This is a genomic window from Pseudoalteromonas sp. 2CM28B, from assembly GCF_023161935.1.
On record NZ_JALNTH010000035.1, the window covers coordinates 1 to 57,671 of the forward strand.

Sequence of the window (57,671 nt, forward strand, 5' to 3'; positions counted from 1 at the left end):
GATGTATAGCGATTTGATTTTTTCATAGTTCCAGTTTCTCAAGTTATTGAGTCTCTGGCAAACACGGGGCGATTCATAGTATTACTTTATTGACTTTTAATACCGGCGTGCACAGCACTAAACCCAATAGAATTATAATACTGGACCAAACTAACTCACCTGTTTCATATATACCTATAACACTAATATAAATTAGCCATGCGCCTAAGCACATTAACAAAAAGTGAAATATAACCCCTGAGACTCCGCCATTATCTGTAAATATTAGCTGCCCATTGCTTTGTTTTTGTAATTTGTAACTCATTGATACACCATCATGAAAAATGAATTTCCTTTTTTAGTAAATTAGGTTTTTTGAGCTAAGTACAAACGGCCATTTTCATGCCGTAGCTACCCCTAAGACACTATATACACACCATAGTCCAGTACTAATAGAACAAGATAAAATAAAGTGTACACTTTATTTTCAAAAAAACTCTAAACTCAACATTTAAGCTAGTCTTCAATTCAACCTGCGACCTAATTTTGAAAGCTTGAAAGATATAATCATATAAAAACTGTTTTTATAGTTTAATACTCAAATACTACTTTGCTAACAGCTTACAGTACCTTGAAACAGTTATTAACACATACTTCCATGTTTTAATTACCGTTGAGAACTTTAGAGTTAAAAACATGCTTCTTTGTAAAGATTAACTTTTTTAAATTAAAGTACGATATTAATTTTTAATACATAATAGAAAGAAAGCTCTTATTACTTTTCCAATTTTATAACTTAGATTAACAGACAGGTTTTTTTTAAAATTATTTTTTGCTAGAGTAATTGCATTGAAAGGATTAAATTGCTCAAGGATGATGATGATAAAGAAAAATGTTATTGTGGATTCTGCATCAATTATACGCACACCTATAACTCTCTATTACTCTCACACTATTGGGGAGATCACTAAACACCCAAATAATGAATTTGAAATGTTTAACTATAATTTTCGAACTCACTATTTTCGCCACATTATAACTTGGACATACGTTATGATTAAGCGATGTACCTGTATCCCGTCTATTGTAGCCACCAAGCATTATTTTAGTTCATGCATTTATTGCTTAACTCTTATTTTATTCAGTAAATTCAGAAAATTCAGAAAATCAGTAAAAAATTTAATACATCTAAATGTAAAATAATAAAAATTAATTTTCCTTACTTAAATGTGAACCTTTTACCAATACTTGAGAATATAAATACTGATCTATATATATTTAAGAATAAACGATAATAGTAGTTCTAATTATTTAAAGTTATAGCATGTTCAATGATTAGAGAAATCACCAATAACCGTTAACAAAAAAAGGAATTAACAGTGCAAAAAAGTAAATTAACTAAAAGTGCGATTTGCGTGGGGCTTGCTTTAACCTCAAGCTCAGCCGTTGCAGCTAACAGCTGGTTGTCACGTGTAACTACGGATGACCAGCAGCAACATCAAAACATTCTTATGTCACAAGGAGTACAAAACACATCATCATTAAGTACTGATTCATCTAAAGCGGTATTTGATATTACAGTATCTTTGCATAATAACCCTCAAGGATCAGATAAAGTTGCCTACGAGCAAATATTTTCCCATTTTGCAAATGCAGTTTGTGAGCAAACTAATGGCGCACATAAGCTTGGCAAAGTAAGAGTATTTAGAGAAAACAAGCATCGTTCTAAGTCTGATATTATATGGGGTGAAAGAGAGTGGCCGCGAGCTAATGTTTCCGGTTTTGGCGCAAATGGCATGCACATTTGGTTTGGTGATGTTTTTCCTAATGGCTCGGGCCCAGGTCAAGACCATAACATGCTACAGGACCCAAAAGGAGCAGGATATACTTTAGCACATGAATGGAGCCATTATGCGTATGGTTTATTTGATGAGTATAAAGGTACAACTGATTCAGCAGAGCCTAACACTCCTATTAAGTCAGATGCACCAACAACCTCTATCATGAGTAACCAATGGCAAGCATTAACGGCAGGTATGCAATGGTTAAATCACTCAACTAAGGACACTATTGGTAATATTGACAGTACAGCACAAGGCCGAATATATGGTAAAAGTGCGTGGGAAGTGCTTCTGCAAGATATTAAAGATGATCCTAAATCTGGCCGTAAAACCGCACAGCCAAGCCGAACACGCTATTTAACTTTGGCGGATAATGCTCCGGATACAAATACACCATTAAAGATCGAATTACCAGCAGCGCAAGATTCCTGTCAAAACCAGCTTAGTGTAGAGTGGGTTGAAGGTGATATAGACATGCAAATTGTGATAGACCGCTCTTATAGTATGCTAGGTCCAGCAATGAGTAATGCCAAACAAGCTGCTAAAGTGCTTGTTGATGCGTCATCTTCAGGTGGTACATCAATGGGGCTTATTTCTTTTTCAGACAAAGAGCTTGTTAACCAAGATTATCCTATTACAAAAATTGATAGTCCTAATTCAAATGTTAAAACAGAACTAAAAACAGCAATAGATGCTATTTACGAAAATGGCACTACTGCACTCTACGATGCTTCACAACTTGCATTAGATAATTTAACCGCGTATCAATTCAACGAAGAAAGCAATGCACCTGGCGTTGTTTTTCTTTTGGCTGATGGCTATGACAACGACTCAAGCTATACACAAGAACAGATTATCGCCAATTATCAAAATAATGACATCGCTATTTTTAGTTTAGGCTATGGTTTTGCATCACCTACAGGGCCATTATTAACACTTGCTAGCGAAACTGGTGGGAAATACTTTTCTTCACCCACCACGCTTGCTGAAATTGTAGATGCTTTTTTACAAGCTAATGCTACTGCAACAGATAACCAAAATTTAGCATCTACAACCCTTACGATAGAAAGTTCGCAAAGTGCCACTCAAGTGATTGCCGTTGATTCAGGGTTGGATAACGTGAGTGTGTTTATTAACCACAACGCCAACCTAGATGATGTACAACTTACTCTTTTAGATAGTACAGGTAGTGAAGTAAGCGATGTGGTTTTCAACTGTAATGATTCTTCAGAAACGTTAACTTGCGGTGCTTATATTACTAACCAACACATAACATCACACGGAACAGGTGAATGGCAGTTACAAGTTACTAATTTAAATAATACCAATAGCTTAAATGCTATTGTTAATGTGAGTGCTGAACCTACCCTATCGGGCAGCTACACATTAAGTGTTGAAGGATCTCAAGGAAACTCTGTCACCTACCCCAGTCCTATGATCTTAACTGCAGCGATTACTAAAGACAAACTAATCACGGGCGCTAATGTGTTAGCAACCATTACCGATCCTGATCAAAATTCAACTAATTTAGAAATGTCTGATGATGGTCTAGAAGGCGATGCCGTAGCGGGAGATGGTATCTACTCGGTAATAGCACCATATAACGAAAATGGTATTTACCAAATAGAAGTACATGTAAATAATGATGATGGAAATGCAATTTATACTACAACAGGTTTATTAACGCCTACACTTGATGGCTCAGTACCTGAGATGGAGGCTTTGCCAAGCATAGATGAAAATTTCGTACGTATAGGTAAAACCACGTTAGTTGTTAACGATGTACCACGCTCAGACTATAATGATGACTTTTATTTTAGCGAACAATTGGCTTCAAATAATGTATATATGAATGGAGTAATCAATAATAAGGGCGACAAAGATTTTTATGAAATAAATGACATAGATGTAACCAAACAGCTAGTTGTACGGGTATCTGACATGAGTTTGGGGATGGTTCCTACCCTTAATATATACAAATCTGATGGTACAACTCCCATTCAAGAAAATATCACTTTGCAGAGCAATCCATCCAACACAGATTATGTATATTATAAATTTGATAAATCACAACTTGAATCAAAAATTTATGTAGAAGTTATGCATCAAGATGAAAATGCAAGTATGGGGGGATACCAAATAAGTGCCGGAGAGCCTATTTATACAGATACACCTGTTAGCAATGAACCTTCTAACAATGCGCCCGAAGTTAAGCCTGATAATATCTCTTTGAAATCCGGAGAAATTAAAGTAATTAAGCCCTTAGAAAACGACTCTGATCCAGATGGTGATACATTAGCTATTAATAGTATACAAACTGATGGGACTATTGGATTGGTTACTTTAGAACAAAATGAAGTAACTTATGATGCAACCTCTGCATTTTCTGATCAAGCACCAGGCACGGTCATAACCGACTCTTTTACTTATACAGTAACCGACAATAACGGGGCTTTTGTTGAAGGTACAGTCACTGTTACAGTAACAATCCCAAATGAAGGCTCAGAGCCGGAGGAAGAACCAGACGAGGTTAATTCAAGTGATGATGATAGCGGCAGCCTATTTTGGCTTACATTGATGTTGGCACCACTTTCGATATTGAGACGCCGTAAAAAATAACTTACTCTGATAACTTCAGGATACTAAAGGCCTTCGTAATTAACTTATACGAAGGCCTTTTTATATTAGTTAGTTTGGAGGAGTCCAGGCCGGACAACTGCACCATGAAATATGCACGTGAATTGTACGGTGAGCTTTAATCGGGTTTAAATCCACATACACTTTACAAGTGCCGCTTCATTTAACAAAGCTAGTAATTGCTGATTATCGAAAGTAAAAGCCCTTCCCACAATTTATAGGGAATAAGCTTAAATGCCATTAGGCGGACAGGATGGCAACGAATAAAACCTACCTGTTCAGTTATCTTCTTTGCTAGCTTTTTCACCCTGTATGCATTTTTGCGTAAGTACGGTTCCTTTACAGAGTTTATGCCAACGGATAATAAGCGCTTTATCATTTAACCTATTCGCTTTTTTATCATCAACATACAGTACTAAATGAGTGTACCTCAGGAATCCTGCCTTCCGCCCTGCGGGCCTACTGCCTGTTGTAAAATATTCCAACATTTTGTTGGTTACTCATTACGGCTTAACCACATATATTAATGCAAAACATCTTGGCTAACTCTAGCAGTTTGTTTTCAACCCAGCATCGTTGATGCCCGTAAGACTTACCTGTAAAGCGGTCTTCACCACATAAAAATGCACGGCGCACGCAACGCGAAATACAGTGATAATATTTTGTATCAACCAAACTTATTTGTCGTTTTCTTGCGATTGACATAGGACACCCTGCTTGTTTTTAACATCACACAAAAGCTAGCTTGTAACTTCGAAAAGTGCAAGATTTAGGATGGGTGTCACTGTTATTTTCTTGACGCTATCTTGCAATTGCCATAGAGCTGGAGCACCCCGACTATTTTTAAACTAATTAAAACGTAGCTTTTAATTTCATAAAATTAAAATGGATGTTCAGTTTATTTTTTACGAATTAAGAGAGCTTATAAGGTTTGGTAAATTACTCGCGTTTATAATTACTATCACAATAAATAAGCCAACCATCAAACCAACATGACGCTTAAATGGGTAAACCATTTCGCTTGTTCTATCTAATGAAACTGGGTATTGGTATTTTAATAACGAATATACTAGGGCCTCACTATCAACACTCCAGTGTGAAAGCGAAATACTCTGCCCTTTTGTGGTATCAAAAACAAGGGATATTAAGTGTGATCTTTTTGAAGTTCTGCCAACAGAGTTTTCAATAGAATCGTAATTGTAATTCCATTTAGCCTTTATGTTGATAATATTTTGCTTACTTAGTGTGCGAGGTTTTTTATCAGTGAATAGTAACGCGGGTAAATAAAGCTCATCATCGTTTATGATAATGGAGCTTAAAGGCGCTGTTTTTATAAAATAGTATTTATTACAAATAATTACCCTAGCAAAGTAATAGCTTACATAAGTTATTACTAAAAACGCAAAAGATGATTTCCAATTTTGTGATGAATAAGCAATAAATAGTGTAAGTAAAGCAAAACAGGCTACGGTAAAGTAGACTGATTTTTTCTTACTATTAGGAAGTGGCAGTGCACACCTTAGAATGGAAATATTATTTTTGGCCTCAGCATTACCGAAAATAGTATTTTGCGGGAATGCTTTTGAAAACTCATTCACTGTTGCTGAGTTTGTTTTTTCAGCCTCGGCTTCTTCGCGTTTAGCCGTATAAGCGCGCTCAAAAGTTGACAGTTTACTCACTACTAACTGCGCTTGCTTGGCTTGTTTAAAACACCTAAACGTGTAAGTGCTCAATTTGCCTTCTGGTGATGTGTAATTAATATCAATCACGCTAATAGCTTTATTATCTTGGCATGAAATTGTTTTAATCGTGCAAGTATCAATAGTATGATGACTAAACGTGAAGATTTTTTTCTTAAAAAAATAAGCCCCCAACTTCACATCTATTTGATTATTGTGTTCATCAAATTTTAATCGATGTTGAAACATCAAAAGCGCAAAAATTAATATAACATCAAGCCCATCGCTTGTATTAAAAATCAAGCCTTGACTTAAAACACCTAGTACAAGCCCAGCTACGGTTAGCCAAATGAATAGCCATTTAATCGTTTCTAATAGTGATTTTAATATAATTGAATTAGCCAAAACTCTCTCTTTAAATAGAAAGAGCATGCTTAATTGCATACTCTCATAACATATAAATACTTAAGGTATTCGAAAAGCCAATTAGCTAGACGCAATAATAATTATCCAACCGTCTTCTTTGGTATATTTAAAGCCACAACCATCCGACACTAAGTTCTTTTCACCATATTTAGCCTCAATTTTAACTTGAGCAAAAAGAGGTTTTGTCTCTGTTGATAGTTTTTGAGATAAAACCTCGAATTCAGGGCTTGTTACATACTTTTGAAATTTTTCTGCCTTTTTACTCAAATATGCGACAGCGCGTTTTTGTTCGTCTTCCGTATCTTTAAAATGCTTTGGTACAAAAGACATCAAGGTATCAATGTCTTTATCAGCTTTAGCTTGTCTAAACTCTTCGCACTTTTTTATAAATAATGGATCTTGATTATCCTTAGCAGGAAAATTCACATTTGATTCATTAGCAAATGCTGCTGTACTTAATACCATAATGCTAGAAAGCGCTATTAATCGTGATTTCATTTCAAATCCTTTGTTAACGGAACAAATAAAGGGGATGTTGTGTAAATATTAAGCTTTTCATCATCTACACTGATTGCTGTGGCATCCATAGTAAAATTAAACCCACCATCAACCTCTGTCCAAGTAAAACTAATAACGTCAGGTGCTTGAGCAAATAACTTTCGCTCATTATTAAAACAAGAAACCCCCTGTAACATTTTTTGTTGATCTTCTACATGCCAGAAGTCGTTACCTGGTTTAGAAAGGTATATATAACAACCACGCTCTAGGCCTTCAATACTCACTTTATAATTAAACAGTCCAATATCGGGCTCTAGTTCGACAGAACCTTCAATAACACCATTAACAGAATGGGAGTCTACACACCCTTGTAAAACTAATGAACCGAGCAATACACATATTGTTTTTTTTAACATAGCGTTCCTTTTTATTGTAGAGCCTTTGTATAGGCTCTACATAATCTATCTAATCAATTGTTAACGTAGAATTAACACCAACAGAGTTATCAAAAAACTTACACCCTACAGGGTTGGAATTTGGTGTATTGTTCACCTTTATTTTTAAATTTTTTGAGAATTGGGTACCTACAGCAAAATCAACTTTGCCATTAGTTTGACCAGATATCACATCAACGTTATTTGAAAAGCAAATGTAATAAGTTGCTCGTTGGTCTGGAACCGTTATACCTGTAATAATAATATCATGCTCACCTTGCTCAGTTGTTAATGTATTAGTTTTCTTTCTTTGTCCTGGCGTCGTTTCATCAATTATTTCACCGTCTACACTTACCTGAAAACTATCATCAATTACATTACCGTTATCACCAAAAGTAAAAGTAATTGTGGATTCAGAAATTACTATAGCACTTGAATCTTCATCATCACCCACTCTAACAATAACAGTGCCTGTTACAGCGCCGTTAGGTACTTTTACTTTAATCTGAGTGTTATCGCCAGATAGAACATCACTTTTTAAAAGTTCACCATTTTCTGAGGTAAAATACACCTCATTGTTAGTTAACTTAGTAGTATCAAACCCTACTCCCGTTATTGTAACAAGCTGTTCAGTAAATGCTGGATTTGGATTGATTTTGTCAATTTTTAAACCATCCGCAAACGTTAAGTATTTAGGTGAACTATTTTGCGCGGCTGAATTAGCTATATTATCGTCAAAAACAACCTCTACCTCAATCTTAGAGTCTAACGTAGCCTGAGCAATTATTTCTTGCGGGATATATACATCTACTTCATTACATGCTTTGTTTGGCCTATAAGAGTCATCTAATGAACCTAAGTTTTTAATTATTACCTCTTTATTAGCGCCTGTCGTAATATCTTTATAGTATATTTTCGGATATATTGGAGAATTAAAAGCAGAGGTTTGCGGGCATAAACCAATACCGGTAATGGTTAAAGCCGGCATGAAGTTATCTTTAGATAATATGCCTGGGCTTAGTTTTAAAATTTTCAACCCCCATTCAATCTTAAATTCATAACGCATCTCCATAGTATAAAAATCATACCAGGCTTCGGCTAAATTTGATGAATCACTTACTACAGATAAAACATCTAAAGCCGCTTTTATTTGACCGTAAACGGGAATAAATTTTTCGGCAATTTTCTCAGCAATCTCGTTTCTTACACTTGAAAGCCAATCTGATAGCCCAAAACCGTAGTATTCTGCTATTGATGAAAGTATCGGTCCTGGCTTTAAATTGCGTAAGGCTTTTTCTTCGTTTAACATTACCTTTTTTACTTCAGCAACAATATCAGCCTGTTCATCTTTGGTAACCCTTCCATCCAAAAAAGCATCATCTATCGCATCGATAACACCTGGCATCGCTTTCCAGACAACCTCAAGAAGTAACTTTGCAGGTTTACCACGCCCTTCTTCAGGTATGACATAGCCACTTGGATCAATTGGGTTCCTTTCACCTTTTTCATCTGCTGCCATATTAAGAACAGAGTCAAATGTTGGTAATATAAGGGCATCAACTAAGTTCTTTATAAAAAGGTATTTTGAAACTTTCAACTTTTCCAGATCGTCAACGGGATTATTTTTTATTCCTGGAGTAAGAACTTCAATTAAGCAGTTTTGATATTGACAAGCTTTTAAATAAGCATCTTTAGACCAAAGCGAAATAGCAAAAACACGGTATTCTGACGGGGCTATCATGTCACGATCTATAAATGATGTAATATGTGAATATGTTTTTGGTTTCTTATTATCTTTATCTGATGGATCTAAACCAACCTCCGGTTGTTCTGAAACGACAAGCTCATTATTAATTTTATATACAGCTGCACTCAAGTACATTGGTGAGCTATTTTGAAGTTCTGAAAAGCCATCGTAATCGAATAAGTCAAACAACCCTTTTTGAGTGGCCTCTATTCTTATTCCTGCTTGACTTTGGTCTGGCGAATATGTAGGTCTTTGACTTTCTTCTGACTCACTTTGGCTGAAAGCTATTTTAGCAAGGCCTCTGTTAGAGCTTTCCTTTAATAACTTGGAAGTACTAGTATTATTTATTTTAAATAATTCATTAGCAATTTTAGTTGCTTTACCTATGATATTATAAGATTCATCTAGTAAAAAAATATCTAATGGCTCTGTTTGTAATGAATCAATATACCATGCTTTAAATTCTACATAAGAATCTAACTCCACCATTTTATCAACTAACCCCTGTGGGTTTTGTATATTTTCATTGTACTCATAAGCCCGAAGAACGAGAGATTGCAAAGTGCTATCAATGCTTAACTGCACTGAGTTATCATTTAAAATATAACCTTGCAAAAAACGAATACCATTTTTCCAAAATAAAGTTATATATTCTGATTTATCAGTTATATTTACTTCTGAATTATTAAAATCATTAGGTTTAGAAAACGTTACATCTTCACCATCTAAAGAGAAATCACCTTCAATATTTAAGTAATCCGGAACACTAATAGTTACTAATAAATCATTGGTTTTACTAATGCTTGAATAATTACTTTCGCCAAATACATTTTGTAAGCTAAACGAGCCAGTTCCAATATTTTCAGGCACAATAAAATTAGCACTTGTATCGTCTATGTAATCTAGCTGTATTGTTGGGCCATCTGCAAAGACTAATGAAGTACCACTCTCTAAGTTTTCACCTATTATTAATACCTCCTCCCCTTCGACTACATTTCTAGATGGGATGTCTGTAATAATTGGTGTTTTTGGATGCAGTAATGTGGCATCAATACTATTGGTTTTATAGCCATCTAAAGCTAAAAATAATGTAATTGGTTCACCACCTAGCGCCACCTTTGGGTAGTTAGGTATAACAAATTCAATTTTATTTTCTGAGGTAATCGTCACTGGTAAATTAACGACGGGCTGTTTGTCATCCCCTTTTAACATTACTAAATGTGCTGCATTACCTTTAAGGTTTTCTGCATTTAAATTAGCAGGATAAAAAGGCCTAACTTTGTTAATAAATACTGCTTGGTCACTATGAGAGTATATTGCAGAACTAATAACTGGGGTATTTGATGGGTATAAGTTATTTATATCAATTAGTTTTACTAGTGGCTGCGGATCGTTTACATCAAACAAAAAGTCGCCATCGTCGTCATTATCTAAAAAGTTAGGGATGCCATCACCATCAAGATCGTAACGGATAAACTCAACTAAGTTTAATTCATCTGAATCTTGAACTGCATTATTGTCACTATCTAGGTCTATAAAGGCTGGTTTTTTATCGCCATCTAAATCGTAGGTTAATTCTATATCATCAGTAATACCATCATCATCGCTGTCTAAATCAAGCCAATTTGGAATCCCATCACCATCTACATCATGACCGAAGCTGAAATTAGATGAATAAATATGGTACTCATTACCATCAGGAATTTTATCACTATCGGTATGCTGACCGAGGTAATTCATTCCTAAGGCCTGCTCTTTATTGTTAGGAACACCATCTTTATCAATATCAATAAAGGCATGTACTGAATATGTAAAGCTATCTGTACCTAAGGTATTTCTATCAGTAATACTTAAATTATATTCACCTGCTTGCTTAGGCGAGAAAGTAATAGCTTGACCCACTTTACCAACGTGCTCAATGTTAGTTGGTATAGTAGAAATAACATCGCCATTATTATTAATAATCGTTAAAGACGGTGTGAAACGTGAATCATCTTTAAAAAGTATAAACGTCACTGATAAGTCTTCAAATAGCATTGAGCTGGTGATATTAAATTTAAAATCATCAATATCTACATTTTCAGAAATACCCCCCGATACTTTAAAGGGTATATTCCCAACTGGGTTTGCTTCAGCAACGTTATTATTAAACTCTTCTTCTTGAACAACCGTAATCGTGGTTTTATCGGCATCAAACGGATAATCATCCTGTTCATCAGGCACGCCATCACCGTCTTCGTCTTTATTTTCCCAAGTACCCACGTATTCAATAGGTTCACCACCGGTATCACCACCGGTATCACCACCGGTATCTCCACCGGTATCTCCACCGGTATCTCCACCGGTATCTCCACCGGTATCTCCACCGGTATCTCCACCGGTTCCACCAGGTATTGATGTAGAATCATCTTCACTTATTGATTCGTTACACCCAACGAGTGTTACACTTAATGAGCCTGCTAAAAGCAGTGCTAAAAGTTGTTTTGCGTTCATTTTCCTTACCCTTATTGTTGGTGCTTTCCCTTACATCCGATATGGTGTTTGCATTCGGATTAGTGCATAAGATTTAATTGTAATGTAGTACCCGCTGTAACTTGTATCCCCTGCTGAGGATGTTACAGCCCCCAATGCAGAGCACGTTAGTTGTTCTTGGTTTGGTATATAATAAACAAATTTGTCTGAAGTGGGATCGGGGTCTACGTCTGTTAAGGTTAAAATTTTACCTATTAACCAGTTAGCTAATGGCACCTCTAGGCGTTTACACCAATCAACTTCTATTTGTAGTAAGTTGGCATCTTGTATATTAAGTTTTTTGTCACTTGATATTGTTTCAACCTGCGGGTTTCTGTACATCAAGTTGTCGTTCGGTATTTCGTAGACTGTAGGCCCGTCTTTATAGTGCCTACGTTGCTTAAATTTATTAAACACATCACTTGTAGGATTAAGTACCGTTATGTTGGAGGCGATTGCAGTATATGCTTTAGACTTTGCAAACGCGGTAGCTACATCGAACCCATCTGGATCATCGCCTGAGTCAACCATAAATAGTGGCATCATGCCTTGTGCAAGTGCACTTTGCATTTTAGACATACTGCCATGATTTAATGCCCCTGCACGCGCAGCATCAAATGTTGCCGCATTTAGAGTTACTTTATCTTTGTAAATCAGCACCCATTGTATAAGCAACATGATAAGCACTAACACCAACGGCGCTAAAAATGGCAGGGTTATTGAAAACTCCACCATTGATTGCCCTCGCTGCTTTTGTAAACTCCTTTTTAGCTTACTCACCCTACTACTCCCTACTCTTTTTTCCCGGTTTGCAGACGCATTAATTGAATAAAAAGCTCATCCATTTGTGCTTTACCTGCAGAGTTCTCTTCAAGGTGTTTTTGCGCTTCTATTAACACATCTGTTGCTTGTCTCATTCTGGCAATAGCCAAGTTGTACCATGCTTTATCATGCTCTACATCTAATTGAATACAGCGTTGATAGGCACTAATAGCAGCGTCTAAACGGTTAGTTCGGGTATAAATATTACCGAGCCTAAACCACGCTGGGGGGTAGCTATCTTTTAATTTAATTAACTGCCTATATAGGCCTTCTGCCATATCTAAGTGCCCTGCCAAATAGGCAGCTTCAGCTCTGTTTTCAATTTCGACTAAGTTTACTTTTGATTCTGGCTCTTGCTGTGGTGAGCTACTACAACCAGAAATAAGTAAAATCATTAATGCTATATATATAGTTTTCATGTACTTCTCAGTTATTCTATTATTAAGTTGTCGCCAACTTTTAGTGTTTGTGTATTATTATTTTTTGTTGATAACTCAATTACTTTGTATGCTTTACCACATGCACTAAATTGCCAGGGGCGTAAGTTTTTAACAATTTTTATAACCGTGTTTTGTTTATTTAAATAAACAACGTCTATGGCATATCGCATACCAAACATATGAACTGAGTTACAAGGTGTTATAAGTAACCCATCATTTTCCTTAAGCGTTCTGCCCAGCAATCCCCTTAAACGTAACCACCACGTATTTGCAATAAATAAATTACAAATGGTGTGCCCTGTTATTGTTTTTACTTGATGATTAAATGCGTTACAGGTCATACATAAACTTCATTACTATTGGGAAAAACAAAATCATAAATGTAACAGGGAAAATAAACATGATTAGCGGAAACACCAACTTTACTGGCGCTTCTAGTGCTTTTTTCTCTGCACGTTGGAAACGCTCAACACGACGTTGATCTGATTGCACTCTTAAAGTTGACCCTAAACTTGCCCCTGTTTTTTCGGCTTGTGCTAATGCACTAACAAGATTGTTTACTTCGGAAGTTTGTACTCGCTCTGCCATTGCTCTAAACGCATCAACTTTATTAACGCCAGCTCTTAAGTCTCTAAGCACCTTACCAAATTCAACTTTTAAAGGCCCTTCAGGTCCTTTATCAACCGCTTGGCTAAGGCCGCCTGTTAAGTTTAACCCGGCTTCTACAGACATGGTTATAAAATCTAGGTAAACAGGGAGTGACTTTACTATTGCCAGTTGACGCTTCTTTTTAAGGTCGTTAAGTGTTAACAGCGGTAAAAAATAGCCAAATATAGCGCCGTAAACTAAGGCCATAAAAGTAACGGCATCAAGCATTGCACAGACTAAGAATGTAAATAGTGTACAACATAGTGACGATACAACCCTTACACCAAAATACTCTTCTGCAGTCAAAACATAAGAGAGCCCAGATATTTGTAATTTTTTTCCTGTCTTTACAAGGTAATCAATGGGTAAACGTTCACCGATGTAAAATGCAGCTAAACGCACAAATGGCCATATTAATTTTAATGATGGCGGAAGCGGATCCATAAAATCACGAGTATCTTCAGGGAGCCCTTGTTTAATTTTATAACCACTATAAAAAAGTAAAAATAGTGATATGCCTGCTGTTATTAATATAAAAAGCATCTATTCACCTACACATCTATATTTACAATTTTACGGATGAATATATAACCAACATAAAGCATTATTGCGGTAACTGCACAAACAGCCCACCCCATTGGCTCTGTAAAAAGCCGCATCATGTGTATAGGCTCCATATGATATAAAATAAAGCCTATAAATAAAGGTAATGCAGTCATTACTATGCCTTGCATTTTACCTTGACCAGTTAATGCATCTATCTTACCTTCCATTTCTAATTTTCTTCTAAGTGTGTCCGCTAGCCTTTCAAGAGTTTCAGCGAGATTCCCTCCTATTTCCTTAGAAATTTGCATGCCAGAAACCACTAATTTAAAGTCAAGCTCAGGGATACGAGTTAACATATTATTCAAGCCATCGTTAAAGTCTACACCGAGGCGCTGCTCTCTTAAAAACAATGAAAACTCTTGACTGATTGGTGCGGATTGTTCCTGTGCCATCGTTTCTAACGCATTCGTTAAACTTGACCCTGAGCGCATCGAAGCACATACCATGTTCAAGGCATCAGGCAACTGCTTTATAAACAATTTACGTCTACGCTTTTGTAAAAATTTATAAAAATAGGGTGGCAAAAAGGCAATAATACTCACTAATATAAATGCAAGTACAACCGCCCCTGTATATACCCAAACTATTAAAAAAAATACAAACATACCTATCATGTTAAAAATAAACAGTTTCTGTGGTTCTATAAATAAAAACATATCTGATAGGTTTACTTTGGCCGCATGAGTGAATGTTTCTCGGTATTTTTGTGCCAACTCACGGGAAACAAAGTTACCAGCATAAATAAGTAAGGTTACTGTTAGCCCAACCAGTGTCATTATTACTATATTACTCATGATGATCGCCTGTTTTAAAAATACCAAGGTCAACATCAACACCTCTATCGCGAAGCTTTTCGTAAAACTCAGGGATCATTCCTGTTGCGACGTATTCACCTTGTACTTTGCCGTTTATGTCATAGCCTGTTTGCTTAAATTTAAATATTTCAGAAAGCTGAAGTACGTTACCTTCAACGCCTGTTACTTCACAAATAGAAGTAACACGTCTTGAGCCATCGCTAAAACGTGATTGCTGCACAATCATGTTAACTGCGGAACCAATTTGTTCTCGTATAGCTTGTATAGGTAAATCCATTCCGGCCATCATAACCATTACTTCTAAACGTGATATACAATCTCGCGGAGTGTTGGCGTGAGCAGTTGTTAAAGATCCATCATGGCCTGTGTTCATGGCTTGAAGCATATCCAGTGCTTCACCACCACGACACTCACCAACAACAATTCTGTCTGGTCGCATACGTAAGCAGTTTTTTACTAAGTCACGAATTTCTACAGCTCCCTTACCTTCTTGGTTTGGGGGCCTTGCTTCTAGTGATACTAGATTAGGCTGATAAAGTTTTAACTCGGCGGCATCCTCGACTGTGATTATACGTTCATCATCTGGAATGAAATTAGATAAAACGTTAAGCAATGTTGTTTTACCAGAACCAGTACCACCAGAAATAACTACATTCCTCTTATTTACAACTGTCATTTGTAAAAACTTAACCATGGCCGAAGACATCGAACCAAAGTTTACTAAATCTTCTGCTTCTAACTTTTTGGCCATGAATTTACGAATCGTGATGCAAGGTCCTTTTAATGCTAAAGGCGGAATAATGGCATTTACACGAGACCCATCTTTTAGCCGCGCATCAACCATTGGCTGGCCTTCGTCAATCCTTCGCCCTAGCGGTGTAACAATTCTCTCAATAGCACTTAATACGGCTTGATCATCAGTAAAAGCAATGTCAGATAAAAATAGCTTACCCGCTTTTTCATAAAATATTTCATCGTGGGAATTAACCATAATTTCTGAAACATCAGGATCACTAATAATATTTTCAAGTGGCCCTAATCCAATAGTTTCATCTAGAACCTCTTTGCAAAGCTCATCAAAATCTACGTTTACTGGTATTTGTAATTTAAAGATTATTGACTCAATAAGCCCTTTACTTTGCTTTCTTAGTTCCTCATCGCTCATTTCTGATACATTTACTCGACGAAGGTCAATTTGTTTAATTAACTCCTTGTGTACTTCTTTCCTAAGTTCGTTACGTTTTTTTATTCTTTTACGAGTTTCTAGTTCTTCTACAGTTGCTTCATTATGTACTTCAACAGATTGTTTACTTTGTGGTGTAAGATCATCAAAAGTTACTTCAGAACTAGACTTTAAATGTGTATTTTCAGGTTTGTTTTCTTTTAATGAATCAAAGCCTTCGTTAAGTTCTACTCTTATATGATAACCACCAATTTCGATAAGGTCAGTGGACTTTAGCGGACCAGCAGAGTCAATTTTATTTCCATTTACTTGTGTACCCGTACGGCTTGCTCTGTCTTCTAAGAAAATTCCCTCGTCATTTAAATAAAGTTTCGCGTGCTCTTTAGATACCTTAAAACCATGGAGACTCACTTTATGCTGTTTATCTTTGCCAATCACACAGGTTTTTTCATTGCATTTAATTCTATTTACCGGTGTACCTTTGGCAGTTTGGACAATTACATCAAACATAGTGCTATCCTTAGTCTAAAATATAAAAAGCTTCAAGCTGCTGTGCTTCATCTATCATATCTCTGGCACGCTTAAGCCTGTTTTTTTGGTTTTCACTCTGTAGTGATACTATGTGAGGTGTAACTAAAATCACCAGTTCAGTTTTATTATCAGCAAAATCTCTAGATTTAAATAACTCGCCTAAAATTGGTATAGAACCTAAAAAAGGTACTTTATTTACAGCTTTAGACATCTCGCTTGAAACTAAGCCTGAAATGACAATAGTATCGCCGTTTTTAACATTAACTACTGACTCTGTTTCACGCGTTTTAAAACCAGGTATGCCTGCTACTTGTACTGATGCATCTACAGAGCTAACTTCTGCACTAACGTAAGATACGATATTACCTTCAGTGTCTGATACTGGCTCGATCTCTAACTTAATCCCATACTCTTTAAATTCAACACTTGGTGAACCATTTGCAGAAAGTAGAGGAATTGGTATTTCTCCACCCGCTAAGAACCGTGCTTTTTCACCACTGCGAGTGCTCAAGGTTGGTTGTGCTAACATGCGTGCATCACCTTGTTCCGACAAAAGCTGTATTTGTGAAGTGAGGCCTGTCACGATACCAAAATGTGAAAAACTATTTGACCCTACAAGAACATCCCCAACTTGTTCAAATATTGAGTCTGAGACAGTACTTGGTGTGTAAACTGAAAATAAATCATTACTAGTCCAATTACTAACAGCACCAAAGGCAGGGCCAGCAGCTGACGAGCCCCATTTAACCCCTAAATTTTTAAGTGTTTTCTTACCTATCTCAACAATATTGACATCCATACGGATCATCTGCTTAATTTCAAGGTCTTTTGTTGTGACTAAAGATGTTAAATTTGGAACAAGTTTTGCTATATTATCTGCTTTTGAAGCTGTCGCTTTATCTACAGTGCCTTCTAATACAACTAGGCCTCCGACTTCTCTTACTGACAAACCTGGTAAACCAGCTATTAAGCCATTAACCTTATCGACCAAAGTCGAATTATCTATTAAACTAACAATGATATTAAGCTTTGCTTTGTTGTCATTTTTATCCCAAATCTGTAACTGAGTTTCACCTGGTGTTTCTGCAATAAGCAGTACACTTTTATTATCAATCACTTTGGCGCTAACAACTCCTGGCTTTGCCACTGCAATTCTTTTTACGTCCTCAATGGGAAGTAAACTCAAGGTTCCAACTTTCATTTCTATATCACTAGGTGTTAGTGCGTAAGATTTTGATGAAATTATTATTAAGGCGATAATGCAGTACTTTAAAACGCGATACATAAATGTATTCCTTTACAACTATTTTTATAATTTATTTTTTGTCACTGAAGCGACTTCAGTTTTTTTTGATTTATCAATATAGGTTGTAACAGATTGAGCAACAGCTCCTGAACCACCAAAGATCATCTCAACTTCATCTTCACCGCCTGATGATTTAAATAAAGATGACGAATCCACAAGACGCTCTGTTACAATTTTTTTATCTTGTCTGTTTTTTAATAAAGTAACAAACTTTCCATGTTCTTTAGCAAGGCTTACCCTAGCAGCATCGAGTACCGAAACATCTAAAGTTAAAGTGCTATAGTTGGTTGGATCATTATATATCTCATCGACTATTTCTTTATGCTTATCAGCTGTAATTTGGCCAGTTGCAAGAACATTAACACTTTCAATAAGTAGCTCTAACTGAGGTTTATCTTGCTGTTTTTCTGATAATAAATACAAATCAACTTTATCACCAGCTACTAATAACCCTGCCGTTGAATTAGTTTCATCTATTTGTATTGTAACTGCTCTTCGTCCATCGGTTAAAATATCAGAAAACTGTTGCAACCCTTTACCAGGCAAATATGCCCTTAAAAGGGGTTGTCCAGTAGATACATCCGTAAGTAACATTTGCCCATCAATCTCAGCGAATTCACTCGGATGAATAGTGCCGGCCGGTAAATAGTTTGTTGGAATCTCCCTTACCGCTACAGATACTTTATTAATAGTAGTGCCTTTAAATAATGGTTTTGTTACCACAATAACTGGAACTTTTTTTACATCACTTTTTGAGTAAAAAGTTTTTAATTCATCCTCTTTTGACTCTATATACTTTCCAACAGACCAAGCAGCGGCCACACCAAGTATTAAAGATATAATCAATAAAACCCAATTCTTATCTAATAAATTTCTTATTTTCACTTGTACTTCCTTGCTTTATAGACTTTCAAAGTCATCAGGTAATGGTGGTAAAGCTTTAGCATAGCTGTAATTGTTATAAGCTCTTTTAAATTTGTCTGCTAAGATTTCTACAACGTTTTTACCTTGATATTTTGTTAACCAATTATTATTTGTTAATTCATTATCAGGAACTGGCATTAAGAGCGAAAAAACCATAGCTGAAGTAATCACTAAATATTCAACGGATGACTGTCCCTTCTGTAAATTATTTAACATCTTCTCTTACCGCTGTAATGAATGTTCTTTGTTTTCTTCGCATAAAAGTTATACTCACGTTATTTGGACCATTTCTAGCGATGAATACACCATTATCAAGGTTTTTTGTATATATAGCTTTATCTATAGTCCAACTATGTTTTGTGAAATATTTTTTATAAAAACTTAAATTACTTTTCACAGATAACGTATTATCTAAAATCATAGTACTTGATATCTTAGCCCCATCTGCCGATTTTATTTCTCTCACTACAGTTGTACCACTTGGCATAGGGAAATCTTGTAGCGATTTATCTATTTTACTTAAGTGCTGGTCTGGCTTCGCTGAGGTTGCTATGTAGCCAAAAGTAAAATCATTCCCAGCAGAGCGTAATTTAGCCGTGTAAATTACCCCATCTATTACAGCGTTTAACACTTCCCATTCTTTTAATTGTTTATGAGTGAACTTATCACTTAGGGGTTGCCATTGTTTGGTAAAATAATGAATGTTTTCATTTAATTTATTTTTACTTTTAAATTCCCAAGCCCTCATATTTAAGCCATCAACGAGCATTCCATCTGACACCACGACCACAGTTGAACTATCAGGAAAATTAATATTTGCATGGGCTTTAAAACTTATAAATATTATTAAGATAATTTTGAGATAAAAATTCTTCTTCATTTTTCATTTCCTTGTGTGCTAGTACTTCCTTTTCGAGAGTTAGGCAATTCATCCATTTTTATATAACCAAATTTAAGCGAACTTGAATTTAACTTTTTAGCAATAGGAATTTGAGATAAACCATCACGTAGTGTGTTAATAATTCCAGCGTCTAATAAATTAGAGGGGACCAATGACTTTACACGGTTCTTATTATGTTGTTCACCACCAACATTCCACCCATTTGCAACTAAATAGGTTTTTGACTCAATTGGAAATTCAAATTGATGTGAACGTTTATTTTCTTCATCGGCATTTTCATTTCCGGGGTCTTGTTCACTATCTTCATTTATAAACTCTAATAGTTTATGGCTTGTTATTTGTATTTTATGATTTGCCTCGTAATAACCTTTTTTCTCAACGCTAAAATTACCTATTTCTAAAACTGATAGTGCTCCTGAAATTAATGATGACATAGTTCCCGGAACACTTTTTTTATTTAATTCTGTATTAAAGAATATGTGATTATTACTATCATCCTCCTCAGGATTAAACTCAGCGAGTAAAAATTCGTCACTGTTTTGTGATGCCTGATTAAAATATAGATATACTGCTGCATCTTCTTTTTTCCATTCTTCGGCCGGACTATCAGAAACAATACTTGAGTTATGACCATTTAGTATTCGCCAAGGAACTTCTTGATGAACTCTGTCAGAGTTTTTAATAGCTAATGTGCTCGTGCTCCCACTCCAGTTACCCGGTGTCCTTTCGAGCCATGTTGTCCTTTCCCAAGCAATATACCTCGATGACATATCTGAATAATGTTTCGCTTCTATTATTTTGCTAAAGTAAGGTAACAACAACATTAAAGGGGCAATAATGAACGTAATAAACACACTAAGTTCGACTAAAGATTGGCCTTTTTGATATTTCATAAAACCTCACAAAACCAGTGCGAGAGCAGTTAACAAAACTCTTTCACTATTATCTGTTTCATTCAAAGTCACCTGCCAATATGGGTTGTAAAGATTGCCATATTCCCATTTAGAATCGCTGCGCCCCCATAACGATTGATCGCGATAATAGTAAATTTTTGCTTTACTTAAAACTGTCAGTTTATCTCTTGGTAACGCAACACTTTCTTCAATATCTATGTCTATTAACCGGGTTGAATCTGGGTTTTCTGTACCTATATTTAATGTACTAGACGTGGTTATGTCTGATTTATCTTTAGAAATTGCTAGAGTTAGCATAGGGGCTGTGTTTGTTTGTTCTACTTGAGAAATATCATAAAAACTTTGTAACCCTGAGTAATATGAATTTATGTCTTCTTCATTCTCATGAGCATATCTTGAGGCTCTTCCATTTATATCCCGAGAACGGCCATAGTAACTATCACTTCTATAGTTGGTTGTATCTTTATCACTGCCTGCGTGACTAGCTCCCCAACCGACAGGGACCTCACCTCCTCGCCATTTACAACCACTAGTTAACCTACAACTATAATGATATACATGAAACCCTAAGGTATCCATGGCACTCCATACCTCAGCCTCATCGCCGTTTTTAAATAGCTCTGTACCACCGGCTTGTCTGGTATTAACTTTGTCTGGGAAAATCGTTTGAGAAAAGGGAAACCCCCAGCTAAAACTCCTGTTCTCAGTGAAGGGATCTACAGAGTTAGTTATTAAATCAAAGTGTTCTTGATAACGGCCAGTATCATCTTGCCTATCATAGCTTCCTTGAAAATCAACCCAATCATATAAAAGAAACTCTCCTACGCCTACTGCTGAAGCAATATCAACATATGCGTCACTATCATTTGCTTCTAAAACATTTTTTGAAGTCTCAACAAGAGCGACCATGGTGGCTGCATTCATTAAATCTTGTGATAGAGACAATCCAGAATTAACAATATCTGTAGCAAATACAGCCCCTTTCATAGCAGGTTGCAAAACCTGATTAATTGCTGTTAAAACGCCCTCTACAGCAGAAGTAATTTGGCCTACCAAAGGTATCCAAGAAGTTACATCGGCAATGTTTTCACCTGTTTTTTCAGCAAAATTCCCCCAGGAAGAAAGGCCAACATATTGTGCAACTGCAACATGATTAGCCACCATTGCTCGGTTAGTATAGGCTTTAAAATTTAAGTCTCTAGCAAGCAGGTTTGCACCACTGATTACAGTAGCGTCGGCGCTATTTTGCAATTTTGTTTTATTTAGGTTTTGTTGGGATACATTGAAGAGATATAGAAGCGAAACAACAATAGTTGCTAAAAACACACTTCCTAATACTAATGATTGTCCACGTTCCTTGTGCATATTACTACCTTAAAAAGCCATAATTAAAATTCAATTATGGCTATTACGTCTAATCTACAGTGCCTGAACCATCGCCGGAACCGCCATCAGAACCACCCTCACCTTGAGCAGCTCCATCATTAAAATTACCAAGATCGTAATCTTGATTTGCATTATCAGTCGCAGCTTGAGATGCAGTTTGTGCCGAACCAATATTTGCACTTGAGTTCTTACCTGAGACCTCAGAAGATAATGCAGACACTTGGTTACGAATAGTTTTACCAAAAAAACTATAAACTCCTATCGCTGAAACAGCTATTAAAGCAACAATGATAAGGTACTCAGTTAGACCTTGACCCTTTTGACGTATAACCATTAGAAGCTCCTAAATCTGCTAGTTACTACCTGAACCGCCTTCAGTTTGCGCTGCGCCTTCATTAAAGTTGCCTAAGTCGTAATCTTTATTTGCGTTAGTTTTTGCATTATCTGAAGCTAACTGTGCAGCTTCAATATTGCCGCTTGAATTTTTACCAGAAACCTCAGAGGCAAGTGCAGATACTTGGTTACGGATAGTTTTACCAAAAAAACTATATACACCGATTGCAGAAACAGCAATTAAAGCAACAATGATGATATATTCAGTCATTCCTTGCCCTAGTTGTTTTTTATTCGTATTCATTGTTTACTCCTTGTACGTTAATTGAATTTAAATTTTAATATCCTTTTTTTAACAAAAAAATCATCCTAAGGGATGATTTTATTTTGAAAGCTGGATTAACAAAGAAGTTCTATTTTTAGTATTAGTTTTGAAAAGTATGTTTTTTACATGTGATTTTACTGTTGCTTCACTTATACATTTGTTTCTGGCTATTTCTTTATTGCTATAACCTAACTTTAATTGTTCAACAATTTGCTTTTCTCTTTTAGTTAAGCCGAAAGAATTTATGTCTACTTTGTAGTTTTTCTTATCGAAGGTGTCGGTTATTTTTCTAGTTAAAGTCACTCTACTAAACCATTTACCACCATTATTTAAGGTTTCTATAACTTCTTCAATATCAGTATTCTTTATTGGGAGCCAAACGATACCAGACGCCTTTCTATTTAAAAGTTGATACTCAAACTCTAAATCAATTGGAACATAAGAAAGAACTAAAACATCATTTAATGGCTCGTCCAAAATCTCCGTATTATTGGTTTTAGTTGCTAATTTATAAGCGATACCAGAGTTTTTGAGACGGATGATTTCATTTTCTATAGTATTAACTCTTTGCATTTGCTGTATTCCTTTATCGCATATACATAAGCCGATAACTTTAATGAAATGTACCCGAAGTTGCAACCAATTTCATAAAATGTTAATTTAAGAAAAAATAATATGGATGTTATTCATGAAAAAATATGTATCTTCACTTCTTTTCTCGTCTTTACTTACCTCTTTTATTTCTAATGCCTCTTCAGCACCAAGCTATATTGAGGATAGACAAATGATAAAGTCGGGCACCGAAAGTCTTTATAGCTTTACCTTAGGCAAAAAGAAGATGGTTGCTTCATCTTCCAACTTCAAAAGTTTAACCTTTAGTGATTACAGTGATGCAACCGATAAATATATAGAAATTTATCAACACCTACTATCAGAAAGTTACACCTTGGTTAATGAATGCTTATTTGAATTATGTGGAAACTCAATTGAGTTAGCAAACAGCATAGATTCAGTACACTTTATTAGTGATAAAAATAAACAGAGGGTTGCCACCTTTAGAATAAGTAATAATTTACAGATTATTCATTTATCATCATATGAAGATAAATCTTTTGTATTTATCAGAAAAATTAATAATATAAAAGAGGTTCTCCCTCCAGTAAGTAGCAATCAGATTAATGATATCTACTTTGATTTAAACTCCTACAAAATCGCAAAATCTTACTATAAATATCTAAATTATTTAGTTGAAAGCAGAAGTGATAACGAAAATATTATCATTACAGGCCATACGGATAATTCTGGGAATTATGATCTAAACATGCAGCTTTCACTAAAAAGAGCAAAAGTAGTCGCTGATTATTTCATTAACAATGGAATAAGTAGCTCACATGTTAAAATTAAAGCAATGGGAAGCTTAGCACCAATAAGTTCTGATGATTCTAAGAACAGAAGAGTAGAAATTAGTTTTAGCTTGTAAATTTATGCTGCACTAAAATACTTTTGTGTATTTTAGTGCACAGATTTTACCTAAATAAAACTTCTTCTTTATTAAACCACTTTATACAAAAAAGAATTGATATCATAGCTATGATACTTGTTGATCCAATAATTAAATAAACATGATTATATTCTACAGTTCCTTTTAATAGTTCTCTAATGGCTAACGATATATTTACTATAGGAATAAGCGCGGTTTTTAAATTTAATTCCATGTTTGGCATCATTGATATAGCGAGAGGGAAAAATGTTAAAATAGACAGTGGTCCCATATAATTTTGAGCTTCTTTAAAAGTTTTTGCGTAAATTGAAATAGCTAAAACAACACTTGAAAAAATACATGCTAATGGTATCAATAAAAGTAAAATTAATAGCAAATCCAATGTGCCAATGAGCTCGATTGCATCTAGTATAAAAGATATTGAGATAAATTGTTTTGCTATAAACATCCAGCTACCAAGACTGAACACTGTAATTAAAGATGTTGCTAAGGAAGCAGTTAAAATTGTTATAAACTTACCAATAACTAATTGGGTTCTAGTAATAGGAGTAAGTAGAAGCGTTTCCAAAGTTCCTCTTTCTTTTTCTCCGGCACCAAGATCAATTGCCGGATAACTTGCCCCAGTCAAAACTATAGGTATTAATAAATAAGGTAGTAATATACCAATTTTTTCTCCAAAGCTTTCTCTAGCATTTGACGAATCTATCAGCTCCAACTCTATCGGCGATAATATAAACTCTTGTTCTTGCTGCTTTATAACCCCTAGTTTTTTTAAGTTTTTATATTGTACAAGTATTTTATACTCAGCAAATATTTTATTAATTTTCTCAGTGATATAATTTACTCTACTAGAGTTATTATAAATCACTTCAATTTTTATTGTATTTTTATCATTTGAAACTTGTTGACTTGATATATAAATGCCTAGGTCAATCAACTCATTTGTTACAGCATCTTTTAATTCCTGCCGAGAGTTCAATTTTAAGTCATCTTTTAATTTAAAATTTTTGTGATAAAAAACTGACTCACTAAAGCCTTTAGCATTTTTATCACCAATGATGAAGTAGTTATGGACCTCTTGTTCCGCATCTAAATGCGCTTGAGCCATAAAGTAACCTAAAGTTCCAAATATTACTGGAAAAATTAGAACTGGTAGCGCTATAACAAACAACAAGGTTTTTTTATCGCGTAGGAGTTCTGTTAATTCCTTTTTAAAAACTTCAAACATCGTGTTTCTCCGTTAAAATATTCATAAACGCTTGGTTTAGCTCTTCACTATTACCTGCCTGTTTGAATTGAGCAAGTGTGCCGTCAAAGCAGCTTACGCCTTCATTAATTACCGCAACACGGTCACATAAAAGGGCGACTTCATCTAAATGGTGCGTTGAAAAAATAACAGGCGTGCCTTGCGCCTTTAAGCCTTTAATAAAGTTTATAACCGTTTGTGTGGTCATGATATCAAGGCCTGTGGTTGGCTCATCGAGTACCACCACTTCTGGGTGATGTACCACAGCACGGGCAATATTGGCTTTTTGCTTCATGCCGGTAGATAGGTTTTCTGCACGTTTATCAATAAATTTATGCATGTCGAGCAAAGTAAAAAGTTCTTCACAACGGGCCGCTATTTGCTCTTTGTTCATTCCATGAAGCTTTGCAAAGTATTCAATATTTTCTTTAACGGTCAGGCGACCATACAAACCAGTTGAACCGGATAAAAAACCAATAGACTTGCGCCCTACTAACGGCTTTTTAATTATGTCGTTGCCAGCAATAGTTATTGTGCCTTCATCGGGCTTAAGTGCAGTTGAGAGCATACGCAATGTAGTAGTTTTACCCGCGCCATTAGGGCCAAGTAACCCTAACACTTCACCTTTTGCACATTGAAAGCTGACATCTCTTACTGAATGAAAAAAATCTTTATCTTCACGCGGGTCTATATCATCAACTTTATTTTTTTTATGATCCTTGGTTAACTTAAACTTTTTTTTAAGCCCTGCGACTTCTATCATTTTCGTATCCTTCGTTTAGCTCTAAAGTAATCGGTATTATCATAGAACGATTCATTCTCATTTGCGTCATGCCATCCTGGTACACCTAACAATGGCAATGGAGAAAGCTGTTTGTTATCGGCTAAGCAATGCTCTATTTTTATCTTCTCATAAAGTACTTGGTCTAGGTACTGATATTGAGTAACTAAATCTTTACAAAATATTTCATCCGGTACACTTACAAATAACGCTTTACCCGTTAAACCAATATAGGGTTTTGTGAGCATTTCATAATTAGCGTGGCCAAACATAAAAGGTTGTATTGTTTTGCCCCACTCTTCTCGGTGAGTTATAAATGCCGTTTTCCATTGGTGGTCTGTTAAAAGCGTTTGCCACTTAGTATCACTAATGGCAAGCACCACGCCGCACTCGTCAAATAATGTGAGTGCATTACGATGTTTAGTACGTTGCTTTAAGCCATGTTGCGCTATTTCTTGTACGTGGCGCTGATTAATAAGCGCCTTGGTTTTTGGAAACAAACACCAAATAAAGCCACCAAATAAGTCGTGCCAATTTTTACTGCGTGTTGGCACTACGCCAGTTTCAAAAATGACTTGCTCATAATAGCGCTCGCCAAAATCAACGTTTGCATCGTCTTCAAACGTTATTGGCAGGTTATTAGCATTAATGGCATTCAAATACACAGTGAACCAATCGGGGCTTGGCCAATCAGTTTGTTTATCAATATTAAACAGTGTTCGTAAGTGCTCAAACGCACCGCTTTTCAAACTACTAACTTGCCATTGCTCGGGCGGAGTAAAGCGCTTCATTTATACCTTTAACAATTTATGCTGTTAATTTGCGGGCAGTTTACCGCAAAAACTGGTTCTAATTAATAGAAGTTAATATACTAATCTCATCTTAGAACAAGAATAGAGCTACTATGAAACGATATTTCTCTCTCACACTGATTGCTGGCGCTGTATTAGCTGGCTGTGCAACAACAAGTATTACACCTACCGATGTAACAAATGGTTACAACAGTATTAAAGCAGATGAACTTGCAGCGCACATTAAAGTGCTTGCCTCTGATGAATTTGGCGGTAGAGCGCCTTCATCTGAAGGTGAAAAGTTAACGCTTGATTACTTAACTACACAATTTAAAGCATTAGGGTTTGAACCCGGTAATGGTGATAGTTTTTTACAAGAAGTGCCGCTTGTTTCATTAGAAGCTGATTCAAATATGGTATTAAGTATTGGTGGTAAAGATTATCAATACAAAAAAGACATGGTTATGGGCAGTAGCCGCATTAGCGCACAAGAAGGGATTGAAAATTCAGAGCTTGTATTCGTAGGTTACGGTGTAAATGCCCCTGAATATAACTGGAACGATTACGAAGGCCTAGACGTAAAAGGCAAAACTGTTGTAATGCTTGTTAACGATCCGGGTTTTGCTACAAAAGATCCTGCGTTATTTACCGGCGATGCAATGACCTACTATGGCCGCTGGACTTATAAATATGAAGAAGCGAGTCGTCAAGGTGCAGCCGGTGCTATCATCATTCACGAAACCGCCCCTGCATCATACCCGTGGTCAGTGGTTGAAAACTCATGGAGCGGTGAGCAGTTTGGTTTTCAAAAAGAGAACAACAATATGGACCGCGTTGCGGTTGAAGGCTGGGTGACCACTGATGTAGCAAAAGAGTTATTTGCTAAAGCGGGTCTTGATTTTGAGACTGCAAAAGCCAATGCAGCTAAAGGTGCGTATAACGTTGACATGGGCGATTTAACTGCATCGGTTAATGTTAAAAATACAATTAAAAAATCGGTGTCGTATAACTTTATTGCCACGTTGCCGGGTAGCGAAAAAGCGGATGAACATGTTATTTATTCAGCGCATTGGGATCACCTAGGTACAGATACAACCCGTAAGGGAGACCAAATTTATAATGGGGCACACGATAACGCCACAGGCACTGCGGGGCTAATTGAGGTTGCAGAGGCATTTACTAAGCTGCCAAAGCACCCTACTCGCTCAATGACATTTTTAGCTGTTACGGCTGAAGAGCAAGGCTTACTTGGATCTAAATACTACGCTGCTAACCCAGTTATTGCTGCCGATAAAACAGTCGCTAATATAAACATGGATAGCCTAAACTTATTAGGTAAAGTAAAAGACATGAACGTAGTAGGTTTAGGTAAGTCGCAAATGGACGACCTACTAGCCAAAGCAGCAAAAGAGCAAGGTAGAACAATAGCGGGCGACCCTAAACCATCATCAGGTGGTTATTACCGCTCTGATCACTTTGCATTTGCAAACATGGGTATTCCGGCTATGTATGCAGGCGGCGGTACTGTTGCTGCTGATGAGGATACAGCAAATTATCGTAAACGTATGAGCTTAGTGCTACGTGGTTGTTACCATCAACCCTGTGACAGATACCGCGATGAGTGGGATTTATCGGGTGCGGTGCAAGACTTACAATTGTTTTATAAAGTAGGCTTTGATATTTCTGAACAAGCACAATGGCCTGCATGGTACGAAAACTCAGAGTTTCAACGCAAATAATGTATTTAGCCTGAGCGTAGGTTATTTACCATCGAAAAACTCAAACTGAGCTATCGATTTAAATAGATACAAATGATATTGATTATCATTTGCAAAATGTATACAGTGTGTCCTAGTTAAACTAAAACTGGGGCACACTTATGATTTTACTCTCTCAAATAGGATTTATTACGCCAGCTTCCAAACGGTTTGTTAGCCAAAATAAACGCTTACTCCTACCACTTTTTTTATTGGTATGTTTAGCTGTTCCTAGTCTTCGCGAAATAACCATTACTGCTCTCAGTGATGCGTTTTTTCAGGTTAGTGTATTTGTAGCGGCTACGTTACTTATTTACTACTACGCAATAGAACATATCCCTCAATTAGAAATGAGCTACTTAAGCGCTAAATCTAAGTCACTTGAAGTGCTGTTTGCATCCGTTCTTGGCGCTTTACCCGGCTGTGGTGGTGCAATTATTGTGGTTACTCAATACACTAAAGGCCAAGCAAGCTTTGGGGCTATTGTTGCTGTACTTACCGCCACAATGGGCGATGCTGCTTTTTTACTGCTTGCTACGCGCCCTACTGAAGGCTTAACAATAATGGCTATAGGTTTAGTGGTAGGCACACTGTGTGGATTAATAGTTAATGCAATTCACAAACCTAATTTTTTACGTCCCAGCGCACAAGAGCAAAAACACCAAGTAAAAGTTTTGCCCACTAAAATAATAAAAATTAGCAAACCTGTGTGGATGTTTGCCATTATTCCAAGTTTAATCATTGCGTTTTTAATTGCATTTAATGTGGACTTTGATCAATTTGGTCAATATACCAGCGCCGGTATTAGCTTATTTGGTGCAGCAATGGCACTGTTTACGGTTGTTATATGGGCCTACTCTTCTAAAGGCGAAAGCTATAAAGAAATTACCTCAGAAGAGGAGGAATGTAATCCGCCTTCAAAGCTTATAAAAGTATTGCAAGATACCCATTTTGTAACTGCATGGGTGGTGGCATCGTTCATGCTGTTTGAAATATTAGTCAGTGTGGTAGGCCTTGATTTAAAAACCTGGTTTATGCACTACGCCTATTTAGCACCGTTAATTGCAGTCGTCATTGGTTTTTTACCTGGCTGTGGGCCACAAATAATTGTAACCACGCTTTATATACAGGGCATTATTCCTTTTAGTGCATTAGCTGCTAATGCGATTTCAAATGATGGCGATGCGTTGTTTCCAGCTATTGCAATGGCGCCAAAAGCGGCTGTAATTGCTACCTTGTATACCTCTATACCTGCTTTAGTTGTAGGTTACGGGCTTTACTTTTTAAGTTAACAGTTTAAAAAATCATAAGTACAAAAAAGCTCAGCAATTGCTGAGCTTTTTTAATGTTAGCGTATTTTATTTATACGGCTGCTGGCTCTGCAGCTAGTTCTTTTGGATTTGGGCCAAAATCGTTTTCGCCTTCATGTGAGTCTTGCGCAAGGAACACAATTAAAACAATCCAGCCAATAATTGGCACTAACCAAAGTAACTGCCACCAGCCAGAGCGGCCTGTATCGTGTAAACGGCGCGCACCAGCGCTCAAACCTGGTATTAATAGCGCTAAACTATAAATAGAGCCAATAAACATAGTACCTAGTGCGCTATCAATCACATTACAGATAATTGAAAAGATAGTATTAAACAATACAAACATCCAATAAGCTTTGCGGCGATTACGTCCTGAAAAATCTGCGTAGCTACGCAGCGCGTTCATATAATGTTCCATTACAATTCCTTAGTGTTAGTTTTTATATTCCCTAGCGGGTTTGATTTATTACCTTTTAGTAACATTTGTATCTTAATTAAAAACACTGCGCTTTAAAACAAAAAACCAGCAAATTGCTGGTTTTTTTATAAATTTAATTATTAACTCATAGCCATCATCATTGCCGATGGGTTTTCTAAATACGATTTCCACAAGTTATTAAAGCGCGCAATTGTACCGCCATCAATAACGCGGTGATCGCCTGACCAACTCACTTGCATAATAGCTTTGCTAACAACTTGGCCGCTTTCATCAAAGCGCGGTAAGTGTTGTAACTTCCCTAATGCTACAATAGCAACTTCTGGCTTATTAATAATCGGGGTCGCAATAGTGCCGCCAATTGCCCCAATATTTGAAATGCTAATGGTGCCCCCTTTTAAGTCATCTGGTGCTACGCGCCCCTCGCGTGCTGCATCAGTTAAGCTTGTTAAACTGTTTGCAACTTCAACAATACTCTTAGATTGGCACGATTTAATATTAGGCACTAGCAAACCCACTTTTGAATCCACTGCTACCCCAATATTATGATCGTCAAAGTAGGTAAGCTCAGTACAATCATCATTTACTTTAGAATTAAGCACTGGGTACTCTTTCATCGCAAGCGATAACGCTTTGATAAAAAATGGCATCATAGTGAGCTTTACACCCTGCGCTTTATATTGCTCTTTTAAACTCGCTCGCAGGGCAATTAATTGCGTTAAGTCTATCTCGTCACTAAAGGTAAAGTGAGGGATTGTAGAGACCGAGGCCATCATTTGCTTTGCCATAGCCGCTTTAATGCCTTTAATTGGCTCTGCTCGCATACCACCGCTTTGTGTTTGTGGCGATTGTGGCTCTTTATTTTGAGTAACGCTGTTTTGAGTAGTAGCACTACTAAGTGGTGATGTATCTATTGTATTAGGTACCTCACCTTTAATAAATTCTTCTATGTCTTGTTTATAAATGCGGCCATTTTTACCGCTGCCCGGTACGCATGTTAAATCAACATCAAGCTCTCGGGCTTTGCGCCTTACAGCTGGTGAGGCAACCGCTTTTTTATTAACAACTTTATTTGCTGTTGTTTGCTGCGTTGCTACAGATTTATCTGCCGCTTTACTTTGTGCTTTTACAACGGCGTCGTTTACATCTACATTGGGTTTAGCTGTACTGCCGGCTATGCTCATTTGAAATAACGGGCTATGTACCTGAGCAATTTCACCTTTTTGATAGTAAAGCTTTTGCACTGTCCCTGTGTATTTAGCCGGAATTTGTACCAGTGCTTTGTCGGTCATTACATCACACACAGCCTGATCTTCTTGTATTTCATCGCCTTCGGCCACTAGCCAATCAACTATTTCACACTCAACAATCCCCTCACCAATATCTGGAAGAATAAAATCTTCTAAATGCTCTGACGATGCGTTGTCGCTTTGTGTATTTTGCACTTGCTCTGTGTGTGTTTCATCGCTTTGGCTTTGTTCATCGGCTACATTCATAGCAAACAAGGGTGCATGAACCTGCGCAATCTCCCCTTTTTGATAATACAATTTAGTGATTACGCCATCGTGCACAGCCGGAATTTGCACCAGGGCTTTATCGGTCATCACGTCACAAATGGGTTGATCTTCTTTTACTGTGTCACCCTCTTGTATTAGCCATTCAACCACTTCGCACTCAACAATGCCTTCACCAATATCGGGTAATATAAAATCTTTAGCCATGGTATCCCCTAAAAATCCATTGATTGTTTAATTGCGGCCATTACTTTTAGCGCATCAGGCACATATTCTTTTTCAAGTGCTAATGGGTAAGGTGTATCTAACCCACATACTCGCATAATAGGTGACTCAAGGTGTAAAAAGCACTCTTGCTGAATAGTCGCCGCAATTTCGGCACCAAAGCCATTGGTAATAGGCGCTTCGTGGCTTATCACCAAACGTCCTGTTTTAGTGACCGACTTAGCAATTGTCTCAACATCCCAAGGTAATATGCTTCTAAGGTCAATCACCTCACAACTAATGCCTTGTTCATTGGCTTGTTTTGCTGCGTTTTCAACAATTTCCATTTGCGCGCCCCACGCAAGTACAGTGATATCTGTACCTTCTTGTACTACTTCGGCTTTACCAAGCTCAATGGTGTAATCATCCTCTGGTACTTCGCCGGTAGAAGCGCGGTATAAACGTTTAGGCTCGAAGAAAATAACGGGGTTATCGTCTTTAATACTTGCTCGTAGTAACCCTTTTGCTTGGTACGAGTTACGCGGTACCACTATTTTTAGCCCTGGCGTATGGGCAAAGTATGCCTCTGGCGATTGTGAATGATATAAGCCCCCCGCAATACCGCCACCATACGGTGTGCGAATCGTTAAATTGCCTACGTTAAATTCATTACCACTGCGGTATCTAAACTTGGCAGACTCATTAACTATTTGGTCAAATGCCGGAAAAATATAATCAGCAAATTGTATTTCAGCAAGTGCAGGCGCGCCAAACGCGGCTAAGCCATTGGCAAAACCTAAAATACCTTGCTCTGTAAGCGGTGTGTTAAATACGCGGTGTTTACCGTACTTTTCTTGCAAACCTGAGGTCGCTCTAAAAACACCACCAAAATAGCCAACATCTTCCCCAAAAATACACGCCTGAGGGTGCTCATTCATGGTGATATCGAGTGCAGAATTAATTGCGTGTAGCATGTTCATTTTAGCCATTACTTAATTCTCCCTGCTGTGATTGGGTACGCATCTGGGTGCTGCTTAATATGTGCTTTTAAATCGTTATATTGGCGCTCAAGTGAAGGAATTGGCGTATCGTAAACATCTGATATTAGCTCTTCAAGCGCTGGCTTTTGCACTTTTTCAGCACGTTTAAGGGCGGCTAAAATATCTTCACGAATAGTGTCTTTCGCTTTAGCATCGTCCTCTTCGTTTAACCACTCTTGCTTGATCAACCATTTTTTAAATTTATCAATTGGGCAAACTTTATGCGTGGCCTCTTCATCTTTTGAGCGATAACCACTTGGATCATCTGAGGTTGAGTGAGCACCTAATCTGTACGCTATTGACTCAATTAATACCGGCTCGCCCTGCGTTGCTGCCATTTCGCGGGCCTTTTGTGTTGCTGCAAACACAGCTAATGCATCTGAGCCATCAACACGTATGGTTTTAATGCCATACCCTACGCCTCGCGATGCTATACCATCGCCTTTAAATTGCTCATCTGCAGGTGTTGATATTGCATACCCGTTATTACGTGCAAAAAATATAACAGGGGCTTTGTGTACCGCAGCCATATTTAAACCCGCATGAAAGTCACCTTCAGATGCCGCGCCTTCACCAAAGTAACAAATCGTCACATTATCTATGGTGCTTGCAAGCTCGCCAGTTTTTGCGTCAATGTGTTTTACTTTTTGCCCGTAGGCATACCCTGTAGCTTGAGGAATTTGCGTACCGAGGGGCGATGATATGGTCATATAATTTAGTTCTTTTGAACCATAATGAATCGGCATTTGGCGCCCTTTCCCTAAATCTAACTCATTAGAAAACATTTGATTCATAAATTGGTCAAGCGTAAATCCGCGGTAATGTAAAGCGGCTTGCTCGCGGTATTGCGCCATAATCATGTCATCTTGATCAAGTGCGGCAGCAGAGGCTGTAACAGCGGCTTCTTCACCTAAACATTGCATATAAAAGCTTACGCGGCCTTGGCGCTGCGCCCCTTGCATCCGCTCATCGAGTAGGCGAATAAAACGCATTGTTTCGTATAGTTTAATCGCTGTGTGTTTAGAAATAGTCGGTGCGGTAGCACTAGGATGAATGTCGCCGTCCTCAGTTAAAATACTAAGGGTTGGAATAGTTAGCGCATGACCGTCTATAAACTCGAGGTCGTGGTTAATATTCAGCGATACGTTATTTGGATTACTCATAACCTACCTTCTCTTGTTGTCTGTGATACAGCGCCCCTTTTAAGTTTTTATTATGGGTGAGGCTTGCGAATAAACTTTGCAGCATCTGCGCTGTATTTAATTAAAGCTGCCACCACCTTACGTTAACGTAAGATGTTATTCAACAAGTGTAAGACGAAACAAAAGTAAAATACGATTAAAAAGGTGGAAAGTTAACTGTACGCATTTATTAAACTAATAAAAACATACAGTTAAATATTTAAGGTGAGTGGTCTGATGAGTTTTATTAGACGAAATTACTATCTACTTGCATAGGAATAACGGTAAGCAATGCCCTTTGCCCAAGTGCAACGTGCGCATTTGGAAAAATAATAGCTTCTCCTTCCACATCGGCATAATAAGGGGTATCGCCGTCTGTTGCTAGCAACTCACCTTTAGCAAACCCTGTGAAATTTTCTGCATCATCAGAAAACGGAAAGCTAAAGTCCTGCTGCGTTCTATTAATTGTGCGATGCACGGCAAACAGCTCAAAGTCACTTGCATTAAATTTAGGGTATTGCACTTCTTTTTGGCTAATTAATGCAGTTAGCGTTTGCTTGGTTTTTGCAAAGCGAGCCATGTCGTTTTCACCAAACGGTTTAACTTGACCCAGTTCAACGGTAAATGAATCAGCGCCATGAACAAACGAAGAATAGTAACTGAATGTGGTTGCCGGTGATTTCATCATCAATACGGTATTTACACCGCAGCTAAGTAAAAATTGTAACTGCGATTTTTTCCATGGTTTACCATGAAGATAAGGATACACAGCAAATTTTTCATTTTTTGAGCCACGTATAGCGGTATGCAAATCATAATGATAACGTGCACTGCCTTGCTCACCCCGTGTAAAAAAGTCAGTTACATACTCTTCTAGTTTTGCTGCGCGTTTGCGCTCATCGTTCATTGGCACACCCTCAACAGTGTGGTGGCCGTTAAACAAACGGTTTAGGTTTTCTTCTACAAAACGCAGGCCAATATTTATTGATTTTGGATTACCAAATATAAAGAGCACACGCTGATTTAATGCAAGCTCCCCTTTTATTATGGTTTTTATTAGCTCGTCACATATTTCTATAGGTGCGGTTTCGTTACCGTGTACAGCACTTGAAAGCACAACATCTTTTGTTGTTGTACCCTGTGGTTGAAATTCAATAACACCTGTATCGTGAACGGTTACGCGCGTGCCATTTTCTAAAGCAAATTCACTTGCCTCTAAATGCCATTCATTGTCGCGACTGAGTGTTAAAAAATCGCCGCTATTTATTAGTTCATTTAAATAATCTGGTTTGGCTAACATGATAAGCCCTTTTATAGTGTGAGAGATATAAACAAAAACGGCTGAATAAATCAGCCGTTTTTAAATAGTGTAAGCCGTGTTAGCTGATAACAGAATCAACTAATTGCTTCGCTTCTTTTTCTAGTAGTGCTAAATGCTCTTCACCTTTGAAAGACTCAAGATAAATTTTATAAATATCTTCAGTACCAGAAGGACGTGCTGCAAACCAGCCGTTTTCAGTCACTACTTTTAAGCCGCCAATGGCCGCATCATTGCCAGGTGCATGAGTCAGTTTTTGTAAAATTGGTTCGCCAGCTAATGTATCGGCTTTAACATCGCTTGCACTAAGTGCTTTTAAACGTGATTTTTGTGCACTGCTAGCAGGGGCATCTAAACGCTTGTATAGTGGAGAGCCAAATTCTTGCTCTAGCTCTTTATAAAGCGCTGATGGTGTTTTACCCGTTACTGCGAGTATTTCAGCTGCAAGTAACCCCATAATAAAGCCGTCTTTGTCGGTACACCATACGCTGCCATCAAATCGTAAAAACGCAGCACCCGCACTTTCTTCGCCACCAAAGGCAAGCTTGCCTTTGTTTAAGCCATCGACAAACCATTTAAAGCCAACCGGCACTTCTTTAACTTTACGCTCATTACGAGCTACTACACGGTCAATCATTGAGCTAGAAACCAGCGTTTTGCCAATTTCTACACTGCTGTCCCAGTCGCGGTGTTTTAATAAATAATCAATCGCTACCGCTAAAAAGTGATTAGGATTCATTAATCCATCTGGGGTAACGATACCGTGGCGGTCGTAATCTGGGTCGTTGCCAATAGCAATATCAAAGTCGTCTTTTAATTTAATTAAATTAGCCATTGAGTAAGGTGATGAACAATCCATACGGATTTTGCCATCTTTATCAAGTGGCATAAATGCAAAACGCGGATCAACACTGTCGTTTACTACGGTTAAATCTAAATTATATTTTTGCGCTATTAATGGCCAAAAGTTAATACCAGAGCCACCTAGCGGGTCAATACCTACTTTAATACCCGCATCGCTAACGGCTTTTAAATTAACGATATTTTCTAAGTCGTTAATGTATGGCGTCATTAGGTCTTCGTATTTAATAAACCCTGAACGCGATGCTTTAGCAAATGGAAACAGCTCAACTTCTACTAAATCTTCTAATAGTAATTGATTTGCTCTGTCTTCAATCCATTTAGTTACGTCGGTATCTGCTGGGCCACCGTTAGGTGGATTGTACTTAAAGCCACCGTCTTCTGGCGGGTTATGTGAAGGCGTTACCACAATACCATCGGCTAATTCGTTAGGATTTAATTTGTTATGGCAAACAATAGCATGGCTAATGACAGGGGTTGGCGTGTAATCGTGATTTTGCTGGGTAATTACTTGCACCTCATTAGCCACTAATACTTCTATGGCAGAGTTAAAAGCAGCTTCACTTAATGCATGCGTATCTTTACCTAAAAAAAGCGGACCAAAAATGTCATTTTGCTTTCTGTAGTCACAAATAGCTTGTGTAATGGCTAAAATATGAGATTCGTTAAACTTAACATCGTAAGAGCAACCACGGTGACCCGACGTACCAAAAGCAACACAATGCTCTGGGTTTTGCTCTAAGTCTGGCTCATTTAAATAATAAGCCGATACCAGTTTTGGTACGTTAACTAAAGTTGAATGTGGCGCAGTTTTCCCAGCACCTGAATGAATAGCCATGTTTATTTCCTTACAAGTAATCGCGAATTTCTTCTGCTTGCTCTGCTGAATAACCTAAGCACAGCGCAACCTCGTGTAGCATCATTTTTTTACGTGTCGTGTTTGAATTTGTCATTACCCAGTACTCACTGTCGGTAATGTTTTTAGGGTTCATACTACTGCCGCTATTAACTAAGTCTTCTTTGCTGGTTGCAAAGTAAACGCGGTCGCGCCCTTTTATATCAAGCACAGCACTAAACTCTTTTTTATGCGTTCTATAAAAAGCACTTAAAATAAATAAAAACCTGCCTACCACCCCTTTTTGCATTGCTAGTTCTTCTTTATTTAGAATATTAAATACATTAGCGTTTGTTTGCTTCACGGGTGTGACAACCTCTTGCTCTTGGCTGTCGTTAGTAGCTGGCGTGTCGTCAAGTGGGGCTTGAGTAGCTGTTTGGTTGTTTTGATTGTTCTTAGCAACGGGAGTGTTGTCATCACCGTTTAGATTTAATAAACGACGTAAAATAGTGGATGCGCTTTCGCCAATACTTTGTGTATTGCTAGCAATATACTGATATAACTCGTCGTCTATGTCGATTTGTTTCATGTTGTTCCTGTCATTACGGGCCACATTTTTTCTTTCCCCGTGATTATACCCAAACCAAATATAAATGCGAGTTACAACAAGCACTCGCACAAACATAACCTATAAACGCGCTAATAAAGGTGTGTTGATTATTTGCTTATAAACCCAATGTAGTAATTAACAGCTTTTAAAAGTACTACCCATATTATTATCTCCATTAGACTGGTAACACCAAAGAGCCCATAACTGGCGTAAAAATAAACGGTGTTACCCCATAAAAGGCGCGTGCAGAGCAGTTAACCGTTATATCTTTTGCTTTTTAGGGCAATGCTCGGCAAACTAAGCCAAAATTTTAGGAGGCGCTCATGCTATTAAACTATAAACAATACGGTGAAGGTCCGGATATAGTGATCATTCATGGTTTATTTGGCTCTTTAGAAAACCTAAATGTTATTGCAAAACCATTGAGCGAGCACTTTAGGGTAACGAATGTAGATTTGCGTAACCATGGCGCTTCACCGCACAGTAATGAAATGAACTACCCTGCAATGGCCGCAGATATTGTTGAGCTAATGAACGCGTTAAATATTAACAATACGCACCTGATTGGCCATTCAATGGGCGGTAAAGTGGCGATGGAAGTGGCGCTAATGCATAGCCAAAAAGTAAATAAGCTGGTGGTACTTGATATTGCCCCTGTGAGTTACCCTGCCCGCCACACACAAATTATTAATGCACTAAAAAAAGTGGCAACTAGCCAGGTTACTGATAGAAAACAAGCTGATGCTATTATGAGCGAGTACATTAATGAGCTAGGTGTTAGGCAGTTTTTACTAAAAAGCTTAGCTAAAAACGACGATGGACAGTACAAATGGCGATTTAATTTAGATGTACTTGATGAAAAATATTCGACAATCACAGCCAATGTTAATGAAAACAATTCTTGTTTGTGCGATACTTTGTTTATCAAAGGTAACGATTCTGATTACATACTGCCAGAATACCGCGATGAAATAACAAAGCGCTTTAAAAATACACGAGCAAAAATTATACACGGTGCAGGACATTGGCTTCATGCACAAAAACCCGCTGCAGTTAATAAAGCAATAAATGACTTTTTAACAGGGCTTTAATGCAATTTTAATCATGTGTTTTTGGTTATCCGTACTAAATTAATGCATATTTATATGCTATAGTACGCGCCGTTTAATTTAAAGGTTATACGTTGATGGTCAGTCAGTTTATTAACGAATTTGATACCCTAGGGTTGTACTTTGGCTTAGCCGGTATTTTTGTATTCATCGGCCTGGCAATTAAAGACGTACTTAATAGTGGTAACGTACCTAAGTTTGGTCGCTACATTGTGTGGGGCGTCCTCTTTTTAGGGTGTTCTGGCTTTATTGCGAAAGGACTTATACAAGTTTTTTGGCAAGGTGCAGGTGTAGGTTAGGCATGGCGAAGTCAGAAACAGATAGAACAACTCCCGATTTATTTGAATACGAAAAGCGCCCAGGCAGGCCTAAAACGAACCCTTTACCAAGGGATATGCAGTTAAAGGTTAATAAACGTAATCAAATAAAACGAGATAAAGCACGCGGTTTAAAGCGTGTAGAATTTAAAGTTTCATCACAGTTATATCAGGCACTGAGTGATATGGCAGATGCACAAAATATTAGCCGTAGTGCGCTGATTGAAACAATTTTACAAGAAAGATTGGCTATTGATAGATAAAAGGTTTGAAGTCCATGGCAAGTGTAGGCATTTTTTTCGGAAGTGACACAGGTAATACAGAACACGTAGCAAAAATGATCCAAAAAGAATTGGGTAAAAAGCTTGTGGCTGTACACGACATTGCAAAAAGCTCTAAAGAAGAGATTGCAGAGTTCGATTTAATCTTATTCGGTATTCCTACTTGGTACTACGGTGAAGCACAATGTGATTGGGATGACTTTTTCCCTGAGCTTGAAGAAGTAGACTTTGAAGGTAAGCTAGTGGCTATTTTTGGTTGTGGCGACCAAGAAGACTACGCAGAATACTTTTTAGACGCTATGGGTATGATCAACGATATCGTTACCGAGCGCGGTGCTATTGTGGTTGGTCATTGGTCTAGTGAAGGCTACGACTTTGAAGCATCTAAAGGTATGGCTGATGACACGCACTTTGTAGGCTTAGGTATTGATGAAGACCGCCAACCTGAATTAACAGAACAACGTGTTAAAGCATGGTGCGCACAAGTATATGATGAAATGTGCTTAAGCGAACTAGCAGACTAACCTCCCCCCCTTTATCGCTAACTGTTTAAATAATTATCAAACAGTTAGCGACTTTAGAATTAATAGCAAAATTGATCAATTGTTCTTTGCACTCAGTGCTGAGGCGCGTTATCCTTGTTATTGCTAATGTGTCGTGTGCATCTGTAAGAGATGTCTAGTATAACCAAACAAATTTGAGACAGATTTAATGACTGATCATAACTTGGAACTTAAAAAAGCCGGTTTAAAAGTAACTTTACCGCGTATTAAAATCTTAGAAATTCTACAATCTCCAGATAACCAACACATCAGCGCTGAAGATGTATACAAAATTCTTTTAGATTTAGGTGAAGAAATTGGTCTTGCGACTGTTTACCGTGTATTAAACCAATTTGATGACGCAGGTATTGTAAGCCGTCACCATTTTGAAGGCGGAAAGTCAGTATTTGAACTTTCTGGCAGCACTCACCACGACCACCTAGTGTGTTTAAAATGTGGTAAAGTTGTTGAATTTGAAGATGACTTAATTGAACGTCGCCAGTTAGAAATAGCCGAAGAAAACGGTATTACACTAACAAATCACTCTTTATACCTATACGGTGAGTGTCAAGACAAAGCAGCGTGTAAAGCATTTAGCGATTCAAATAGCTAATAACGCGCTATAGTAATAAAAAAACCTGCTATTGCAGGTTTTTTTGTGTTTAAAATTAAACATTTAAACTGTGTTTAATACCAATTTGCAATAATGAGATATTATGCAAATTGGTATTATAAAAGCGTTACTGCTTCTCGATTTTAGCCCATGAATCTCTAAGACCAACCGTTTGGTTGAATACTAAATTTTCTGACTTTGTATCACGTGAGAAATAGCCAGTACGCTCAAACTGGAAGCCTTGAGCCGGTTCGGCTTTAGCAAGCGATGCTTCTAGTTTTGCATTTTCTAATACAACTAACGAATCAGGGTTAAGTGTTGATTCGAACTCTTCAGCTGCACCTGGGTTTGGTACATTAAATAAACGGTCATACAATCTAACTTCTGCATTAACCGACTCAGGCGCAGAAACCCAATGAATTACCCCTTTTACTTTACGGCCGTCACTTGGGTTTTTACCTAGTGTTTCGTTGTCGTAAGTACAGTAAATAGTGGTAATTTCACCATTTGCATCTTTTTCTACACGCTGGGCTTTAATTACATAAGCACCACGTAAGCGTACTTCTTTATCAAGTACTAAGCGTTTAAATTTATTATTCGCTTCTTCGCGGAAATCTTCACGCTCAATGAAAAGCTCACGAGTAAACGGTACTTCACGACGCCCCATTTCTTCTTTATTAGGGTGGTTTGCTACCGACAATGTTTCTACTTTATCTGCATCAAAGTTTTCTATTACCACTTTAACTGGATCGAGTACTGCCATTGCACGTGGTGCGTTTTCATTTAAGTCTTCACGGATACACGCTTCAAGCATGCCCATTTCAACCATGTTTTCTTGCTTAGTCACACCGATACGTAAACAGAACTCACGTATTGAAGCCGGTGTATAACCACGACGACGTAAACCAGCAATAGTTGGCATACGTGGGTCATCCCACCCTTCTACATAGTTATTTACAACTAAGTCGTTTAGCTTACGCTTAGACATAATTGTGTATTCAAGATTTAAGCGCGAAAACTCAATTTGCTGTGGGTGGCACTCAAGGCTGATATTATCAAGTACCCAGTCGTATAAACGACGGTTATCTTGAAACTCAAGTGTACACAATGAATGGGTTATCCCCTCAAGCGCATCAGAAATACAATGTGTGAAGTCATACATTGGGTAAATGCACCACTTGTCACCTGTTTGATGGTGATGAGCAAAACGAACGCGATAAATAATTGGATCGCGAAGCACCATAAATGAGCTTGCCATATCAATTTTAGCGCGTAGAACACACTCACCTTCTTTGAATTCACCCGCGCGCATTTTTTCAAACAATGCGAGGTTTTCTTCTACTGAGGTGTCTCTGTATGGGCTGTTTTTACCCGGCTCTTTTAACGTACCGCGATACTCGCGTGCTTGATCGGCCGTTAAAAAACAAACGTACGCTAAGCCTTTTTCAATAAGCTCTACTGCATAGCCGTATAGGGTATCAAAATAGTTTGACGAATATTTTATCTCACCACTCCAGTTGAAGCCTAACCACTGCACGTCTTCTTTGATTGAATTAACGTAGTTAATATCTTCTTTTTCTGGGTTTGTATCATCAAAACGTAGGTTACATAAACCATCGTAATCTTTTGCAATGCCAAAATTCAAACAAATTGATTTTGCATGGCCAATATGTAAAAAGCCATTTGGTTCAGGTGGAAAACGTGTATGCGTAGTTGCATGTTTGCCACTTGCTAAATCTTCATCAATTCGAGTTCTTATAAAGTTACTTGGGCGATTCTCAATTTCCGCCATAGGAGTGCGATCCTCTGAATATTCGTGATAACAAAACTAATGCATTATTACAAAAACAAACACTAACATACAGCACTAGATGCGGGTTTATTCTAGTTATTATGGCAATGGTGCATTAGTTTATTACTTAAATTTGTTTTAGCGCAATATTTGAGTCATGAAAGGCATTTATAGTACCTAAACTTAAGCTCCTTAAAAGGATTCAAAGATGGCCAGTTCTACACAACACAGAGTTTATATTCCAACAAATGCGCGAGCTAATCACTATTTACTCGCTGAAATTACACCCACTGATGACTTTTACACTAGTTTTAGCGATATCGATAGTTGCTATACCCGCATTGCCAAGCAACTATTTGCAAGCTGTGATGAATACGAGCTACATAATGTACACCTACTCGCTAACGACAAATTACCCGTGGTCAGATTTCATGATGAGTCGTATCAATTAGAAACAGCAAAGCAAATGTTGTTTTTTTACAACCCGCGTTACCACGAAGCGCACAAACTACACTACACCCCTGCTTTTAAAAGTAAAAAAATTCGCTTGTTATTTTTAGCCACCGGTGATGATTTACGCGCAAGCTCGGCACAATTTCACAGCAGGGTGCAAAAAGTGTTAGATAATTTACAAACACAATTATTTATTGAACAACCCCAGTTTAAGCTTCGCGATCATCAGCATTTAACCTATGACTTATTTGCCAAGAGCAAAGGCTGTAACCAAAGTTACGGCTACAAACTTAGAAGCCTATACCCCCGTTATTTAGCTCGCCAATGTAAAATACCCGCCGAGCATGCAGAAATGACCTATGCAACGTTTTCTATACCGGTTTCGCGCGGCATTAAAACGCAATTTCAAAGCTTAATAAATAAAAATAATTACACTGAGTTTTATAACTACTTTGCCCAATCATTTAAAAGGTGCTGCGAGCGATACGAATTATCTCACGGCGCTATGGTTGCTAATGGTGCAAGGCCCATAGTGCGTAATAGCCAAATAGATAAAAATGATGGGAATGCAGAATTACAAAAAATAAGTTTTGATGTGAATGGCACAGCCACGCAAATACATATTTTTTTCAATGCTGAAAAATTAGTTGAGTCACTACATTTTGTAATTGTTGCCACCCATAAAGATAAACATGAAATGGGCTACGGCCGCTTTATGAATCAAGTAGAAAAAACAATACACGCTATGTGCTCAGAGCTGGCAATAAATAAAGAACGACAAGATTTATCAGTACGGTTTTTTCAACACATTAGTTACCCATACTAATATTTAAGCCAAAAACAAAAAGGCTCGCAAATGCGAGCCTTTTTTAAAGATTAAGCAAACTGATTACCAGCCTGTTTTCTCTTTAAGTGCTTTACCGATATCAGCAAGTGAACGTACAGTTTGTACGCCAGCAGCTTCTAGTGCAGCAAATTTCTCATCAGCAGTACCTTTACCGCCTGCGATGATTGCGCCAGCGTGACCCATACGCTTACCTTCTGGTGCAGTTACACCAGCAATGTAAGAAACAACAGGCTTAGTTACGTTAGCTTTAATGTACTCTGCAGCTTCTTCTTCTGCAGTACCACCAATTTCACCAATCATTACGATTGCTTCAGTTTGTGGATCTTTTTCGAACATTTCTAGCACGTCGATAAAGTTAGTACCTGGGATTGGGTCGCCACCAATACCAACACACGTAGACTGACCAAAACCAGCGTCTGTAGTTTGTTTAACCGCTTCGTACGTTAAAGTACCAGAGCGAGAAACAATACCTACTTTACCAGGCTTGTGGATGTGACCAGGCATGATACCAATCTTAGTCTCACCAGGAGTGATAACACCTGGACAGTTAGGACCGATCATACGAACACCAGAGTTATCAAGCTTAACTTTAACGTCAACCATGTCTAGTGTTGGGATACCTTCAGTGATACAAACAATTAGCTCGATGCCCGCATCGATAGCTTCTAAGATTGCATCTTTACAGAACGGTGCAGGTACGTAGATAACTGACGCTGTTGCGCCTGTTTCTTTAACTGCATCGCGTACTGTGTTGAATACTGGAAGACCAAGGTGCGTTTGACCGCCTTTACCTGGGCTTACACCACCAACCATTTGTGTACCGTACTCAAGCGCTTGCTCAGAGTGGAAAGTACCTTGGCCACCAGTGAAACCTTGACAGATAACTTTTGTATCTTTATTGATTAATACAGACATTATTTGCCCTCCGCAGCAGCTACAACTTTCTCAGCAGCGTCTGTTAGTGATTCAGCAGCGATGATATCTAGGCCAGAGTTCTTAAGAACGTCACGACCTAATTCAGCGTTAGTACCTTCTAAACGTACAACTACAGGCACGTTTACACCTACTTCTTTAACTGCGCCAATGATACCTTCAGCAATCATGTCACAACGTACGATACCACCAAAGATGTTAACTAAAACAGCTTTTACGTTATCGTCAGAAAGGATGATTTTGAATGCTTCAGAAACACGCTCTTTAGTCGCGCCGCCACCAACATCTAGGAAGTTAGCTGGCTTGCCGCCGTGTAGGTTTACGATGTCCATAGTACCCATCGCTAGGCCTGCACCGTTAACCATACAACCTACGTTACCATCTAGTGCTACGTAGTTAAGCTCGAAGCTTGCTGCGTGAGCTTCACGTGCATCTTCTTGAGATGGATCGTGCATTTCACGGATTTTTGGTTGACGGTAAAGTGCATTACCATCGATACCGATTTTGCCGTCAAGACAGTGAAGGTTACCTTCGTCTGTGATTACTAACGGGTTGATTTCAAGAAGAGCGAAATCAAAATCGTTGAACATGTTGCCAAGACCCATAAAGATCTTAACGAACTGCTTCATTTGTGTAGGGTTAAGACCCAGTTTAAAACCTAACTCACGTGCTTGGTAAGCTTGAGGACCCACTAATGGATCGATCTCTGCTTTGTGGATAAGCTCTGGAGTTTCTTCAGCAACAGTTTCAATTTCAACACCGCCTTCAGTAGACGCCATGAAAACAACTTTGCGAGAAGCACGGTCAACAACTGCACCTAAGTACAATTCGTTAGCGATATCTGTACAGCTTTCTACTAAAATTTTAGCAACAGGCTGACCATTTTCGTCTGTTTGGTAAGTAACTAAGTTTTTACCTAACCAGTTTGCAGCGAATTCTTTTACTTCTTCGATTGTTTTAACTAGCTTAACACCGCCAGCTTTACCACGGCCACCTGCGTGAACCTGAGTTTTAACAACCCACATATCACCGCCAATTTTTTCGGCAGCTGCTGCAGCTTCTTCAGGTGTATCGCAAGCGAAACCTTGAGAAACTGGTAAACCATATTCGGCAAAAAGTTGTTTTGCCTGATACTCATGCAAATTCATGATGCTTTATCCAATTTTTTATACTAAAAGAGCTGAATATTTATGCAAATAAACAGCTATCCCAAATTGCGCACCTAGTATAGATCCCAAGGCTTAACATGAAAACCCCAGTAACACCAAAGGCGCAAAAAAAAAGCTGTGAATTGTCATTCACAGCTTATATTTCATACTACTCGATTAAACATCCAGTAATAAGCGAGTTGGATCTTCAAGTAACTCTTTAATAGTCACTAAGAAACCAACAGATTCTTTACCATCGATTTGGCGATGATCGTAAGATAGTGCCAAATACATCATAGGAAGAATTTCAACTTTACCATTTACAGCCATAGGACGCTCTTGGATTTTGTGCATACCCAAGATTGATGACTGTGGTAAGTTAATAATAGGCGTAGAAAGTAACGAACCAAATACACCACCGTTAGTAATGGTAAAGTTACCACCTGTCATATCGTCAAGTGTTAGTTTACCGTCACGGCCTTTAAGGGCTAATTCACGAATACCTTTCTCGATTTCAGCAACAGATAGTTTGTCGCAATCTTTAAGTACTGGTGTAACTAAACCACGTGGTGTAGATACAGCGATGCTGATATCAAAGTAATTGTGGTAAACAATATCGTCACCATCAATTGATGCATTTACGTCAGGGAAACGCTTAAGTGCTTCAGTTACTGCTTTCACGTAGAAAGACATAAAGCCTAAACGAATACCGTGACGCTTCTCGAATACTTCTTGGTATTGCTTACGAAGGTCCATGATAGGTTTCATGTTTACTTCGTTAAATGTAGTTAACATTGCTGTTGAGTTTTTCGCTTCTAATAAACGATTAGCAATGGTTTTACGTAAGCGCGTCATTGGTACACGTTTTTGTGTACGGTCACCCATAGGTGCAGCAGGTGCTGAAGCAGCTTCTTTTTTAGCAGCTGGAGCAGGTGCTTTTAAGAAAGTATCAACGTCTTCTTTAGTTACACGGCCGTTTTTACCTGTGCCTTTAATTTTAGACGCATCAAGCCCTTTTTCAGCGATTAAACGACGTACAGACGGCGTTAACACATCTGAGCTATCGTTAGACTCACTTGCAGCAGGCGCTTCCTCTGCTTTAGCTGCAGGTGCCGCTGGAGCGCCGCCCGCTTTAACGTTACCAATAACTTGTTCGCCAAGTACAGTATCGCCTTCTGCGTTTAGTTGCTCGCCCATGATACCGTCTTCTTGAGCTACTACTTCAAGAACAACTTTATCAGTTTCAATATCTACCAAGTTTTGGTCGCGAGTTACCGCTTCACCTGGTTGTACATGCCATGTAGCAATTGTTGCGTCTGCAACTGATTCTGGAAGTACAGGTACTTTAATGTCCACTTCTTTACCTTCTGATGCTGGAGCTGATTGCGCCGCAGGCGCGTCTTCTGATTTTTCAGGTGCGGCTTCTTCTTTAGCCGAAGCACTGTCACTTGCTGGTGCTGCATCAGCATCACCAAGTAAACCGATAACTTGGTCGCCAAGTACCGTTGCACCTTCTTCTTGTGATATTTCAGTAATTACACCGTCATTTTGTGCAACCACTTCTAAAACCACTTTATCTGTTTCAATGTCTACTAAGTTTTGGTCACGGCTTACTTTGTCGCCTACACTTACATGCCATGTAGCAACGGTAGCATCTGCAACCGACTCAGGAAGAACAGGAACTTTAATTTCTGTGCTCATTGCTTATCCTTTCTTTTGTATAGTAAGCGCGTCTGCAACGAGCGCTTGTTGTTCTTTAGTATGTACTGACATGTAACCACACGCTGGAGATGCCGACGCCTTACGCCCTGCGTAAGTCAATTTAGCACCCTGTGGGATTGCATCAATAAAGTGATGTTGCGAACAGTACCAAGCACCTTGGTTTTGTGGCTCTTCTTGACACCAAACAAAATCAGTAACGTGTTGGTAACGTTCCATAATCGTGTCCATTTCTGCATGCGGGAACGGGTATAACTGCTCCACACGTACAATAGCAATGTTGTCTTGCTCAAGCTTACGACGCTCTTGTAATAGTTCGTAATAAACTTTACCACTACAAAATACTACACGTTCTACTTTCTCAGGGTTAATATCATCGATTTCATCGATCATATTATGGAATACACCTTGTGAAAGTTCTTCAAGTGAAGATACCGCAAGTGGGTGACGAAGTAGTGATTTTGGTGTCATTACAATCAATGGACGACGAAGTGGTCTAACTGATTGACGACGTAGCATAGCGTAAACTTGTGCAGGTGTTGAAGGAACACACACTTGCATGTTGTGATCGGCACAAAGCTGTAAAAAACGCTCTAAACGTGCAGAACTATGCTCTGGACCTTGACCTTCATAACCATGCGGAAGCAAACATGTTAAGCCACATAAACGGCCCCACTTTTGCTCACCAGAGCTTAAGAACTGGTCAAATACGACTTGTGCACCATTTGCGAAGTCACCAAACTGGGCTTCCCAAAGGACTAATGATGTAGGTTCAGCTGTTGCATAACCATATTCAAAAGCAAGTACCGCTTCTTCTGATAAAACAGAATCAAATACTTCAAAAGTACCTTGGTCTTCACTTAAATTTTGAAGAGGTAAGTAAGTTGAACCATCTGACTGGCTATGTACTACAGCATGGCGGTGGAAGAAAGTACCACGCCCTGAGTCTTGGCCAGTTAAACGTATATCTGTGCCTTCAGAAGCAATTGTTGCATAAGCAAGTGTTTCTGCCATACCCCAATCTAGTGGTTTTTCGCCACTTGCCATAAGCTTACGGTCATCGTAAATCTTTTTAACACGAGACTGTGCTTTATATTGCTCAGGGAACTGCGCAACTTGTTCGCCAAGTGCTTTTAGCTTATCTACCGGTACGCTTGCGTCGTACTCAACATTCCACTCATGGCCAACATATTTTGCCCAATCAGATGAGTGCGAAGTTTCTGGCTGAATTTCTTCAACAACACAGTTACCTTCATCTAAGCCGTTACGGTATTCATCAGCTAATGCTTTAATTTCACTCTCAGTGAATGAGCCTTCAGACATAAGTTGATCAGCGTAAATTAAACGCGGAACCGCATGCTTTTTAATTTTTTGGTACATAAGAGGCTGTGTTGCATTAGGCTCATCAGCTTCGTTATGACCATGGCGGCGATAACATACTAAATCGATTACTACGTCACGTTTAAACTGGTTTCTAAAATCAAGTGCAAGTTGTGTAACAAATGCAACGGCTTCAGGGTCATCAGAGTTAACGTGGAAGATTGGTGACTGAACCATTTTAGCAATGTCAGTACAGTAATCTGTAGAACGTACGTCGTCTTGTTTTGAGGTTGTAAAACCAACTTGGTTATTTACAACAATACGGATACTACCACCACATGAGAAGGCATTTGTTTGCGACAAGTTAAATGTTTCTTGTACAACACCTTGGCCTGTAATCGCAGAGTCACCGTGGATAGTAATAGGTAATGCTTTGCTACCTGAACTGTCACCTAAACGGTCTAAACGCGCTCTTACCGAGCCCATAACAACAGGGTTAACAATTTCTAGGTGAGAAGGGTTAAACGCAAGTGCCATATGAACATTGCCACCTTTGGTCGCAAAGTCAGATGAATAACCCATATGGTATTTAACGTCACCAGAGCTTAACGTGTCTTTGTGTTTACCAGCAAACTCATCGAATAACTCAGATGGGTTTTTACCTAACACATTAACTAGTACGTTTAAGCGACCACGGTGGGCCATACCAATAACTGCTTCTTTTTGCCCGCTTTCGCCAGCACGGTGAATAAGTTCTTTAAGCATAGGAACTAACGCATCACCACCTTCAAGTGAGAAACGCTTAGCACCAGGGAACTTTGCACCTAAATATTTTTCAAGACCATCTGCTGCGGTTAAGCCTTTAAGGATACGCAGTTTTTCTTCTTTAGAAAAAGTAGGTCGTGATTGAACAGATTCTAAACGCTGTTGTAACCAACGCTTTTCTTCTGTTGATGTGATGTGCATATACTCAGCACCAATAGAACCACAATAGGTGGTTTTAAGTGCCTGGTATAGTTCACCTAAAGGCATAGTATCGCGGCCTACGGCAAACGATCCTACGTTAAATTCGCGGTCAAAATCAGCTTTAGATAAGTCGTGGTATTCTAGCTCTAAATCTCGAACACGCTCTCGTTGCCAAATGCCTAATGGATCTAGGTTAGCATTTTGGTGTCCTCGAAAGCGGAAAGCATTAATAAGTTGTAGTACTTTAACCTGTTTAAGGTCACCGCCACTACCCTCTGCTACCACTACCTCTCTATGCTTGTTTTTAGCAAGCGCCGCAAACTGTGAACGAACTTCTGAATGCTTTACTTCAACATCCACACCATCTACTTTTGGTAATTGTTCGAACACTTCTCGCCATTCTTCTGGCACAGAAGTCGCATCATCTAAATACGCTTCATAAAGCTCTTCTACATAAGCAACGTTGCCGCCGTTTAAATGTGAAGATTCTAGCCATGCCTTCATCACACCTTCGTGCATTTATAAGCCCTTTTCTTTAGCGCAGAAATTAATAGTTGTCATAACAAGATGGCTAATAAAAATATTAGCCATCTTAAGTTACTAAGTGATTAAACCGCGCGGTTTAATAACATAGATTTAATTTGTCCAATTGCTTTGGTCGGGTTAAGACCTTTAGGACAAACGCTAACACAGTTCATGATACTGTGGCAACGGAACACACTGAACGCATCGTCTAAGTCTGCTAAACGTTCTTCAGTTGCCGTATCGCGGCTATCTGCCAAGAAACGGTAAGCATGAAGAAGGCCTGCTGGACCAATGAACTTGTCTGGATTCCACCAGAACGAAGGACACGATGTAGAACAACATGCACATAAAATACACTCGTAAAGTCCATCTAATTTATCACGTTCTTCAATAGATTGAAGACGCTCACCAGCCGCTGGCTGATCGTTAATTAGGTATGGTTTAACTTTTTCGTACTGAGTGTAGAACTGACTCATGTCAATAACAAGGTCACGTACCACAGGTAAGCCAGGTAAAGGACGAATTACAATAGTACCTTTGCCGCCTTTTTGCAGCGTAGATAATGGTGTAATACATGCTAAACCATTTTTACCATTCATGTTAACGCCATCAGAGCCACACACGCCTTCACGACATGAGCGACGGAATGATAATGTTGGATCTTGCTCTTTTAATAATAAAAGTGCATCCAATACCATCATGTCCTGACCTTCCTCTGTTTGCAAAGTATATTCTTGCATACGAGGTGCGTTATCAACATCCGGATTGTAACGATAAACTGAAAATTGTACTTGTGCCATCGTCTCGCTCCTAGTAGGTACGTGCTTTAGGTGGGAACGCTTCACGCGTCTTAGGCGCGTAGTTTACGTCACGCTTGCTCATTTCATCCGTTACCGGATTGAATACTGAGTGACATAACCAGTTTTCGTCATCACGATCTGGGTAGTCAAAGCGAGAGTGTGCACCACGGCTTTCAGTACGGAAGTTTGCAGCTACTGCAGTTGAGTAAGCTGTTTCCATTAAGTTGTCTAGTTCAAGACATTCGATACGCTGCGTGTTGAAGTCTGATGATTTATCATCAAGACGTGCATGCTGCAGACGTTCACGAATTTCTTTAAGCTCTTTAAGACCTGTCGCCATAGACTCACCTTCACGGAATACCGAGAAGTTAAGCTGCATACATTGTTGTAGGTCTTTTTTGATTTGAACTGGGTCTTCACCTTGGCCAGCCGTTGAATTTTCCCAACGGTTAAAGCGTGCAAGAGACGCGTCAATATCAGATGCTGTCGGTGCTTTAGTAATTTCAACTTCGTTTAGGTATTTACCTAGGAAGTTACCCGCAGCACGGCCAAATACAACTAAATCAAGTAATGAGTTACCACCTAGGCGGTTTGCACCATGTACAGATACACAGGCAATTTCACCTACTGCAAATAAGCCTTCTACTACTTTTTCGTTGCCGTTAGCATCGATTTGTAGCGCTTGACCATTTACGTTAGTTGGAACACCACCCATCATGTAGTGACAAGTTGGTATTACTGGAATTGGCTCTTTAGCAGGGTCAACGTGTGCGAAAGTTTTAGCAAGGTCACATACGCCAGGTAGACGTAAGTTAAGCGTTTCTTCACCTAAGTGGTCAAGTTTCAGCTTAAGGTGTGGACCCCAAGGACCATCACAGCCACGGCCTTCACGGATTTCAGTCATCATTGAACGTGCTACAACGTCACGAGACGCTAGGTCTTTAGCGTTTGGTGCATAACGTTCCATGAAGCGTTCGCCATCTTTATTTAAAAGATAACCACCTTCACCACGACAACCTTCCGTTACAAGTGTACCAGCGCCTGCAATACCCGTTGGGTGGAATTGCCACATTTCCATATCTTGCATAGCAACGCCTGCACGGGCTGCCATACCAACACCATCACCCGTATTAATGTGAGCATTAGTTGTTGATGCGAAAATACGACCAGCACCGCCGGTTGCAAGTACAACAGCTTTTGATTTGAAGAAAGTGATTTCACCTGTTTCAATCTCAATTGCTGTACAGCCTACTACATCGCCATTGTCGTTTTTAACTAAATCTAGTGCATACCACTCAGAGAATACATTAGTTTGGTTTTTAACGTTTTGTTGGTATAGAAGGTGTAATAAAGCGTGACCAGTACGGTCAGCTGCTGCTGCAGTACGTGCAGCTTGTTCACCACCAAAGTTTTTCGATTGACCACCGAAAGGACGTTGGTAAACACGGCCATTTTCAAAACGAGAAAATGGTAAACCCATGTTTTCTAATTCAGTAATAGCTTCTGGGCCTGTTTGACACATGTATTCGATAGCGTCTTGGTCACCGATAAAATCGGAACCTTTAACGGTGTCGTACATATGCCATTCCCAGTTGTCTTCGTGTGAATTACCTAGCGCTACTGTAATACCACCCTGTGCAGATACAGTGTGTGAGCGTGTTGGGAATACTTTAGATATTAATGCACACGTTTTGCCAGATTCGGTAATGGCAAGAGCGGCGCGCATACCAGCACCACCTGCACCAATTACTACGGCGTCAAATTCACGAACAGAATATTTCACTTAAACACCCCATAAAACGATTAGACCAATAGCTACGTAAGCAACGGCCATCAGGTTTAATACAAAGCCTAAAACAGCGCGTAGTTTAGCGTTTTTAACGTAATCCGTTAAAACTTGCCAAAGGCCAATGCGGGTATGAACCATCATGCATACAAGAGTAATAAGTGTAAAACCCTTCATTGCTAGATTAGAGAATAGGCCTGTCCAGGCTTCGAAAGTGACTTCTGGCGTTGCTAAAAAATAGCCGATAATAAAAATCGCGTATGCGGTGATTACTAGTGCCGTGGTACGTAAAGATACGAAATCTTGTACACCATCACGTTTAAGAGTTGCTTGATTTAAGACCATATCCACACCCCTGCCAGTACGGCAAATACAACGCCAAGTGCCATTGCAATTTTAGCGCTAAGGTTACCTGATTCAAGTTCTTCCCAGTGGCCCATATCCATAATGATGTGACGGATACCACCAATAAGGTGATAACCCAATACAGAAAGTGTGCCCCAAGCTATGAATTTGGCAATGAATCCGCTAAACAGACCCTTGACGAATTCAAAACCTTCAGCTGAAGAAAGAGACTCAGACCAAGCCCAAATGACAAACGTTAAAGCAAAAAATAATGCAACACCGGTGACGCGGTGAAAGATTGATGCTTTAGCCGTTGCCGGCATAGATATAGTTGTTAGATCTAGATTTACAGGTCTTTGCTTTTTCACAGTTACTTGCCCATCTTGCTCACATTGGAGCTCATCTACTTGTTTTTCTAAAACCCACCAAAATTTCTGGTGGAACTATCAAAGTAAACGTGTCAATACAGCAAAAGTTCACAAATCTGCAAAAATTACGCTGTAAAAATATGTTTACCTAAATACAAAGCGGTTTAAAACCTCCGATAGTATATATACCCAAAGGTTGTTTTACAATTCTTGTTTAGTTAGAGACGTTTGCGAATTAGCCGATAGTATAATATTTAATTAATACCGAATATTTATTATACATATATGCATAATGTTTATAAAAATTGACTTTAACCCCCTCTTTCACGTTAAAATGCGAAGATGTGCTTAAAACAAGATTTCAGAACTTTAAAAATCTAAAAATCAGAATAGATATCTTAATAGGAGATACATAGATGGCAGATAAAAAAGCCACAGTCCATATTGATGGACTAGATCCAATCGAACTTCCAATTTATCAAGGCACTGCTGGCCAAGATGTGATCGACGTACGTACGTTAGGTTCACACGGTCACTTTACTTATGACCCAGGTTTCATGTCGACTGGCTCTTGTGAATCTGCAATCACCTACATTGATGGTGGTAAAGGTGTATTACTTCACCGTGGTTACCCAATTGAGCAATTAGCTGAAGACTCTAACTACATCGAGCTTTGTTACTTACTATTAAACGGTGAGTTACCAACGAAAGAGCAATACGATGCATTTGCAAAAGAAATCACGCATAACACCATGCTTGATGAGAAAATTGCTAACTTTTTCCAAGGTTTCCGCTTCGATGCTCACCCAATGGCAATGCTATGTGGTGTAGTAGGCGCATTATCTTCTTTTTACCACGAAGATCTTGATATTACTGATGCAAGCCAACGTAAAACAAGCGCTATTAAACTTGTCGCTAAATTACCGACTATTGCAGCTATGGCGTACAAAACAAACATTGGTCAACCGTTTGTTTACCCACGTAACGATTTAAGCTACGCAGAAAACTTCTTACACATGATGTTCTCTGTACCGGCTGAAGAATACAAAGTTAACCCTGTTACAGCTAAAGCAATGGATAAAATCTTCATGCTTCATGCTGATCATGAGCAAAACGCTTCAACGTCAACAGTACGTTTAGCGGGCTCTTCAGGCGCTAACCCATATGCATGTATTGCAGCGGGTATCGCATCTCTTTGGGGCCCTGCTCACGGCGGTGCTAACGAAGCATGTTTAAACATGTTAGAAGAGATTGGTTCTGTTGATCGTATTGATGAGTACGTAGCAAAAGCGAAAGATAAGTCTGATCCGTTCCGTCTTATGGGCTTTGGTCACCGTGTTTACAAAAACTTCGACCCACGCGCTACAGTAATGCGTCAAACGTGTCACGAAGTATTAGAAGAGCTTAACATTCAAGATCCGCTTCTTGATATTGCAATGAAGCTTGAACAAATTGCCCTTGAAGACCCATACTTTGTAGAGAAGAAACTTTACCCTAACGTTGATTTCTACTCAGGTATTATCTTAAAAGCGATTGGTATTCCAACAAGCATGTTCACTGTAATTTTTGCAATGGCACGTACTGTTGGTTGGATCACTCACTGGGATGAGATGCTATCTCAACCTGGTCATAAGATCAGCCGCCCTCGTCAAATGTATACTGGTTACACTCAACGTGACTTCGTATCAACTGACAAGCGCTAAGCTTAGTTAGTTAAAAAGGCCGCTTTTGCGGCCTTTTTTGTGCGCTTTGCTTGTCAATTTTATGAAACCGATTACAATTCCTGCCTAAATTTATAGATGTTGAATAGCCATGCCTTCTCAAGAGTTTGATATAACAAAAATCCGCAACGACTTCCCTACTCTAAACCAAACCCTTAATGGCAACCCTTTAGTATATTTAGACTCTGGCGCAACCTCGCAAAAACCACAAAGCGTTATTGATGCAACGAGTCGTTTTTATAATTTAGGCAACGCAAACGTTCACAGAGGCCGCCATACTTTAAGCGAGCGCGCTACAGAGCAATATGAAGAGGCAAGATTAAAAACAGCGGATTACTTTAACGTAAATGCTAAAGAAATCGTCTGGACAAAAGGCGCAACAGAGGCGCTAAATTTACTTGCTCATGGCCTACAAAGGCAAATTACTGGTGAAGATACGGTTTTAATTACCCCCCTTGAGCACCACGCTAATATTGTACCTTGGCAGGTATTAACGCAAAATACAGGGGCTACGCTATCTGCACTCCCCCTTGAGCAAAACGCGACGTTTAATATAGCGCGCTGTATAGACATCATCACACACACTAAAGCAAAGGTACTGTGTATCAGCCAAGCGTCTAACGCATTAGGTAATATTACCAATTTAGCCCCATTAATAGCTGCAGCGAAAGCAGTCGGCACGTTAGTTATTGTTGATGGCGCACAAGGAGCCATGCATTTACGCCCTAATTTAAGGCAGCTTGGATGCGATTTTTATGTATTCTCAGCGCATAAAATGCTTGGCCCTACGGGTGTAGGGGGCTTATATGGTCGCTATGAATTACTTAATGCGCTTATCCCGTATCAAACGGGTGGTGAGATGATAGATACTGTAACGCTTGAAAAAAGCACCTACAGAGACGCTCCTGCTAAATTTGAGACCGGCACCCCAAATATAGCCGGCGTCATTGGCTTTAGTGCAGCAATTGATTATTTATCAGCCCTAAACATAGAACAGTTACAGCGCCATGAGCAGGCTATTTTTAATTATGCAGCTACACAGTTGAGTAAAATTGCCGGAATTACTATTTATAGCGACCTAAACAATAATATTGGCACCCTTAGTTTTAATTATAAAAGTGAACACCCCTACGATTTGGCAACTTTGCTTGACGGATTCGGTATTGCAGTGCGCAGTGGACACCATTGTACGCAACCATTAATGCACCATTTAGGAGTAAAAGGCACTGTTCGAGCAAGCTTTGCATTTTATAATACCCATCAAGATGTTGATAATTTCATCAATGCCTTGAAAGAATCGATTGAATTATTAGACTAATTTAGGATAACTCATGACAAATACGTTTAAAAACGTAGTAAAACCTATACAGCAGGCGCAATCTTGGCAGCATAAATATCGCGAAATAATGCTTCTGGGCAAAACACTTCCCGCTTTAGCCGATGTGCTTAAAACCGATGACGCACTGGTGCCAGGGTGTGAGAGCAAAGTGTGGATGTTTATGGAGTTTGACGATAGCGAGAATCGTTTAGTGGTTATTGGCGATTCAGACACTCGCATTGTAAAAGGCTTATTAGCGATAATTTTAGCGCTTTATAATGGCTTAACACCTGAAGAAGTCGTGAAGATTAATGCGTATGATGAATTTGAAAAGTTAGGCTTAATTAAACACCTTAGTGCATCTCGAGGGAACGGAATAAAAGCCATGGTCGAGGCAATTCAAAGCATGGCAACTAACAAGCTCAATTAAACTATTGAGCTTGTTGTAAACGCTGTTTTTTATCTAAATATTTACGTACCGCTTTAGCCGCTACAAA

At 38.5% G+C, this 57,671-nt stretch carries 52 protein-coding genes and 1 pseudogene (1 of these 53 running past the window's edge); 13 read left to right on the forward strand and 40 right to left on the reverse strand.

The window, feature by feature from the left end; all coding sequences use genetic code 11:
- Positions 1-1,358 precede the first annotated feature (1,358 nt).
- Positions 1,359-4,439 carry a VWA domain-containing protein gene (locus MTN96_RS29195; RefSeq protein WP_248533679.1) on the forward strand — a complete coding sequence of 1,027 codons (3,081 nt, stop codon included), beginning with the start codon at positions 1,359-1,361 and terminating at the stop codon, positions 4,437-4,439.
- A gap of 308 nt (positions 4,440-4,747) precedes the next feature.
- Here the strand turns inward: MTN96_RS29195 and MTN96_RS29200 are convergent.
- The 20 genes and pseudogenes from MTN96_RS29200 to MTN96_RS29295 all read right to left on the reverse strand — a co-directional run.
- Positions 4,748-5,162, reverse strand: a pseudogene (locus tag MTN96_RS29200) (hypothetical protein); the annotation flags it as partial.
- A 200-nt stretch (positions 5,163-5,362) separates the two neighbouring features.
- On the reverse strand, positions 5,363-6,541 hold the full coding sequence (locus MTN96_RS29205; protein ID WP_248533681.1) for a hypothetical protein: 1,179 nt from the start codon (positions 6,539-6,541) through the stop codon (positions 5,363-5,365).
- 81 nt (positions 6,542-6,622) lie between these two features.
- Entirely contained in the window at positions 6,623-7,060 is a 438-nt protein-coding gene (locus MTN96_RS29210; RefSeq protein ID WP_248533683.1) for a hypothetical protein, read from the reverse strand.
- Positions 7,057-7,476, reverse strand: a complete 420-nt coding sequence (locus tag MTN96_RS29215; RefSeq protein WP_248533685.1) for a hypothetical protein — start codon at positions 7,474-7,476, stop codon at positions 7,057-7,059. Before MTN96_RS29215 ends, MTN96_RS29210 begins: the two co-directional genes overlap by 4 nt.
- A 49-nt stretch (positions 7,477-7,525) precedes the next feature.
- On the reverse strand, positions 7,526-11,734 hold the full coding sequence (locus MTN96_RS29220) for an IPT/TIG domain-containing protein (protein WP_248533687.1): 4,209 nt from the start codon (positions 11,732-11,734) through the stop codon (positions 7,526-7,528).
- Positions 11,735-11,764: 30 nt separating this feature from the next.
- Positions 11,765-12,532, reverse strand: a complete 768-nt coding sequence (locus MTN96_RS29225) for a TadE/TadG family type IV pilus assembly protein (protein ID WP_248450950.1) — start codon at positions 12,530-12,532, stop codon at positions 11,765-11,767.
- A gap of 11 nt (positions 12,533-12,543) precedes the next feature.
- Positions 12,544-12,993: a tetratricopeptide repeat protein gene (locus MTN96_RS29230; protein ID WP_248533690.1), complete on the reverse strand. Its 450-nt coding sequence runs from the start codon at positions 12,991-12,993 to the stop codon at positions 12,544-12,546.
- Between the two features lie 11 nt (positions 12,994-13,004).
- Entirely contained in the window at positions 13,005-13,355 is a 351-nt protein-coding gene (locus MTN96_RS29235; protein WP_248533691.1) for a DUF192 domain-containing protein, read from the reverse strand.
- Positions 13,345-14,205 (reverse strand): type II secretion system F family protein, encoded by an 861-nt coding sequence (locus MTN96_RS29240; RefSeq protein WP_248533693.1) that lies wholly within the window; start codon positions 14,203-14,205, stop codon positions 13,345-13,347. Before MTN96_RS29240 ends, MTN96_RS29235 begins: the two co-directional genes overlap by 11 nt.
- Positions 14,206-14,213: 8 nt before the next feature.
- Positions 14,214-15,062 (reverse strand): type II secretion system F family protein, encoded by an 849-nt coding sequence (locus MTN96_RS29245; protein ID WP_248450946.1) that lies wholly within the window; start codon positions 15,060-15,062, stop codon positions 14,214-14,216.
- A complete protein-coding gene (locus MTN96_RS29250; RefSeq protein ID WP_248533695.1) occupies positions 15,055-16,776 on the reverse strand; it encodes an ATPase, T2SS/T4P/T4SS family in 1,722 nt (573 codons plus the stop codon). The genes MTN96_RS29245 and MTN96_RS29250 overlap by 8 nt, the downstream gene beginning before the upstream one ends.
- A gap of 10 nt (positions 16,777-16,786) precedes the next feature.
- Positions 16,787-18,082 (reverse strand): type II and III secretion system protein family protein, encoded by a 1,296-nt coding sequence (locus MTN96_RS29255; protein WP_248533697.1) that lies wholly within the window; start codon positions 18,080-18,082, stop codon positions 16,787-16,789.
- A 24-nt stretch (positions 18,083-18,106) separates the two neighbouring features.
- On the reverse strand, positions 18,107-18,988 hold the full coding sequence (gene cpaB, locus MTN96_RS29260; protein WP_248533699.1) for a Flp pilus assembly protein CpaB: 882 nt from the start codon (positions 18,986-18,988) through the stop codon (positions 18,107-18,109).
- Between the two features lie 15 nt (positions 18,989-19,003).
- Positions 19,004-19,243: a hypothetical protein gene (locus MTN96_RS29265; protein WP_248450942.1), complete on the reverse strand. Its 240-nt coding sequence runs from the start codon at positions 19,241-19,243 to the stop codon at positions 19,004-19,006.
- Complete coding sequence (locus tag MTN96_RS29270) at positions 19,233-19,907, reverse strand: hypothetical protein (RefSeq protein WP_248450941.1); 675 nt, start codon at positions 19,905-19,907, stop codon at positions 19,233-19,235. Before MTN96_RS29270 ends, MTN96_RS29265 begins: the two co-directional genes overlap by 11 nt.
- Entirely contained in the window at positions 19,904-20,821 is a 918-nt protein-coding gene (locus MTN96_RS29275; RefSeq protein ID WP_248450940.1) for a hypothetical protein, read from the reverse strand. Before MTN96_RS29275 ends, MTN96_RS29270 begins: the two co-directional genes overlap by 4 nt.
- A gap of 6 nt (positions 20,822-20,827) precedes the next feature.
- The gene (locus tag MTN96_RS29280) at positions 20,828-22,207 is read right to left on the reverse strand and encodes a Tad domain-containing protein (RefSeq protein WP_248533701.1); all 1,380 of its coding nucleotides are present in this window, start codon (positions 22,205-22,207) and stop codon (positions 20,828-20,830) included.
- Between the two features lie 49 nt (positions 22,208-22,256).
- A complete protein-coding gene (locus tag MTN96_RS29285; RefSeq protein ID WP_248450938.1) occupies positions 22,257-22,562 on the reverse strand; it encodes a Flp family type IVb pilin in 306 nt (101 codons plus the stop codon).
- Between the two features lie 18 nt (positions 22,563-22,580).
- Positions 22,581-22,865: a Flp family type IVb pilin gene (locus MTN96_RS29290; protein ID WP_248450937.1), complete on the reverse strand. Its 285-nt coding sequence runs from the start codon at positions 22,863-22,865 to the stop codon at positions 22,581-22,583.
- Between the two features lie 78 nt (positions 22,866-22,943).
- Positions 22,944-23,459 (reverse strand): response regulator transcription factor, encoded by a 516-nt coding sequence (locus MTN96_RS29295; protein WP_248450936.1) that lies wholly within the window; start codon positions 23,457-23,459, stop codon positions 22,944-22,946.
- Between the two features lie 115 nt (positions 23,460-23,574).
- Between MTN96_RS29295 and MTN96_RS29300 the strand changes: the two genes are divergently transcribed.
- Complete coding sequence (locus MTN96_RS29300; RefSeq protein WP_248450935.1) at positions 23,575-24,366, forward strand: OmpA family protein; 792 nt, start codon at positions 23,575-23,577, stop codon at positions 24,364-24,366.
- A 46-nt stretch (positions 24,367-24,412) separates the two neighbouring features.
- On the opposite strand, the gene MTN96_RS29305 is transcribed toward MTN96_RS29300, so the two are convergent.
- The 3 genes from MTN96_RS29305 to MTN96_RS29315 are packed head-to-tail and all read right to left on the reverse strand — an operon-like array spanning position 24,413 to position 27,205.
- Positions 24,413-25,615: an ABC transporter permease gene (locus MTN96_RS29305; protein ID WP_248533703.1), complete on the reverse strand. Its 1,203-nt coding sequence runs from the start codon at positions 25,613-25,615 to the stop codon at positions 24,413-24,415.
- Complete coding sequence (locus tag MTN96_RS29310; protein WP_004586660.1) at positions 25,608-26,396, reverse strand: ABC transporter ATP-binding protein; 789 nt, start codon at positions 26,394-26,396, stop codon at positions 25,608-25,610. The genes MTN96_RS29305 and MTN96_RS29310 overlap by 8 nt, the downstream gene beginning before the upstream one ends.
- A complete protein-coding gene (locus MTN96_RS29315; protein WP_004586661.1) occupies positions 26,393-27,205 on the reverse strand; it encodes a DUF3025 domain-containing protein in 813 nt (270 codons plus the stop codon). The genes MTN96_RS29310 and MTN96_RS29315 overlap by 4 nt, the downstream gene beginning before the upstream one ends.
- Before the next feature lie 113 nt (positions 27,206-27,318).
- Between MTN96_RS29315 and MTN96_RS29320 the strand changes: the two genes are divergently transcribed.
- Positions 27,319-28,944, forward strand: a complete 1,626-nt coding sequence (locus MTN96_RS29320; RefSeq protein ID WP_096041668.1) for a M28 family metallopeptidase — start codon at positions 27,319-27,321, stop codon at positions 28,942-28,944.
- A gap of 140 nt (positions 28,945-29,084) precedes the next feature.
- Complete coding sequence (locus tag MTN96_RS29325; protein WP_248533705.1) at positions 29,085-30,254, forward strand: putative manganese transporter; 1,170 nt, start codon at positions 29,085-29,087, stop codon at positions 30,252-30,254.
- A 70-nt stretch (positions 30,255-30,324) separates the two neighbouring features.
- Here MTN96_RS29325 and MTN96_RS29330 read toward each other — a convergent pair whose 3' ends face one another.
- From MTN96_RS29330 to seqA, 7 genes are all read right to left on the reverse strand, one after another.
- A complete protein-coding gene (locus MTN96_RS29330) occupies positions 30,325-30,690 on the reverse strand; it encodes a DUF805 domain-containing protein (RefSeq protein WP_004586664.1) in 366 nt (121 codons plus the stop codon).
- 140 nt (positions 30,691-30,830) lie between these two features.
- The gene (locus tag MTN96_RS29335) at positions 30,831-32,429 is read right to left on the reverse strand and encodes a dihydrolipoyllysine-residue acetyltransferase (RefSeq protein ID WP_248533707.1); all 1,599 of its coding nucleotides are present in this window, start codon (positions 32,427-32,429) and stop codon (positions 30,831-30,833) included.
- Positions 32,430-32,437: 8 nt separating this feature from the next.
- Positions 32,438-33,415, reverse strand: a complete 978-nt coding sequence (locus tag MTN96_RS29340; RefSeq protein WP_248533709.1) for an alpha-ketoacid dehydrogenase subunit beta — start codon at positions 33,413-33,415, stop codon at positions 32,438-32,440.
- The gene (locus MTN96_RS29345) at positions 33,415-34,629 is read right to left on the reverse strand and encodes a thiamine pyrophosphate-dependent dehydrogenase E1 component subunit alpha (RefSeq protein WP_248533711.1); all 1,215 of its coding nucleotides are present in this window, start codon (positions 34,627-34,629) and stop codon (positions 33,415-33,417) included. Before MTN96_RS29345 ends, MTN96_RS29340 begins: the two co-directional genes overlap by 1 nt.
- A 265-nt stretch (positions 34,630-34,894) precedes the next feature.
- Positions 34,895-35,947 (reverse strand): succinylglutamate desuccinylase, encoded by a 1,053-nt coding sequence (gene astE, locus MTN96_RS29350; RefSeq protein WP_248533713.1) that lies wholly within the window; start codon positions 35,945-35,947, stop codon positions 34,895-34,897.
- Positions 35,948-36,026: 79 nt separating this feature from the next.
- A complete protein-coding gene (gene pgm / locus MTN96_RS29355) occupies positions 36,027-37,664 on the reverse strand; it encodes a phosphoglucomutase (alpha-D-glucose-1,6-bisphosphate-dependent) (RefSeq protein ID WP_004586669.1) in 1,638 nt (545 codons plus the stop codon).
- A 10-nt stretch (positions 37,665-37,674) separates the two neighbouring features.
- A complete protein-coding gene (gene seqA / locus MTN96_RS29360) occupies positions 37,675-38,250 on the reverse strand; it encodes a replication initiation negative regulator SeqA (protein WP_024033550.1) in 576 nt (191 codons plus the stop codon).
- Positions 38,251-38,594: 344 nt separating this feature from the next.
- Between seqA and MTN96_RS29365 the strand changes: the two genes are divergently transcribed.
- The 5 genes from MTN96_RS29365 to fur all read left to right on the forward strand — a co-directional run bounded on the left by MTN96_RS29365 (position 38,595) and on the right by fur (position 41,133).
- Entirely contained in the window at positions 38,595-39,362 is a 768-nt protein-coding gene (locus MTN96_RS29365; RefSeq protein WP_248533715.1) for an alpha/beta fold hydrolase, read from the forward strand.
- Between the two features lie 95 nt (positions 39,363-39,457).
- Complete coding sequence (locus MTN96_RS29370) at positions 39,458-39,679, forward strand: DUF2788 domain-containing protein (protein WP_004586672.1); 222 nt, start codon at positions 39,458-39,460, stop codon at positions 39,677-39,679.
- Positions 39,680-39,681: 2 nt separating this feature from the next.
- The gene (gene ybfE, locus MTN96_RS29375; protein ID WP_004586673.1) at positions 39,682-39,960 is read left to right on the forward strand and encodes a LexA regulated protein; all 279 of its coding nucleotides are present in this window, start codon (positions 39,682-39,684) and stop codon (positions 39,958-39,960) included.
- 14 nt (positions 39,961-39,974) lie between these two features.
- Positions 39,975-40,502 carry a flavodoxin FldA gene (gene fldA, locus MTN96_RS29380; RefSeq protein WP_004586674.1) on the forward strand — a complete coding sequence of 176 codons (528 nt, stop codon included), beginning with the start codon at positions 39,975-39,977 and terminating at the stop codon, positions 40,500-40,502.
- A gap of 187 nt (positions 40,503-40,689) precedes the next feature.
- Positions 40,690-41,133, forward strand: a complete 444-nt coding sequence (fur, locus tag MTN96_RS29385; protein ID WP_004586675.1) for a ferric iron uptake transcriptional regulator — start codon at positions 40,690-40,692, stop codon at positions 41,131-41,133.
- A gap of 127 nt (positions 41,134-41,260) precedes the next feature.
- Here fur and glnS read toward each other — a convergent pair whose 3' ends face one another.
- The gene (gene glnS, locus MTN96_RS29390; protein ID WP_248533717.1) at positions 41,261-42,925 is read right to left on the reverse strand and encodes a glutamine--tRNA ligase; all 1,665 of its coding nucleotides are present in this window, start codon (positions 42,923-42,925) and stop codon (positions 41,261-41,263) included.
- Positions 42,926-43,133: 208 nt separating this feature from the next.
- Here glnS and MTN96_RS29395 point away from each other — a divergent pair, with 208 nt between their 5' ends.
- A complete protein-coding gene (locus tag MTN96_RS29395) occupies positions 43,134-44,204 on the forward strand; it encodes a DUF3083 family protein (RefSeq protein WP_248533719.1) in 1,071 nt (356 codons plus the stop codon).
- A 63-nt stretch (positions 44,205-44,267) separates the two neighbouring features.
- Here the strand turns inward: MTN96_RS29395 and sucD are convergent, their stop codons facing one another.
- The 8 genes from sucD to sdhC all read right to left on the reverse strand — a co-directional run bounded on the left by sucD (position 44,268) and on the right by sdhC (position 54,135).
- A complete protein-coding gene (gene sucD / locus MTN96_RS29400; RefSeq protein WP_004586678.1) occupies positions 44,268-45,140 on the reverse strand; it encodes a succinate--CoA ligase subunit alpha in 873 nt (290 codons plus the stop codon).
- The gene (gene sucC / locus MTN96_RS29405; RefSeq protein ID WP_004586679.1) at positions 45,140-46,306 is read right to left on the reverse strand and encodes an ADP-forming succinate--CoA ligase subunit beta; all 1,167 of its coding nucleotides are present in this window, start codon (positions 46,304-46,306) and stop codon (positions 45,140-45,142) included. Before sucC ends, sucD begins: the two co-directional genes overlap by 1 nt.
- Positions 46,307-46,483: 177 nt before the next feature.
- Positions 46,484-48,007 (reverse strand): 2-oxoglutarate dehydrogenase complex dihydrolipoyllysine-residue succinyltransferase, encoded by a 1,524-nt coding sequence (odhB, locus tag MTN96_RS29410; protein WP_248533721.1) that lies wholly within the window; start codon positions 48,005-48,007, stop codon positions 46,484-46,486.
- A 3-nt stretch (positions 48,008-48,010) separates the two neighbouring features.
- Positions 48,011-50,830, reverse strand: a complete 2,820-nt coding sequence (locus tag MTN96_RS29415) for a 2-oxoglutarate dehydrogenase E1 component (RefSeq protein WP_004586681.1) — start codon at positions 50,828-50,830, stop codon at positions 48,011-48,013.
- An 89-nt stretch (positions 50,831-50,919) separates the two neighbouring features.
- Positions 50,920-51,636, reverse strand: a complete 717-nt coding sequence (locus tag MTN96_RS29420; RefSeq protein ID WP_004586682.1) for a succinate dehydrogenase iron-sulfur subunit — start codon at positions 51,634-51,636, stop codon at positions 50,920-50,922.
- 10 nt (positions 51,637-51,646) lie between these two features.
- Entirely contained in the window at positions 51,647-53,419 is a 1,773-nt protein-coding gene (gene sdhA / locus MTN96_RS29425) for a succinate dehydrogenase flavoprotein subunit (protein WP_004586683.1), read from the reverse strand.
- The gene (sdhD, locus tag MTN96_RS29430) at positions 53,420-53,767 is read right to left on the reverse strand and encodes a succinate dehydrogenase, hydrophobic membrane anchor protein (protein WP_004586684.1); all 348 of its coding nucleotides are present in this window, start codon (positions 53,765-53,767) and stop codon (positions 53,420-53,422) included.
- Complete coding sequence (sdhC, locus tag MTN96_RS29435; RefSeq protein WP_084554498.1) at positions 53,758-54,135, reverse strand: succinate dehydrogenase, cytochrome b556 subunit; 378 nt, start codon at positions 54,133-54,135, stop codon at positions 53,758-53,760. The genes sdhD and sdhC overlap by 10 nt, the downstream gene beginning before the upstream one ends.
- A gap of 416 nt (positions 54,136-54,551) precedes the next feature.
- Here sdhC and MTN96_RS29440 point away from each other — a divergent pair, with 416 nt between their 5' ends.
- The 3 genes from MTN96_RS29440 to MTN96_RS29450 all read left to right on the forward strand — a co-directional run bounded on the left by MTN96_RS29440 (position 54,552) and on the right by MTN96_RS29450 (position 57,604).
- Complete coding sequence (locus MTN96_RS29440; protein ID WP_004586686.1) at positions 54,552-55,838, forward strand: citrate synthase; 1,287 nt, start codon at positions 54,552-54,554, stop codon at positions 55,836-55,838.
- 109 nt (positions 55,839-55,947) lie between these two features.
- A complete protein-coding gene (locus MTN96_RS29445) occupies positions 55,948-57,174 on the forward strand; it encodes an aminotransferase class V-fold PLP-dependent enzyme (RefSeq protein ID WP_248533723.1) in 1,227 nt (408 codons plus the stop codon).
- Between the two features lie 13 nt (positions 57,175-57,187).
- A complete protein-coding gene (locus tag MTN96_RS29450; RefSeq protein ID WP_248533726.1) occupies positions 57,188-57,604 on the forward strand; it encodes a SufE family protein in 417 nt (138 codons plus the stop codon).
- A 1-nt stretch (position 57,605) separates the two neighbouring features.
- Here MTN96_RS29450 and tcdA read toward each other — a convergent pair whose 3' ends face one another.
- Positions 57,606-57,671, reverse strand: partial view of a tRNA cyclic N6-threonylcarbamoyladenosine(37) synthase TcdA gene (gene tcdA, locus MTN96_RS29455; RefSeq protein WP_248533741.1) — the end only. It continues 738 nt past the right edge of the window; the window shows 66 of its 804 coding nt (coding positions 739-804); its start codon lies off the right edge, out of view; the stop codon is at positions 57,606-57,608.

Excerpts from the sequence above, each read along its gene's own strand:
- MTN96_RS29210 (WP_248533683.1), bottom strand. The coding sequence starts at position 7,060 with ATGAAATCACGATTAATAGCGCTTTCTAGCATTATGGTATTAAGTACA.
- MTN96_RS29215 (WP_248533685.1), bottom strand. The coding sequence starts at position 7,476 with ATGTTAAAAAAAACAATATGTGTATTGCTCGGTTCATTAGTTTTACAA.
- MTN96_RS29220 (WP_248533687.1), bottom strand. The coding sequence starts at position 11,734 with ATGAACGCAAAACAACTTTTAGCACTGCTTTTAGCAGGCTCATTAAGT.
- MTN96_RS29230 (WP_248533690.1), bottom strand. The coding sequence starts at position 12,993 with ATGAAAACTATATATATAGCATTAATGATTTTACTTATTTCTGGTTGT.
- MTN96_RS29235 (WP_248533691.1), bottom strand. The coding sequence starts at position 13,355 with ATGACCTGTAACGCATTTAATCATCAAGTAAAAACAATAACAGGGCAC.
- MTN96_RS29240 (WP_248533693.1), bottom strand. The coding sequence starts at position 14,205 with ATGCTTTTTATATTAATAACAGCAGGCATATCACTATTTTTACTTTTT.
- MTN96_RS29245 (WP_248450946.1), bottom strand. The coding sequence starts at position 15,062 with ATGAGTAATATAGTAATAATGACACTGGTTGGGCTAACAGTAACCTTA.
- MTN96_RS29250 (WP_248533695.1), bottom strand. The coding sequence starts at position 16,776 with ATGTTTGATGTAATTGTCCAAACTGCCAAAGGTACACCGGTAAATAGA.
- MTN96_RS29255 (WP_248533697.1), bottom strand. The coding sequence starts at position 18,082 with ATGTATCGCGTTTTAAAGTACTGCATTATCGCCTTAATAATAATTTCA.
- MTN96_RS29265 (WP_248450942.1), bottom strand. The coding sequence starts at position 19,243 with ATGTTAAATAATTTACAGAAGGGACAGTCATCCGTTGAATATTTAGTG.
- MTN96_RS29270 (WP_248450941.1), bottom strand. The coding sequence starts at position 19,907 with ATGAAGAAGAATTTTTATCTCAAAATTATCTTAATAATATTTATAAGT.
- MTN96_RS29275 (WP_248450940.1), bottom strand. The coding sequence starts at position 20,821 with ATGAAATATCAAAAAGGCCAATCTTTAGTCGAACTTAGTGTGTTTATT.
- MTN96_RS29280 (WP_248533701.1), bottom strand. The coding sequence starts at position 22,207 with ATGCACAAGGAACGTGGACAATCATTAGTATTAGGAAGTGTGTTTTTA.
- MTN96_RS29285 (WP_248450938.1), bottom strand. The coding sequence starts at position 22,562 with ATGGTTATACGTCAAAAGGGTCAAGGTCTAACTGAGTACCTTATCATT.
- MTN96_RS29290 (WP_248450937.1), bottom strand. The coding sequence starts at position 22,865 with ATGAATACGAATAAAAAACAACTAGGGCAAGGAATGACTGAATATATC.
- MTN96_RS29295 (WP_248450936.1), bottom strand. The coding sequence starts at position 23,459 with ATGCAAAGAGTTAATACTATAGAAAATGAAATCATCCGTCTCAAAAAC.
- MTN96_RS29300 (WP_248450935.1), top strand. The coding sequence starts at position 23,575 with ATGAAAAAATATGTATCTTCACTTCTTTTCTCGTCTTTACTTACCTCT.
- MTN96_RS29305 (WP_248533703.1), bottom strand. The coding sequence starts at position 25,615 with ATGTTTGAAGTTTTTAAAAAGGAATTAACAGAACTCCTACGCGATAAA.
- MTN96_RS29310 (WP_004586660.1), bottom strand. The coding sequence starts at position 26,396 with ATGATAGAAGTCGCAGGGCTTAAAAAAAAGTTTAAGTTAACCAAGGAT.
- MTN96_RS29315 (WP_004586661.1), bottom strand. The coding sequence starts at position 27,205 with ATGAAGCGCTTTACTCCGCCCGAGCAATGGCAAGTTAGTAGTTTGAAA.
- MTN96_RS29320 (WP_096041668.1), top strand. The coding sequence starts at position 27,319 with ATGAAACGATATTTCTCTCTCACACTGATTGCTGGCGCTGTATTAGCT.
- MTN96_RS29325 (WP_248533705.1), top strand. The coding sequence starts at position 29,085 with ATGATTTTACTCTCTCAAATAGGATTTATTACGCCAGCTTCCAAACGG.
- MTN96_RS29330 (WP_004586664.1), bottom strand. The coding sequence starts at position 30,690 with ATGGAACATTATATGAACGCGCTGCGTAGCTACGCAGATTTTTCAGGA.
- MTN96_RS29335 (WP_248533707.1), bottom strand. The coding sequence starts at position 32,429 with ATGGCTAAAGATTTTATATTACCCGATATTGGTGAAGGCATTGTTGAG.
- MTN96_RS29340 (WP_248533709.1), bottom strand. The coding sequence starts at position 33,415 with ATGGCTAAAATGAACATGCTACACGCAATTAATTCTGCACTCGATATC.
- MTN96_RS29345 (WP_248533711.1), bottom strand. The coding sequence starts at position 34,629 with ATGAGTAATCCAAATAACGTATCGCTGAATATTAACCACGACCTCGAG.
- astE (WP_248533713.1), bottom strand. The coding sequence starts at position 35,947 with ATGTTAGCCAAACCAGATTATTTAAATGAACTAATAAATAGCGGCGAT.
- pgm (WP_004586669.1), bottom strand. The coding sequence starts at position 37,664 with ATGGCTATTCATTCAGGTGCTGGGAAAACTGCGCCACATTCAACTTTA.
- seqA (WP_024033550.1), bottom strand. The coding sequence starts at position 38,250 with ATGAAACAAATCGACATAGACGACGAGTTATATCAGTATATTGCTAGC.
- MTN96_RS29365 (WP_248533715.1), top strand. The coding sequence starts at position 38,595 with ATGCTATTAAACTATAAACAATACGGTGAAGGTCCGGATATAGTGATC.
- MTN96_RS29370 (WP_004586672.1), top strand. The coding sequence starts at position 39,458 with ATGGTCAGTCAGTTTATTAACGAATTTGATACCCTAGGGTTGTACTTT.
- ybfE (WP_004586673.1), top strand. The coding sequence starts at position 39,682 with ATGGCGAAGTCAGAAACAGATAGAACAACTCCCGATTTATTTGAATAC.
- fldA (WP_004586674.1), top strand. The coding sequence starts at position 39,975 with ATGGCAAGTGTAGGCATTTTTTTCGGAAGTGACACAGGTAATACAGAA.
- fur (WP_004586675.1), top strand. The coding sequence starts at position 40,690 with ATGACTGATCATAACTTGGAACTTAAAAAAGCCGGTTTAAAAGTAACT.
- glnS (WP_248533717.1), bottom strand. The coding sequence starts at position 42,925 with ATGGCGGAAATTGAGAATCGCCCAAGTAACTTTATAAGAACTCGAATT.
- MTN96_RS29395 (WP_248533719.1), top strand. The coding sequence starts at position 43,134 with ATGGCCAGTTCTACACAACACAGAGTTTATATTCCAACAAATGCGCGA.
- sucD (WP_004586678.1), bottom strand. The coding sequence starts at position 45,140 with ATGTCTGTATTAATCAATAAAGATACAAAAGTTATCTGTCAAGGTTTC.
- sucC (WP_004586679.1), bottom strand. The coding sequence starts at position 46,306 with ATGAATTTGCATGAGTATCAGGCAAAACAACTTTTTGCCGAATATGGT.
- odhB (WP_248533721.1), bottom strand. The coding sequence starts at position 48,007 with ATGAGCACAGAAATTAAAGTTCCTGTTCTTCCTGAGTCGGTTGCAGAT.
- MTN96_RS29415 (WP_004586681.1), bottom strand. The coding sequence starts at position 50,830 with ATGCACGAAGGTGTGATGAAGGCATGGCTAGAATCTTCACATTTAAAC.
- MTN96_RS29420 (WP_004586682.1), bottom strand. The coding sequence starts at position 51,636 with ATGGCACAAGTACAATTTTCAGTTTATCGTTACAATCCGGATGTTGAT.
- sdhD (WP_004586684.1), bottom strand. The coding sequence starts at position 53,767 with ATGGTCTTAAATCAAGCAACTCTTAAACGTGATGGTGTACAAGATTTC.
- MTN96_RS29440 (WP_004586686.1), top strand. The coding sequence starts at position 54,552 with ATGGCAGATAAAAAAGCCACAGTCCATATTGATGGACTAGATCCAATC.
- MTN96_RS29445 (WP_248533723.1), top strand. The coding sequence starts at position 55,948 with ATGCCTTCTCAAGAGTTTGATATAACAAAAATCCGCAACGACTTCCCT.
- MTN96_RS29450 (WP_248533726.1), top strand. The coding sequence starts at position 57,188 with ATGACAAATACGTTTAAAAACGTAGTAAAACCTATACAGCAGGCGCAA.